Origin of the sequence: Halomonas colorata, from assembly GCF_014897985.1 — a bacterium.
Classification (GTDB): Bacteria; Pseudomonadota; Gammaproteobacteria; order Pseudomonadales; family Halomonadaceae; genus Vreelandella; species Vreelandella colorata.
This window is the reverse complement of record NZ_JABUZA010000002.1, coordinates 171,342-226,677: the sequence shown is the minus strand read 5'-3', so window position 1 is coordinate 226,677 and position 55,336 is coordinate 171,342. Positions and strand designations below refer to the sequence as shown.

The 55,336-nt window shown below is 54.1% G+C and carries 57 protein-coding genes (1 of these 57 running past the window's edge); 37 read left to right on the top strand and 20 right to left on the bottom strand.

Annotated features, from left to right (window positions below; translation table 11 throughout):
- Positions 1-147 precede the first annotated feature (147 nt).
- Together INT33_RS02255 and INT33_RS21070 are read right to left on the bottom strand one after the other, a co-directional pair.
- Complete coding sequence (locus tag INT33_RS02255) at positions 148-339, bottom strand: HigA family addiction module antitoxin (RefSeq protein WP_192539996.1); 192 nt, start codon at positions 337-339, stop codon at positions 148-150.
- Positions 340-343: 4 nt separating this feature from the next.
- Positions 344-451: a type II toxin-antitoxin system RelE/ParE family toxin gene (locus INT33_RS21070; protein WP_264298903.1), complete on the bottom strand. Its 108-nt coding sequence runs from the start codon at positions 449-451 to the stop codon at positions 344-346.
- Positions 452-682: 231 nt separating this feature from the next.
- On the opposite strand from INT33_RS21070, the gene INT33_RS02245 reads away from it, so the two are divergent.
- The 3 genes from INT33_RS02245 to INT33_RS02235 all read left to right on the top strand — a co-directional run bounded on the left by INT33_RS02245 (position 683) and on the right by INT33_RS02235 (position 4,761).
- Positions 683-2,323, top strand: a complete 1,641-nt coding sequence (locus INT33_RS02245; RefSeq protein WP_192537036.1) for a DUF4041 domain-containing protein — start codon at positions 683-685, stop codon at positions 2,321-2,323.
- Positions 2,324-2,873: 550 nt separating this feature from the next.
- Complete coding sequence (locus INT33_RS02240; protein ID WP_192537129.1) at positions 2,874-4,211, top strand: Na+/H+ antiporter family protein; 1,338 nt, start codon at positions 2,874-2,876, stop codon at positions 4,209-4,211.
- A 61-nt stretch (positions 4,212-4,272) separates the two neighbouring features.
- Complete coding sequence (locus tag INT33_RS02235) at positions 4,273-4,761, top strand: CreA family protein (RefSeq protein ID WP_192537037.1); 489 nt, start codon at positions 4,273-4,275, stop codon at positions 4,759-4,761.
- A 37-nt stretch (positions 4,762-4,798) separates the two neighbouring features.
- On the opposite strand, the gene INT33_RS02230 is transcribed toward INT33_RS02235, so the two are convergent.
- Both INT33_RS02230 and INT33_RS02225 read right to left on the bottom strand, forming a co-directional pair.
- Positions 4,799-5,293 (bottom strand): CAP domain-containing protein, encoded by a 495-nt coding sequence (locus INT33_RS02230; protein WP_225736051.1) that lies wholly within the window; start codon positions 5,291-5,293, stop codon positions 4,799-4,801.
- Positions 5,294-5,345: 52 nt separating this feature from the next.
- Complete coding sequence (locus tag INT33_RS02225; RefSeq protein ID WP_172116219.1) at positions 5,346-5,834, bottom strand: pyridoxamine 5'-phosphate oxidase family protein; 489 nt, start codon at positions 5,832-5,834, stop codon at positions 5,346-5,348.
- A gap of 180 nt (positions 5,835-6,014) precedes the next feature.
- Here INT33_RS02225 and INT33_RS02220 point away from each other — a divergent pair, with 180 nt between their 5' ends.
- From INT33_RS02220 to INT33_RS02210, 3 genes are all read left to right on the top strand, one after another.
- The gene (locus INT33_RS02220; protein ID WP_172116220.1) at positions 6,015-6,308 is read left to right on the top strand and encodes a DUF333 domain-containing protein; all 294 of its coding nucleotides are present in this window, start codon (positions 6,015-6,017) and stop codon (positions 6,306-6,308) included.
- A gap of 19 nt (positions 6,309-6,327) precedes the next feature.
- Positions 6,328-7,299 (top strand): GlxA family transcriptional regulator, encoded by a 972-nt coding sequence (locus INT33_RS02215; RefSeq protein ID WP_172116221.1) that lies wholly within the window; start codon positions 6,328-6,330, stop codon positions 7,297-7,299.
- Positions 7,300-7,411: 112 nt separating this feature from the next.
- A complete protein-coding gene (locus INT33_RS02210) occupies positions 7,412-8,359 on the top strand; it encodes an ABC transporter substrate-binding protein (RefSeq protein WP_172116222.1) in 948 nt (315 codons plus the stop codon).
- A 9-nt stretch (positions 8,360-8,368) separates the two neighbouring features.
- Here INT33_RS02210 and INT33_RS02205 read toward each other — a convergent pair whose 3' ends face one another.
- The 4 genes from INT33_RS02205 to INT33_RS02190 are packed head-to-tail and all read right to left on the bottom strand — an operon-like array spanning position 8,369 to position 11,523.
- Entirely contained in the window at positions 8,369-9,202 is an 834-nt protein-coding gene (locus tag INT33_RS02205; RefSeq protein WP_172116223.1) for an alpha/beta hydrolase fold domain-containing protein, read from the bottom strand.
- A complete protein-coding gene (locus INT33_RS02200; protein WP_172116224.1) occupies positions 9,192-9,659 on the bottom strand; it encodes a thioesterase family protein in 468 nt (155 codons plus the stop codon). The genes INT33_RS02205 and INT33_RS02200 overlap by 11 nt, the downstream gene beginning before the upstream one ends.
- Positions 9,659-10,615, bottom strand: a complete 957-nt coding sequence (locus INT33_RS02195; RefSeq protein WP_172116225.1) for an L-carnitine dehydrogenase — start codon at positions 10,613-10,615, stop codon at positions 9,659-9,661. Before INT33_RS02195 ends, INT33_RS02200 begins: the two co-directional genes overlap by 1 nt.
- Positions 10,612-11,523, bottom strand: coding sequence for a BKACE family enzyme (locus tag INT33_RS02190; RefSeq protein ID WP_172116226.1), 912 nt, complete (start codon positions 11,521-11,523; stop codon positions 10,612-10,614). The genes INT33_RS02195 and INT33_RS02190 overlap by 4 nt, the downstream gene beginning before the upstream one ends.
- A gap of 304 nt (positions 11,524-11,827) precedes the next feature.
- Here INT33_RS02190 and hmpA point away from each other — a divergent pair, with 304 nt between their 5' ends.
- Positions 11,828-12,997 carry an NO-inducible flavohemoprotein gene (gene hmpA, locus INT33_RS02185; RefSeq protein ID WP_172116227.1) on the top strand — a complete coding sequence of 390 codons (1,170 nt, stop codon included), beginning with the start codon at positions 11,828-11,830 and terminating at the stop codon, positions 12,995-12,997.
- Between the two features lie 51 nt (positions 12,998-13,048).
- Here hmpA and INT33_RS02180 read toward each other — a convergent pair whose 3' ends face one another.
- The 5 genes from INT33_RS02180 to INT33_RS02160 form a co-directional block, all read right to left on the bottom strand.
- Positions 13,049-14,074 carry a potassium channel family protein gene (locus INT33_RS02180; protein ID WP_172116228.1) on the bottom strand — a complete coding sequence of 342 codons (1,026 nt, stop codon included), beginning with the start codon at positions 14,072-14,074 and terminating at the stop codon, positions 13,049-13,051.
- A gap of 50 nt (positions 14,075-14,124) precedes the next feature.
- Positions 14,125-15,102, bottom strand: a complete 978-nt coding sequence (locus INT33_RS02175; RefSeq protein WP_018915604.1) for a cation diffusion facilitator family transporter — start codon at positions 15,100-15,102, stop codon at positions 14,125-14,127.
- The gene (locus tag INT33_RS02170; RefSeq protein WP_226940030.1) at positions 15,099-15,713 is read right to left on the bottom strand and encodes a transporter substrate-binding domain-containing protein; all 615 of its coding nucleotides are present in this window, start codon (positions 15,711-15,713) and stop codon (positions 15,099-15,101) included. The genes INT33_RS02175 and INT33_RS02170 overlap by 4 nt, the downstream gene beginning before the upstream one ends.
- Positions 15,714-16,001: 288 nt before the next feature.
- Positions 16,002-16,331 (bottom strand): four-helix bundle copper-binding protein, encoded by a 330-nt coding sequence (locus INT33_RS02165; protein ID WP_018915606.1) that lies wholly within the window; start codon positions 16,329-16,331, stop codon positions 16,002-16,004.
- Between the two features lie 303 nt (positions 16,332-16,634).
- Positions 16,635-17,813, bottom strand: coding sequence for an alpha-hydroxy acid oxidase (locus INT33_RS02160; RefSeq protein ID WP_193090972.1), 1,179 nt, complete (start codon positions 17,811-17,813; stop codon positions 16,635-16,637).
- A gap of 115 nt (positions 17,814-17,928) precedes the next feature.
- Here INT33_RS02160 and INT33_RS02155 point away from each other — a divergent pair, with 115 nt between their 5' ends.
- From INT33_RS02155 to INT33_RS02110, 10 genes are all read left to right on the top strand, one after another.
- Complete coding sequence (locus INT33_RS02155; protein ID WP_192537039.1) at positions 17,929-18,675, top strand: GntR family transcriptional regulator; 747 nt, start codon at positions 17,929-17,931, stop codon at positions 18,673-18,675.
- On the top strand, positions 18,672-19,883 hold the full coding sequence (gene manD / locus INT33_RS02150; protein ID WP_018915609.1) for a D-mannonate dehydratase ManD: 1,212 nt from the start codon (positions 18,672-18,674) through the stop codon (positions 19,881-19,883). The genes INT33_RS02155 and manD overlap by 4 nt, the downstream gene beginning before the upstream one ends.
- 30 nt (positions 19,884-19,913) lie before the next feature.
- The gene (locus INT33_RS02145) at positions 19,914-20,936 is read left to right on the top strand and encodes a Zn-dependent oxidoreductase (protein ID WP_192537040.1); all 1,023 of its coding nucleotides are present in this window, start codon (positions 19,914-19,916) and stop codon (positions 20,934-20,936) included.
- Positions 20,937-21,004: 68 nt separating this feature from the next.
- A complete protein-coding gene (locus tag INT33_RS02140; protein ID WP_192537041.1) occupies positions 21,005-21,973 on the top strand; it encodes a TRAP transporter substrate-binding protein in 969 nt (322 codons plus the stop codon).
- Positions 21,974-22,069: 96 nt separating this feature from the next.
- Entirely contained in the window at positions 22,070-22,651 is a 582-nt protein-coding gene (locus INT33_RS02135) for a TRAP transporter small permease (protein WP_172116235.1), read from the top strand.
- A gap of 2 nt (positions 22,652-22,653) precedes the next feature.
- Complete coding sequence (locus INT33_RS02130) at positions 22,654-23,937, top strand: TRAP transporter large permease (protein WP_193090971.1); 1,284 nt, start codon at positions 22,654-22,656, stop codon at positions 23,935-23,937.
- A 2-nt stretch (positions 23,938-23,939) separates the two neighbouring features.
- On the top strand, positions 23,940-25,412 hold the full coding sequence (locus tag INT33_RS02125; protein WP_192537042.1) for a mannitol dehydrogenase family protein: 1,473 nt from the start codon (positions 23,940-23,942) through the stop codon (positions 25,410-25,412).
- Between the two features lie 10 nt (positions 25,413-25,422).
- Positions 25,423-26,598: a mannonate dehydratase gene (gene uxuA, locus INT33_RS02120; protein WP_193090970.1), complete on the top strand. Its 1,176-nt coding sequence runs from the start codon at positions 25,423-25,425 to the stop codon at positions 26,596-26,598.
- Between the two features lie 77 nt (positions 26,599-26,675).
- Positions 26,676-28,028: a lactonase family protein gene (locus INT33_RS02115; RefSeq protein ID WP_319643903.1), complete on the top strand. Its 1,353-nt coding sequence runs from the start codon at positions 26,676-26,678 to the stop codon at positions 28,026-28,028.
- A gap of 312 nt (positions 28,029-28,340) precedes the next feature.
- The gene (locus tag INT33_RS02110) at positions 28,341-29,549 is read left to right on the top strand and encodes an amino acid deaminase (protein WP_193090968.1); all 1,209 of its coding nucleotides are present in this window, start codon (positions 28,341-28,343) and stop codon (positions 29,547-29,549) included.
- Here INT33_RS02110 and kduD read toward each other — a convergent pair.
- The 5 genes from kduD to INT33_RS02085 form a co-directional block, all read right to left on the bottom strand.
- On the bottom strand, positions 29,546-30,298 hold the full coding sequence (gene kduD, locus INT33_RS02105) for a 2-dehydro-3-deoxy-D-gluconate 5-dehydrogenase KduD (protein ID WP_192537046.1): 753 nt from the start codon (positions 30,296-30,298) through the stop codon (positions 29,546-29,548). The genes INT33_RS02110 and kduD overlap by 4 nt on opposite strands.
- Positions 30,299-30,364: 66 nt before the next feature.
- Positions 30,365-31,054: an HAD family hydrolase gene (locus INT33_RS02100; protein ID WP_193090967.1), complete on the bottom strand. Its 690-nt coding sequence runs from the start codon at positions 31,052-31,054 to the stop codon at positions 30,365-30,367.
- Entirely contained in the window at positions 31,047-32,024 is a 978-nt protein-coding gene (locus INT33_RS02095; RefSeq protein WP_193090966.1) for a 2-hydroxyacid dehydrogenase, read from the bottom strand. The genes INT33_RS02100 and INT33_RS02095 overlap by 8 nt, the downstream gene beginning before the upstream one ends.
- Positions 32,025-32,074: 50 nt before the next feature.
- Positions 32,075-33,043, bottom strand: a complete 969-nt coding sequence (locus tag INT33_RS02090; RefSeq protein WP_193090965.1) for a sugar kinase — start codon at positions 33,041-33,043, stop codon at positions 32,075-32,077.
- A gap of 16 nt (positions 33,044-33,059) precedes the next feature.
- Positions 33,060-34,091, bottom strand: coding sequence for a LacI family DNA-binding transcriptional regulator (locus INT33_RS02085; RefSeq protein ID WP_193090964.1), 1,032 nt, complete (start codon positions 34,089-34,091; stop codon positions 33,060-33,062).
- A 196-nt stretch (positions 34,092-34,287) separates the two neighbouring features.
- Between INT33_RS02085 and INT33_RS02080 the strand changes: the two genes are divergently transcribed.
- From INT33_RS02080 to INT33_RS02070, 3 genes are read left to right on the top strand one after another with little or no spacing between them, the layout of a single operon-like run.
- Positions 34,288-35,796, top strand: coding sequence for an amidase (locus tag INT33_RS02080; protein ID WP_193090963.1), 1,509 nt, complete (start codon positions 34,288-34,290; stop codon positions 35,794-35,796).
- A gap of 44 nt (positions 35,797-35,840) precedes the next feature.
- Positions 35,841-36,650 carry a methyltransferase domain-containing protein gene (locus INT33_RS02075; protein WP_193090962.1) on the top strand — a complete coding sequence of 270 codons (810 nt, stop codon included), beginning with the start codon at positions 35,841-35,843 and terminating at the stop codon, positions 36,648-36,650.
- Positions 36,647-37,651 carry a methyltransferase gene (locus tag INT33_RS02070; RefSeq protein ID WP_193090961.1) on the top strand — a complete coding sequence of 335 codons (1,005 nt, stop codon included), beginning with the start codon at positions 36,647-36,649 and terminating at the stop codon, positions 37,649-37,651. The genes INT33_RS02075 and INT33_RS02070 overlap by 4 nt, the downstream gene beginning before the upstream one ends.
- A 20-nt stretch (positions 37,652-37,671) precedes the next feature.
- On the opposite strand, the gene INT33_RS02065 is transcribed toward INT33_RS02070, so the two are convergent.
- Positions 37,672-38,427: a FadR/GntR family transcriptional regulator gene (locus tag INT33_RS02065; protein ID WP_018915630.1), complete on the bottom strand. Its 756-nt coding sequence runs from the start codon at positions 38,425-38,427 to the stop codon at positions 37,672-37,674.
- Positions 38,428-38,654: 227 nt separating this feature from the next.
- On the opposite strand from INT33_RS02065, the gene INT33_RS02060 reads away from it, so the two are divergent.
- The 9 genes from INT33_RS02060 (at position 38,655) to INT33_RS02020 (ending at position 48,065) form a co-directional block, all read left to right on the top strand.
- Positions 38,655-39,395: an SDR family oxidoreductase gene (locus INT33_RS02060; protein WP_193090960.1), complete on the top strand. Its 741-nt coding sequence runs from the start codon at positions 38,655-38,657 to the stop codon at positions 39,393-39,395.
- Between the two features lie 22 nt (positions 39,396-39,417).
- The gene (locus tag INT33_RS02055) at positions 39,418-40,260 is read left to right on the top strand and encodes a fumarylacetoacetate hydrolase family protein (RefSeq protein WP_192537054.1); all 843 of its coding nucleotides are present in this window, start codon (positions 39,418-39,420) and stop codon (positions 40,258-40,260) included.
- 237 nt (positions 40,261-40,497) lie between these two features.
- The gene (locus INT33_RS02050) at positions 40,498-41,535 is read left to right on the top strand and encodes a zinc-binding alcohol dehydrogenase family protein (RefSeq protein ID WP_193090959.1); all 1,038 of its coding nucleotides are present in this window, start codon (positions 40,498-40,500) and stop codon (positions 41,533-41,535) included.
- A complete protein-coding gene (locus tag INT33_RS02045; protein WP_192537056.1) occupies positions 41,532-43,169 on the top strand; it encodes a UxaA family hydrolase in 1,638 nt (545 codons plus the stop codon). Before INT33_RS02050 ends, INT33_RS02045 begins: the two co-directional genes overlap by 4 nt.
- Positions 43,166-44,317, top strand: coding sequence for a mannitol dehydrogenase family protein (locus INT33_RS02040; RefSeq protein WP_192537057.1), 1,152 nt, complete (start codon positions 43,166-43,168; stop codon positions 44,315-44,317). The genes INT33_RS02045 and INT33_RS02040 overlap by 4 nt, the downstream gene beginning before the upstream one ends.
- 48 nt (positions 44,318-44,365) lie before the next feature.
- Positions 44,366-45,352: a C4-dicarboxylate TRAP transporter substrate-binding protein gene (locus INT33_RS02035; RefSeq protein WP_192537058.1), complete on the top strand. Its 987-nt coding sequence runs from the start codon at positions 44,366-44,368 to the stop codon at positions 45,350-45,352.
- Between the two features lie 58 nt (positions 45,353-45,410).
- Positions 45,411-45,884, top strand: coding sequence for a TRAP transporter small permease (locus INT33_RS02030; RefSeq protein ID WP_192537059.1), 474 nt, complete (start codon positions 45,411-45,413; stop codon positions 45,882-45,884).
- A gap of 11 nt (positions 45,885-45,895) precedes the next feature.
- Positions 45,896-47,179 carry a TRAP transporter large permease gene (locus tag INT33_RS02025; RefSeq protein ID WP_192537060.1) on the top strand — a complete coding sequence of 428 codons (1,284 nt, stop codon included), beginning with the start codon at positions 45,896-45,898 and terminating at the stop codon, positions 47,177-47,179.
- Between the two features lie 148 nt (positions 47,180-47,327).
- On the top strand, positions 47,328-48,065 hold the full coding sequence (locus tag INT33_RS02020; protein ID WP_192537061.1) for an SIMPL domain-containing protein: 738 nt from the start codon (positions 47,328-47,330) through the stop codon (positions 48,063-48,065).
- Here the strand turns inward: INT33_RS02020 and greB are convergent.
- Positions 48,062-48,592 carry a transcription elongation factor GreB gene (gene greB / locus INT33_RS02015; protein ID WP_192537062.1) on the bottom strand — a complete coding sequence of 177 codons (531 nt, stop codon included), beginning with the start codon at positions 48,590-48,592 and terminating at the stop codon, positions 48,062-48,064. The two genes, INT33_RS02020 and greB, sit on opposite strands and share 4 nt — an antisense overlap.
- 189 nt (positions 48,593-48,781) lie before the next feature.
- Between greB and INT33_RS02010 the strand changes: the two genes are divergently transcribed.
- The 8 genes from INT33_RS02010 to INT33_RS01975 form a co-directional block, all read left to right on the top strand.
- Positions 48,782-49,426 carry a tetratricopeptide repeat protein gene (locus INT33_RS02010; RefSeq protein WP_192537063.1) on the top strand — a complete coding sequence of 215 codons (645 nt, stop codon included), beginning with the start codon at positions 48,782-48,784 and terminating at the stop codon, positions 49,424-49,426.
- 74 nt (positions 49,427-49,500) lie between these two features.
- Complete coding sequence (locus INT33_RS02005) at positions 49,501-50,175, top strand: NUDIX domain-containing protein (protein WP_192537064.1); 675 nt, start codon at positions 49,501-49,503, stop codon at positions 50,173-50,175.
- Between the two features lie 2 nt (positions 50,176-50,177).
- The gene (locus tag INT33_RS02000) at positions 50,178-50,624 is read left to right on the top strand and encodes a DUF1249 domain-containing protein (RefSeq protein WP_192537065.1); all 447 of its coding nucleotides are present in this window, start codon (positions 50,178-50,180) and stop codon (positions 50,622-50,624) included.
- Positions 50,624-51,361, top strand: a complete 738-nt coding sequence (locus INT33_RS01995; RefSeq protein ID WP_192537066.1) for a metallophosphoesterase — start codon at positions 50,624-50,626, stop codon at positions 51,359-51,361. Before INT33_RS02000 ends, INT33_RS01995 begins: the two co-directional genes overlap by 1 nt.
- A gap of 175 nt (positions 51,362-51,536) precedes the next feature.
- Positions 51,537-52,499: a sulfate adenylyltransferase subunit CysD gene (cysD, locus tag INT33_RS01990; RefSeq protein ID WP_192537067.1), complete on the top strand. Its 963-nt coding sequence runs from the start codon at positions 51,537-51,539 to the stop codon at positions 52,497-52,499.
- Positions 52,499-53,926 (top strand): sulfate adenylyltransferase subunit CysN, encoded by a 1,428-nt coding sequence (cysN, locus tag INT33_RS01985; RefSeq protein ID WP_192537068.1) that lies wholly within the window; start codon positions 52,499-52,501, stop codon positions 53,924-53,926. Before cysD ends, cysN begins: the two co-directional genes overlap by 1 nt.
- A gap of 167 nt (positions 53,927-54,093) precedes the next feature.
- Positions 54,094-54,657 carry a type 1 glutamine amidotransferase domain-containing protein gene (locus INT33_RS01980; RefSeq protein WP_192537069.1) on the top strand — a complete coding sequence of 188 codons (564 nt, stop codon included), beginning with the start codon at positions 54,094-54,096 and terminating at the stop codon, positions 54,655-54,657.
- 62 nt (positions 54,658-54,719) lie between these two features.
- Positions 54,720-55,336, top strand: the 5' portion of a protein-coding gene (locus tag INT33_RS01975) for an App1 family protein (protein WP_225736054.1). Its footprint extends 454 nt past the window's final position; only the first 617 of its 1,071 coding nucleotides appear in the window; its start codon is at positions 54,720-54,722; its stop codon lies beyond the right edge, outside the window.

Genomic DNA, 55,336 nt, shown 5'->3' with positions numbered 1-55,336 from the left:
GAATCTCGCGCACCGAGGCGTGATACAGATGCCCGAGCCAAAACGCCTGCATGGAGTTGAGTTCTTGGATCATGAGGATCTCCTGGATGAAGAAACCTCAGTGTGGTCAGCAAAACTCCGCTTGAGAAGATGTGGTTAGTGGCGCGTTTACAAGACCGTCGCTAGCATGATGGCGGTTTCAGCCGTCAATGCTCGCTTGTTATTGCAGAGTTCGTTGACCAGGCGGGGCGCCGTACCCATCTGACGAGCAAGCGCCGATTGGGTAAGCTCCAGCGGCTCAAGGAATTCAAGTGTTAGCATCTCACCAACAGTGGTGGGCTTCGGCTCTGTCATCATCATGGCGTCACCTATAGGTGTGCGGGTCTAGATAGATATCGCTAGCCTGACCATTAGACCACGCGAAGATCAGGCGATATTGCTTGTTTACTTGGATCGAACACAAATGGGACAGTTTCCCGCTCTAGTGCTCGAAACGGTTGCCGGGCGGCACTCTCAAGTCAGCCTCAGATGCTGATGCATCGATTATATAGTCCCCTCGCTAACCCGTTATACCGCATAGCGGTATAGGTTCAACTTTCTGTTAAATATACAGCAGTCGCAATAGCGCCATCCTCCCCTTTAAAGCTAAGATTGATTAGAGCGCCCGTAGATGCGCAACTGATAATGCTTTTAGGGGATTTGGATGGAATTTTCGAAAGTTGTTTTAGTGATTCTCGGCTGCTTGGTGCTCTCTGGGTGGATTGCCGCCCTGGTGATTGCGAGAAAGAAAAAAAGCGCAGATAAGCAAGTGGCTGTTATAACGTCAGCGCTTGAAGAACGAGGCCATAAGATAAGCCAGCTAGACGCCGCTCTTGAGCGCTTATCAAAGTATCAAGCGATTGAGGATGCAGAGTTAGAAGCAGAACGTATCGTTTTTGAGGCAAAGAAAAAAGCCGGACAGCTATGGCAAGACGCTGAACGTGAAAGCAAAAACCATTTAAAAGCCGCATTCAGCAGAAAAGAGAACGCTGAATTCGAAGCCGCCAGTATCAAGCAAAATGCTGATGAAAAGCGGTCTCAGATAATTGCAGAAGCGCGGCGAGAAGCATCTGAAATTCGTGACAAAGTCAGGCTTTCAGAATCTAAATCACAAAGCCTCATCCAAGAGGCTCACGCTAAAGCCGAAAAGATCATTTCTCATGCCCGCATTCAGGCCGAGGAAACCGCTGGAAATGCATTGAAAGCGGTGGAAAACGCCAAGCTCTATGAGCAAACAGCAAAGGCCATGAAGAATGTCATCGAGGGCTATCACGATGATTACATCATTCCGAACGCAAGCCTGCTGGACGACTTGGCCGAAGATTTTTCACATAAAGATGCCGGGCAAAAACTCAAGCAATCACGTAAGCATAGTGCAGACATGGCAAAAAATGGCCGGGCTGGCGGCTGTGATTATGTTGAGAAAACAAGAAGAGAATACGCCATCCACTTTGCAGTTGATGCTTTCAATGGCAAGGTCGATTCTATCCTGTCTAAAGTTAAGCATGATAATTACGGCAAACTGAAACAAGGCATTCTCGATGCGTTTGCGCTGGTAAACCATAATGGACAGCCCTTTAAAAACGCTCGAATCACCGATCTATACTTGCAAGCGCGCCTAGAAGAGTTGAAGTGGGCCGTAGCCACAATGGAGCTGAAGCGTATTGAGCAAGAGGAGCAGAGAGAAATCCGTGAGCAAATGCGCGAAGAAGAAAAGGCCCGCAGGGATATCGAGAAGGCTCTAAAGCAGGCTGAAAAAGAAGAGAAAATGCTCGCCAAAGCGATGGCGGAGGCTCGAAAGCAACTCGAGAGTGCCAGTGAGGCTGAACGCGAAGGTTATAAGGCTCGCTTGGCAGAGCTTGAGCTTCAACTGCAAGAATCAGAGGCGCGCGGCCAGCGTGCAATTTCAATGGCCCAGCAGACAAGGCGTGGTCACGTTTACGTAATTTCAAACATTGGCTCATTTGGCGAAAATGTTTTCAAAATAGGCATGACCCGGCGGCTTGAGCCCCTGGATCGCGTTAAAGAGCTTGGTGATGCCAGCGTGCCATTCTCATTTGATGTGCATGCGATGATTTATTCCGACGACGCTCCCTCTTTAGAACGCGAGCTTCACCGGAGATTCGCTAACCGCCAAGTAAACCGGCTTAATGCACGTAAGGAGTTTTTCCAAGTCCCTATCACTGAAGTTCGAGAAGTGGTGGATAGTCAGCAAGCCGAGGTTCATTGGACGATGGCCGCGGAGGCGTGGGAATACAGAGAGTCGCTTGCTCTAGCAGGAAAGCAGTTGCAAGCCGTATCGTAGTGTTGATGGCTTAACGCTAAGCGACGAAAGAACGAAGAGTGTGGATGAGGCTATTTACGGTAGCAGCCTTGGCGCTATATGTAACCACAGCAAGCATTCGGCCTAGGCTTCACTCGTCGGCTAAAAGAGCTTGAAGCGCAAATGGAGTATGTGCCCAACCTGGACGATCTCGACGCCACATAGGCAAAAGATGCTGGTATGTGACCTACGCCCCGTCCTTGTGCGGGGTGTTCGCATTACCGAGCAACATCCCCATCTCAGTACCCCCTTTATTGATGATGCGTCGTACAGATGCCGGTATGATGTCGCCCGGCAGTGATCGTGGGGCGGGTCTTGGCGTGCCGTTTCTGGAAAATGATCCAGAAAATAAGGGTTAAAAGCGCGCCCACTGTTCCAATAATACTTGTATAAAAGGAAGCCTTTTCAAATGGCGAACGCTATAACGCTAAACCAACAAACTGGGCAAGATAACTTCATGAGCCGAAGGGCGCTTCCCTGTTTAAGCGTATTTGCGGTTATTTATTTAGTATCAATAGCGTTTGGTTACCATATTAATGCGATCGTTTTGGCTATCTTGCTGATGGTAATGCTGTGTCTGTTGAAAATCCCGGTGGCGATAGCCCTGATTTCATCGGCACTGCTGGGGGCCTTGCATAGCGGGCTATCCATGAGCGAGGCCGTGGATACCTTCAATGACAACCTGTTAATGGGTGCTCAGGTTGGGGTTACCTACATCATGATTGGGGCTTTTGCGGTGGCCATTGCCCGCAGTGGTTTGGTGGATCTGCTTGCTTATAAGATCGCCTCACAGCTTGACCTTAACGTGGGCGCCACCAATAAAGGCGTAAAGTGGATGCTGCTTTTAGCGCTGGTCGCCGCTTCCATCATGTCCCAGAACCTGGTGCCTGTGCATATAGCGTTTATCCCTATCCTTATCCCGCCATTGCTCGGGGTGATGAACAAGCTGCGTATGGATCGCCGTGGTATTGCGTGCATTCTTGCCTGCTCGATGAGCGCTAGCTACTTGTTGCTGCCCACGGGTTTCGGGGCCATTTATTTAAATGAAATACTGCTAGCCAACGTTAATAGTGTTGGCCAGGCCTATGGGATGTCCGCAACACCGGGCATGGTGCTGAAAGCAATGGCGCTGCCGGTAATGGGCATTCTGTTAGGTATGCTCGTGGCCGTTTTTTATACGTATCGTAAGCCGCGTCGTTACCAGGAGGCGCCATCCACCACGCTGCAAACTGAAACACCCTTAAAGCCGCTTAACTTTAAACAGATTATCTTTACGGTAGCAGCCCTGGTAGTGGCGCTGATTTGCCAACTACAGTTTGACTCGCTGTTAATCGGGGCAATGATCGGCTTTATGATTTTGAGTGTGGCAGGCATCTTTCGTTGGAGTGACCAGGACGATGTTTTCACGGAAGGCTTACGCATGATGGCGCAAATTGCCGTGATTATTACGTTTGCCTCCGGCTTCTCCGGGATTTTAAACGCAACGAATGAAATTGCGCCCCTGGTGTCGGCGACGGCTGATTTCATTGGCGACAATATGGTGCTTGGCGCGGCATTAATGCTTGTTGTTGGCTTGTTTATCACCATAGGATTTGGTGACTCTTTCGCTAGCGTGCCTATCCTTGCGCCTATCTATGTGCCTTTAGCAATCACGCTAGGCTTCTCGCCGGTCGCGACGATTGCCCTGTTAGGGGCTGCCGCGGCACTGGGTGATGCGGGTTCCCCGGCGTCTACTATTACCTTAGGTGCTACCGCTGGCCTCAACGCCGATGGGCAACACGATCATATCAGCGATAGCGTAATTCCTACGTTTATTCATGCCAATTTTGGCATGCTGATATTTGCTTGGATTGCGGCACTGATGCTGTGATGCTTGAAGATTCACGCGCCACCTGCTCTTTCATCAGCCAACTTTGCAAAGGGAGCTAACCATGCTTTTCTCCAAACGTATTGCCATCAAGCTGCTTGCGCTTACGTTGGCACTATTGCCTTCGGTGCTGCTGGCCCAGGATGCCCATATTGGCAGTGTGCGCACTGAGTTCCGCATGCTGGGGCCAAATAACACCATTGAAGTTGAGCGCTTTGACGACCCCAAGGTGCAGGGTATCTCCTGCTATATTTCCTATTCTCAGATTGGCGGGATCTCCGGTGCAGTGGGGCTTGCCGAAGAGGCCAGTGAGGCGAGCGTTGCCTGTCGGCAAACGGGCGAGATCGTGTTTAACCCGGCGGAGGTAGAAGAGCAGGAAGTGGTGTTTACCCAGCGCCGTTCAGCGCTATTCAAGAATATGCGCGTAGTGCGCATGCACGACGCTGAAACCGAAACCTTCGTATACCTGACTTACAGCACCAAACTGGTGGATGGGTCGCCGAAGAATGCGATAACGGCGGTTCACTATGGGGATCTGGCGCCGACTCAGTAACCTGGTGCAGGCATGTGAACCGACGCATTCAGTTTGGTTAGCGGGGCTGGCCCAGTGCCTGGGTCCAGTAAGTGGTGTAGCGGGATTCCGGGTTGTCGGCGTTGGCCATGCCCATCTGGGTAAAGGCGCCGTTCATGATATTGCTGCAGTGGCCGGGGCTTTCCAGCCAGCCGTCGACGGCGGCAGTGGCTGACATATGGCCCGCAGCAATATTTTCCCCCACTGCGCGCCATACATAGTCTTGCTCTTCCACGCGCTGTTCGATGCTAACGCCCTCAGGGCTGGTATGGCTGAAATACTCGTTCTCGGCCATATCTTCCGAGTGCGCCTTGGCTGCCGCATGAAGCTTGCAGCTCCAGGTCAGTGGCACTACCGAATCAAACGACTGATTGCCGCACTGCCGAGTTTGGCTGCGCGCCTCGTTAACCAGTGAAAGCATTTCCTGCTGCTGCTCGGTAGGTTCGCAGTTGCTGGATGAGCCGCCTTGCGGCGCATCATCAGAGGCCCAGGCTGCTCCGGTACCCAGTAGCATCAAGGCTGCTAAACGGAAAAGCGCCCTGGGGGCAGGGCGTTTTATAGCGGAATTAACCACCGAATTTTTCATTTTCACCAAGATCCGGTTTGGCATCTTTCTTGAGGTTGGCCTTGGCAATCTCGTAGAGCTGGTAGGTTTTGCTCTCCTTGGATTTCCAGTGCTCGCCCATCTCTACCTTGATTTCCAGAAGCGTGACGTCCGGGTCGTCCTTGCCTTCCGGGAACCAGGCGGCCACGAAGGGGTTCCAGTACTTATGGATCAGCTCGCGGTCATCGTTTAGGTTGGCCTTGCCTGATAGCGAAACGTATACACCGTCTTCCTGATCGGAAAAGCTCAGGCATACGTCGTGATCACTTTTGGCTTCAAAGACTTTTTCGGCGCTACGGCGGGTATAGAACCACAACGTGCCGTCATACTCTTCCTGCACCAGGTGCATGGGGCGCGCGCGCGGGGTATCGTGGTCCAGCGTCACCAGCATGCCTACCTTGATATCCTTGATCATCTTCCAGATCTTCTGCTTATGTTCCGGGCTGGACATAGCGTCACTCTCCTTATGAATAAATACTTTGATTAGCCAGTCCTTCCGTAGGACTAACAATAGCCTAGCCAGCATTGGTGATATCGGCAAATATGCTGGTGAGCTCGCAGTAGCAAGCCGGCAGGGCTAAAGTGAAAATTCGCAAACGGCTACCAAAGTAGACTGCCAAAGGAGGCTGCCATGTTCGTAGATGCAAGGTTAAAAAGATCGAGACCAATCAGCCCTGGTGTGAAAGGGGCCGGTTATATCTCTATTCTGATTGGCATGTTTCTGCTGGGCGGTTGCGCCACGGGAGAGCGCGCTGATACGCAAACCAGCATGCGGGGCGCGGCCACTGAGTACTGTGAAAGCATTGGCGGGCAATCCGAGGTACAGGAAACACGCTTGGGCAGCGGTCGCTATTGCCGCTTACCGGGTGGGCAGCTCGAAAACGAGTGGATGCTTTATCGCTCAGAGCGCCTTGATAACGACTAATTAACTATAAGGGATAACCTTGCGCCTGCACTACTCAGGACCTTTGCCTGAACGCATCGGCTTTTTACTACTCCCACGCTTTTCCATGATGGCTTTCTTTTCCGCAGTGGAGCCACTGCGGATTGCCAATCGCATCAGTGGTAAAACGCTATTTGAGTGGACACTGTTTAGCCTTGATGGCGGACCCGTAACCGCGAGCAATGAGATGGCATTATTGGTGGATCAGCCGATAGGGAGCGCGTTGGATTTACCTTCACTAGCCTTATGCGGTGGTTTTGATCCTGAGGCACATCTAAGTCGACCGTTGATGGCTTGGCTGCATCGTTTGGATCAAGCCGGGTGCGCGCTCGGCGGGTTGGACACCGGCGGCTTTTTGCTTGCAGCCGCCAAGCTACTGAAAGGCGAACGTATTACTTTGCATTGGGAAAGCCTGCCAGCTTTTCGTGAACGCTATCCCATGATTGAAACCTCTGATGAATTATTTGAGCTGGGTGAGCGTCGCTTCTCTTGCGCGGGGGGAGCTGCAGCAATGGATATGGCGTTGGAAGTTATCGCTCGACGCCATGGGACCAAACTGGCAGTCGATGTCTCCGAGCAGCTTATACATGAGCGGTTACGTAGCCGTAGCGATCAGCAGCGAATGTCATTAGCGCGCAGGCTGGGTACTCATCATCGTCCCCTTATCGAAGCTGTATCGTTAATGGAGCGCCATCTTGAGGCGCCACTGCCGTTAGCTGATATCGCCAAGCGTAGCGGGGTATCCTCCCGACAATTGCAGCGGCTTTTTGAACAGCAGCTGAATACCTCCCCGCGGCAGTGGTACCAGCAATTGCGGCTAAAACGCGCCCAGCGACTGTTGAACGAAACGGAAATGGGGGTGCTTGATATTGGTATTGCCTGCGGCTTTACATCCAGTTCAAGCTTCGCCCGCGCATTTCGTGCCCACTTTGGCCTTTCGCCCGCTGAAGTGCGTCGCCATGCTGGCAACTAAGCGCTTATTTGTCTTGTTGTCGTGTAATGTCTTCTATATGTCGCTTTATGTCGTGTGTCGAGGGGCTTACTGGGCAGACTGGTAAGATACATCTCCCTATAAGGATAAATTGATGAAGACGGCATTACAGGCTAAACAACGTTTCTATGCGCTAAGCACTACAGGCTTAGTCGCTTTGTTCATGGCTGGCTCGGCCACGGCCGGTTTGGATGAGGTGCGTTTTGGCGTTCCGCCGTGGCCGGGGGTAACGGTTAAATCTGAAGTAGCTTCACAGTTGATGGAAGCCATGGGCTACCAAACCCGGCAGCGAGATTTAGCGGTCAGCGTGATTCTTGAAGGGCTGACCCGCAACGATGTCGATGTCTATCTGGGTGGCTGGTATCCCGTGCAGACCGGGATGGTGGAGCCGCTGGTGGCGAACGGCAAGGTGGAAAAGCTGGTTTCCAATATTCAGGGTGCCAATTCAGGCTTGGTTGTACCGCAATACGTATATGACGCAGGTGTCACGTCAGTCGCCGACCTGGACGCTCATCGTGAGCGTTTCGACGGTGAAATTCAGGGCATTGAAGCGGGCACGGGAATTAATACGGCTATTTTGGCAGCCATTGACAACGATGCTGCTGGTTTGGGCGATTGGAGCCTGCGTGAGAGCTCAACCGCTGCCATGCTGGCGCAGGCTGAGCAGAAGATAGCCAATGAAGAGTGGGTTACCTTTGTGGGTTGGGAGCCACATTGGATGAACGTGAGTTTTGATCTCGCGTATCTTGATGACGCTGACGATGCGGGCATCGCCCAGATTGAGAGTACCGTTTGGACTGTTGTGCCAGCAAGCATGGCAGAAGAAGATCCGCAGCTACATCGTTTCCTTTCTCAGTACGTGGTCGATATCGAAGATCAAAACGCCTGGGTATACAGCTATAGCTATGACGATCTCCCAGCAGATAAGGTGGCCCAGGAATGGATCACCGAGAACCTGGATACCGTTGCAGCTTGGCTAGAAGGCGTTGAGGCAAAAGATGGTACTTCTGCGATTGAAGCCGTGCGGGCCGCCTACCAATAACAGGTCTGTTTAACGGGGTAACCGTGATCGTAACGCCTGGCAGAAATCTTGCCAGGCGTTTTGCATTTCAGGCAGCATGGCATGGCCGTGAAGGGAGCCGTGTACCATTGCAGCGGCATGGTGATAACCCACCTGAACTCCCTCTGCGCGCCAACGCGCCACGGTTGTTTCAAGCGGCAGCGTGAGTGGATCGTGTTCCACCGCCAGGACTTCCACTTGGGAAGCCGGGGCAGGGGTCAAACAGGGTGAGTTAAGGGCTGGGCACAGCGGTAATAAACACAGTACTACATCCTGACGACTGAGCAGCGGACCATCGGGACCCAGCGTTTGTTCGGTTAGGCCGTTAACCGGTGGGTAGATCAGCCCCAGCAGCGGTTGGTTACTCATGGCTTTATTAAGTAAAGGTGCCATGTCCATGGCTAAACGCCCGCCCGCACTGTCGCCGACTAACGCGATGGGTTTAACCACCTGGGCTACGTTGATACAGTCGCTGAGCATAGCCGCGTAGCACGCCTCAGGGGCCAGCCGATAGTTGATGCTGACCACTTCGCGGTTTAATTGATCGGCCAAACTGGCCGCAACGCCATGATGACTGCGTACTGAGCCAATCGTAAAGCCGCCGCCGTGAATAAACACGATTTGTTCAGGCGGCGCAACAGCAGGGCAGAAGCGCCTTACGGGAACGCCCGCCACGTAGTCATCCGCCACTGTCATACCCTTCGGGTCGGCTGGCGCAAACGATTGACATAAATCATCGTAGTGACGGCGCGCGTCTTGGATCGACGCCTGTTCGAGTCTGGCTAAGCCCGCCTCAAAGCGAGCAATAAAATCGCTAATAAGCATTTTTGCGAGGAATACCAATCGTACGACCTGCAAGTCCAGGCCATTCCCCAGCTGCGGCGCTGGGTAGGTTGATAATTGCCTGGGAAATGGGCTCAGGAAACCCACTGGGACGCCCGGTTTCCTGGTTGATGCCCATCAGCATCTGCTCACTGGTCGCTAAGAGATTATTGTCTGCATCCACTAGCTCGAAGAAGATATGCAGGCGTTTGGCATCGTGATCCAGTCGCGTCACTTTTACCTGCATGGATTGGCCTTCATGGGCTTCTTTCTGATAGCAGAGGTGGGTTTCCAGCGTATACAGCGTATAGCGATGGTGGTCCCGCCCCGTTGCATCCAAGCCAATGTGTACCATCAAGGCGTCCACCGCCAGGGAGAATACCCTGGCGTACTCTGCATCGTTCATATGGCCGTTGTAATCAACCCACTCAGCGGCGACCTTGGTATCCAGTATGACCATTAAATGCGTCCCTCCAACCCCTCGGCTTCGGGCCAATATTTTTGAACGAGATCAAGTAGCTCTACCAGAAAATCATCACGCCGGCGGTCAAGTTCCACGACCGGCCTGCCTGCGGCCTGGTGTTCACAGCCCTCAACCACACGATCAATCAATTCATCGGTAAGCTCTGGCGCTTCAAGCTTCGTCCAGGGAAGTTTAAGCGCCGGACCAAACTGTTCAAGCATATGTCGCATACCCTGCTCACCGCCTGCCAAGTGAAAGGTAAGAAAGGTGCCCATCAGAGGCCAGCGCAGGCCGCAGCCGTAAACCACGGCGGCATCTATCTCTTCTGTGGTGGCAACGCCATCATTGACTAAATGAAGGGCTTCCCGCCAAAGGGCTTCCATCAAGCGATCGGCAAGGTGGCCTTCAATCTCTTTGCGCACCACCAGTGGACGCATGGCTAGCGCCTTGTAGTGCGCTTGGGCTGTATCAATCTGATCTGCTTGTGTGTCAGTGCCACCGACTAACTCCACCAGCGGCAACAGGTAAACCGGGTTGAAGGGGTGCGCAACGATGACTCGGCCCGGCGCCTTGGTACAGGCTTGCTGAAGGTCACTCGGTTTGAAGCCCGACGTTGACGAACCAATGATAACGTTCTCTGCTGCAGCAGCGTCGATATTGGCAAGAATATCGCGCTTCAGTGCCAAGCGTTCCGGCACATTTTCCTGAATCAAATCTGCATTGGCTACAGCGGCGTCAAGGCTGTCAGCAAAGCGCAGCCGGTCAAGGCTGGCGCTTTCTGCCAGACCGAGGCGTGTCAGGGAAGGCCAGGCATTTTCAACAAAGACGCGCGTGCGCGTTTCAGCACTGGGGTCAGGATCGAAAGCGACGACCTCCCAGCCCTGAGCAAGTGCGCGGGCAATCCAACCATTGCCGATAACACCCGTACCAATCACCGCGAGTTGGTGGCTCATGCATCACCTCCAGTGACGATGGTGCCTGTGTTCGGGTCGCGTAGCTTAAGCTGGGTGCGAGTTTCGGCGGGAGACATTATGCGGGCGCCAAGGTTATCAATGAGCGTGGCGGCCTTTTCAACCAGCTGCCCATTAGTCGCCATAACGCCTCTCTCTAAATAGAGGTTATCCTCTAGCCCGACGCGCGCATGGCCGCCCAAAAGCATGGCCTGAGCGAGCATCGGCATTTGATGACGGCCAATGCCAAATGCGGCCCAGTGCGCTCTACCGGGTAATTTGTTGCGCATGGCTAGCATTGTTTCGGGGTCTGCTTCCGCACCCCAGGGAATGCCCAGGCAGAGCTGATAAAGGGGATCACCATCTATAAGCCCTTCCTGCTGCAACTGGCGGGCAAACCATACATGGCCAAGATCAAAGCACTCCAATTCGGGCTTAACGCCTGCAGCCTGTACCAGGCGGGCATGCTCGCGAAGCCAGTCAGCGGTATTTACATACACCATATCGCCAAAGTTAAGGCTGCCGCAGTCCAGGGTGCACAGTTCTGGCAGCAGCTCACCTACCGGAGCATGGCGCTGCGCAGGTGTTTGGATGTCTGTACCTGGGCCGCCTCGAGTGGGGTCTTCAGTGTCGGGAATCCAATCACCACCGCCACCCGCTGTGATATTCATCACAATGTCGGCATCAGCCTCGCGCACACGCGTCATCACTTCACGAAAGTGCTCTAGTGAGTGGCTGATGCCACCGGTTTCCGGATCACGTACATGTATATGGGCAACGCTGGCGCCTGCTTTTGCCGCAGCGATACAGTCGTTCGCGATCTGTTTGGGCGTAATCGGAACGTTAGGATTTTTGCCGGTCGTATCGCCTGCGCCGGTGACTGCACACGTCAGAATTACGTTGCGATTCATACGCTGCTCCTTTTAAAACTGATATTCGTAAAGAACATCAGTATGGCGAGCGTAGATGGTTGATTATTGACTTAAGGCGACACTGTAAATACAGCAAGCGACAATAAAGCACTGCTATAAGCACTAGCGAAGCGCTTGTTTTAATGATTTCGTTTTGCCTGTAGTGCCGTGGTTAAAAGGGGTATAACCGCTTTTTACGCAAAAGCGTTTTATTGACGCAGCTCATACATTGGCTCGGCAAAACCTGATATTTTAAAGGTGTATTCAATATGAATCTTTAGTAGGACGTTGAAAAGAGGCCATTATGCTGACACAGGCACAAGAACAGATCATTGCCGCCACGGCTCCCGTGGTAGCGGAACATCTCAACACGATTACCGCGCGTTTTTACCCGCTGATGTTCGAACGCTACCCGCAGGTCAAGTCACTGTTCAACCAGACACACCAGAAAGACGGTGGGCAACCGCGCGCGCTGGCGGCCTCGATTCTTGCCTATGTGGGCGTGCGCCAGAATCCGCAAACGGCGCGCCAGATCATGGAAACCGTGGTGAACAAGCATGTGTCGCTGGATATCCAGCCCGAGCACTACCCGATCGTGGGCGAGTGCCTGCTGGTTGCCATCTGTGAGGTGCTTGGCGACGCCGTGACGGCAGAGGTGGCCGATGCCTGGGGCGCGCTTTATCAAGAGCTTGCCGATCTTCTCATCGACCTGGAAGCCAAGCGTTACCAGGAGTTTGAACAGCTGCCCGGCGGCTGGCGGGGCACGCGGCGTTTTCGTATTGCCGCTACGCATCAGGAGAGCCGTGTTATCCGCTCGTTCATTCTGGAGCCTGAAGATGGTGGCCCGGTGGCCGACTATTCGCCGGGGCAGTACATCGGGGTGAAGCTGAATATCGACGGCGTACAAGCGTCCCGCCATTACAGTCTTTCTGATGTGCCCAACGGCCGCTCCTACCGGTTATCCATCAAGCGTGAACCGCACGGTGTGGCCAGCCGCTTTTTCCATGACCAGCTGACGGTAGGTGATGTGATCGAACTATTACCCCCTGCCGGTGAGTTGACCCTCAAGAAAGGTGACGAGCCTCTGCTCTTGATCAGCGGCGGCATCGGCCAGACACCGCTGTTGCCGATTGCCAAACAGGCGCTTAGCCAGGGTCGCCAGGTTACCTACCTGCATGCGGCTATCGATATGGATAGCCGTGCGTTTGCCAAAACTATTGATGAGCTGGCCGCCGCCAACCCTGATCAGTTGACCGCAGTTACCGTGCTTGAACAGGGCAGCCAGGGGGACCATCAGGGCCGGATAAATGAAGCCGTGCTGGCCAAGTATCTAGCACCTAACAGCCGCTGCTACTTCGTTGGCCCCCATGGTTTCATGGCGGCGATCAACCAGAGTCTGGAGCTTTTGGGTGTCGCGGAGACCCATCGTCACTTTGAGCATTTCGGCCCGGCCAAAGCGCTAAACGCCGCTTAGCCAAACCGCCCCTTTCACATGTAGCTTAGTGTGAGGGGGGCGGCCTCGAATTTATGAGGCACTTTTCTCTTCGGCTAACTGCCAGATATCTTCCCACTCCCAGCCATCCTTCTGAATATAGGCGAGCAGTACTTTTTGAGAGTGATCGCTTAATCCCTCCTGCATCTGTTTTTGTGATGCATCGAATCCCGGTAAGGTCTTGTAGGCCTCAAGAGCTGGAAAAGGCGGCAAATGCGGTGCGGCGTGGATGAACGCACTATCCAACGTATCAAGAAATTGATCGATGACGCGCAGCGTTATAGTGAACTGAGTGTGGGTGGCAGCGCTAAGGTCAGGATTGGCGATGGTTGCCAGTATGAGCGCCTGATAAAGCCGCGCTAACGCTAACGGGAGTGATTTCTGGCTACTGCCCGCGTGGTAATAGTGAAGAATAGGGTAGGCGAGGTGCTGTTGGCCAAGTGTGCTGATAGTTTGCTGAATAGGCGATAGCTGCTGGCTTAAGCTGGTAAATTTCCCATTGTCATGGGTGGTGTTAAGAACTTCTAGCGGGCTTTCGCCTAGCGCACTGATAGACAGCGCTAAGTGACGTTTTTGGGTAACGTTAGAAACGATATTAAGCATGTAAGTAATCGACAGCGTAAACAGGAAAAAGCCATTGGCTGCTGCCAAGGTGGGGACCAGGCGCCAGCGATCATTACCCGGCACAAAATCGCCATAGCCCAGTGTGGTAAGGGTATAACCGGTAAAGTAGATACGTTCGACCAAACTGGCCGATGCCTGGGTGTTGGCATTCACAACAGCATCTGACCCGCCACAGAAAACCAATAGCCAGCCCAGCCATAACGTTATTACCCAGACTAAAAGAAGCCCGATCGTTATCCATGGGCCCGCGGCGGCGAGTAACCAATGACAGCGCCGGGTTCGATGAATCAATAGCAGTATCGACCAAACACCACTAATCAAGCGATTGGTGACGGGCCCTGAGTGAGAGGCGGAAAGCGTGGTACGAATGGCATCAAAATTGGCCAGCGCAACAAGAAGAACGCCTATCACGCCAGCCAGTGTGCTTTCTGTCATATAGAGCGTCCTTTCGATCATTTATAACGACGTTAGTCGGCCATATTGGTTTATGGCGGGGTGGCGTTGGCAGGAGAAGGTATGTGTTCCTCATTAGGCCAGGCAGTAACGACGACTTCATAAATACGCCAGTCGTAATTATTAAGGTGCTGTGAGGCCTCTTTAAGATGGCGCGCCAGGTCATCGTTACTATGCGGGGTTACAAAGGCTTCTCCGCTGAAGATTGGGCCTTCTTCGCGTAAGCGTACTGAGGCGGCGGCTACCCAGGGCATGGCCCGAAGCTCGGCTTCCAGCGCTTCTTCCATGTATTCCGGTTTTTCGCGAGAGGTAAAGTGAGGGCGGCGGTCAAGTAGGTCGCCTACGGCTTCTTTTAAATTGGTAATACCATCCTTGGTAACATCCAGGGCGATAATGGCCGCAGCCGCTGCGTCCGCCCACCAAAAGCCGGCTCCCACACCCAGTACACCAACGATGGCAGCCATCCCTGTCATCCAGTCGGCTTTGCTCATCTTCCCATCGGCAAACACGGTCTTCTCATGCACTTTTGCCGCGGCTTTGGTCTGTAAGCGCCCGATAATGACAGGTGGAATAACGCTGTAAATCAGCACGCCAACCATCACCCAACCCATCCATATCGTTTCACCAAACAAGGTAATGGCGCCGATACTCGGGTGTTCCTGATGGACAAGCTTAAGCAACGAATCACCCAGTAGAAACAGTCCCATCGCGCTTAGCGCAGTTGCCGTGCATAAAAAGGCAATAATAGTGGCGCGTTGATACCCATAGGGGTATGTCTCATTAGGCGGACGTTTGCGAAACCGCACGGCCAACAAGAAGGCAATAGGCGGAATGAGCGACAGCATGTCTTCCAGCCACGCGACTTTCATTGCCTGGCTGTTTCCCAGTACCAGCGCGAGCACCGATACAATGGAAATACGAAATGCTAAATTCCACCATTCAAGGCGAATGAGATAGTTGAGATCCTGCTGCTTATCCGGTGGCAGGTGATATAGCTTGCGTATTTTCATCGGCCTGCCTCCAGGCGTTGAAGGCGTTGTTCAATATCAGGGTAGCTATTTAAATGCCGTTGCACGGCAAGCATCCAGGCATTTTCGCCTTTGGGCAGCGCCATGACATGTTGATCGGTCGCGATTTCCCAGTCGCCTATTTGGTAGTTATGCGCATGAAGCCACCATGATGGGTTGGCGACCGCTTCATTTTGAGTGCCAAGGTCTGGGGTAGGGCGAGGGATTGCACCCTCTTTTTTAAGCGCGCGAGCGATATGGTTAACAACCGGAACGGTCACCTCAACACCTTCCAGGTTGCTGGGTATTGGGGTGCCCTCGGGCACGCCGACTAAATAGCGGCTCTTATAGTAAGCCTTAGTGGGCGCGGCGAGCGCGCTTACATTTGAATCCTGGGTAAGGCCACCGATCACCAAGTCCAGCTGGTAGTGAGATAGCGCTGCTAACAGATTGCCCTCGCTATCCCAGTGCCAGTTGATGGTGGCGTCCATATTTTCCGCAAGCGCCTGGATTATTTCGACTTCCAGCCCGGCCGGACCCTGGTCGGTATTAATGACCCAAGGTGGATTCTCAGAAAGACCAATGTTCAGCTCGCCGCCCTGCATATCTGCCATGGGGCGCTCAATATTGACCGGGTAACGGCAACCGGCCAAAGCTAACACCGCCAAAATGATCAGTCTGCTGGGCCGAAAAACGAATGTTATAAAGCTGTCCTTGCTTTGCATCGTTAAGCCGCTTCCGTTAAGAGGGAATCTATATAATAGCTAATAAATAAAACCTATAAAAAAAGTGAGCATGGGTTCGCTCAAGCCCTGCTCACCTCATAAGTTAGGCGTATTGAACTGTTTTTCAACTTAATTGCTAAAGCAGAACGGTATGTGGGTTCTGGCTGAGATTTCGGTTTAGGCCACCATTGATGCACATAGACTGGCGCAGCGGTGGCACGCTTGAGCGCATTCCTGGCAATGATCAGCTTCATGTTGCCCACATTCGTCGCCGCACTTTTGACAGATATCCGCACACAGCTGACAGATGTCCTGAGCATACTCGCTGCCTTGGGCCATAAAGGCGACGGCCAGGCGACAAATTTGTGCGCACTGTATATCCAGGCGAATGCATTCCGCCATGTTGCCAAGAGTGGGTTCCTGAAGGCAGGAAGTAGCGCAATTATCGCAATAGACCGCACATATATTGCAGGCTTCAATGCACTCTTTAAAATTCTGTATGCTCATAGTAAACCTCTCCTGTTAAATATACGTCCTTAAGCCGGGCGCCGTTTATAAAATAATAAGGGGCTAGTTTTTCATTCTATAAGTCAGTTAATAATAGGGGCTGGGTTAGATGTTTGCAGAAGATTAAATAATGTTTAACTTGTTTTAAATTCAATGATTTTGTTTGTTGTTATTTTCTGAAGCGCTTTTAAAAATAGGTCTAACGTCCAAGTAGGCGACTTAGTGGATATTTAAGTAACCTGATTTTAAAGGCAAGAGCGGTCGTCCAGCGGCGCTCTTGCAATCTTGAATAGATGAATAAACTCAAAGTTTACGTTTGCTCAAGCAAGCAGAGGTTAAATCCTGGATAGTAGTGAACCCTAACAGGCCCAAGGTCCTGTCTACTTCTCCTCGCAGTAGATTAAGCGCATGCTGCGTACCCGCCTGACCACCAGCCGCTAAACCATAAAGCGTGGCTCTTCCAAGCCACACGGCGTCTGCTCCTAGCGCCAACGCTTTTATAATATCGGTGCCGCGTCGAAAGCCGCTATCCACGAATAAATGACAGCGCTCGCCTGTAATAGCTTTAACCTCGGCCAGTGTATCCATGGGTGAGAGCGAGTGATTAAGCTGTCGTCCACCGTGGTTGGAAAGTACGATGCCATCGATACCCAACCGTACGGCCTGTTCAGCTTCTTCCGGCGATATAATTCCCTTTAGAATGATCTTGCCTGGCCATAAATCACGGAGCCAGGCGATGTCTTCCCAGTTGAGCGATGGGTCTAGCTGCGGGCCAATTATCTGTGAAGCACCTTGAGCGTTACGTTTATCGGGTGGCAGCAAATCATCCAGGTTTTTAAACGTAGGCAGGCCATCGGGTATCAGCACATCGCTCATCCAGCCTGGTTTGGTGAGTAGGTGAAGCAGGTTGGGCAGGGAGGGTTTCATGGGGCGGCTAAAATTGCGTACATCCCATTCGCGATTCCCGTAAATTGCGCTGTCTGTCGTTACAACGATGGCCTCAAAGCCTGCATCAACACAGCGCTGTATCATCGATTTAACAAAGTCGCGGTCACGATAAAAATAGATCTGCATCCAGGCGGTAAGCCCTTCGATGGCAGCGATGTCTTCAAGGCGTGTAGTTGAAACGCTGCTTAGCACGAAAGGAATGCCGGCATCACGGGCGGCATAGGCTAGTTTTAAATCCCCATCACGCGTCAGCATGCCGTTAAAGCCCGTTGGCCCAATCGCCAATGGCATTTGGTAAGAGCGGCCAAACAATGTCGTGCTTAAATCGCGTGCACCTACGTTAGTCATCGTTTTAGGTTCAAACAGATATTGATCGAACACGGCGCGATTATGACGCAGCGTATGTTCATCATCGCTGCCGCCATAAACATATTCGAATACAAAGTTCGGCAGTTTTTTCTTGGCGATACGTTCTAAATCATGAATGTTTAGGGCTTTTTTATAATTTGAGCCTGAGTAAAGCGGACGTTTCATGGTGATTCACCTGCAACCAAAGTATAGGTTTAAAGGGCTTTTGTTTGCGTTGCCATACTACCATACTAGTCATATCAGTTAGGGCGACAGGCCCCCTTAATTCAGGCTGCTGCAAATGAGCAATATCAATATTACGCTACAGGCGCTATGGCAGGAGACGTCGGAGACCGAGTCGGTTCGTCAGCGTCTTTACCAGGTATTGCGCCAGTCCATCATTCAGATGGTGCTGCCCCCGGGCAAAGCGCTTTCTGAAAAAGAAGTAGCGGATGCTTTTTCGGTCAGCCGCCAGCCGGTACGTGAAGCTTTTATCCGTCTTTCGGAGGCGGGACTTGTCGAAGTCAGGCCTCAGCGTGGCACCTATGTTGTCAAGATATCCCAAGGCGCGGTGCTGGAAGCACGTTTTGTACGTGAAGCGGTGGAGGTGGCCGTGGTGCGCCAGGCAACGGCCAAGGGGCTTGCGCCGGATGTGCTCACAGAGCTGCATGACTTACTTGAGCGCCAGCGCCGCTGCATTGAGCCTCACGACACCATTCGCTTTTACCGGCTGGATGAGCGTTTTCACAAGACGTTGTCGCTGGCAGTTGGGCAGCAGGCCGCCTGGAAAGTCATTGAAGAGGTAAGAGCTCAGATGGACCGCGTACGCTACTTAAGCGTTCCTGATACCACCCCCATCGCCCGTTTGATCGACCAGCACGCCCATATTGTGTCTGCCATTGAAGACCGCGATATAGCAATGGCCGAGCAGGCCATGCGGCGCCATCTGCGTGAGATTTTTGTTTCGCTACCCGATTTAGTAAAGCGGTTTCCCGAGATGTTCGATACTCAGGAAACGGTATCCCTCATTGAGGAGGCAACTCCATGAAAATCGAACATGCCTATACTATTGTCACCTCGCCGGGGCGCAATTTCGTCACCTTAAAGATTGTGACTGACGAAGGAACTTACGGTATCGGGGATGCCACGCTCAATGGCCGTGAAATGGCCGTAGTGGCCTACCTTGATGAGCACGTCATTCCTGCCTTGATTGGCCGTGACCCGCAGCGTATCGAAGATATTTGGCATTACTTGTATCGTGGCGCTTACTGGCGTCGTGGCCCGGTTACCATGAGCGCGATTGCCGCTGTCGACATGGCGCTTTGGGATATTAAAGCGAAACTCGCGGGTATGCCGCTCTATCAACTGCTGGGCGGTAAGAGCCGCGAGCGCGTGATGGTGTATGGCCACGCGACGGGACGCGATATCGAGTCGTGTCTTGAAGAAGTCGCCCGCCATGTGGATGAAGGCTACAAAGCCGTGCGTGTGCAGGCAGGCGTACCCGGCATTGCGAGCATTTATGGTGTGGCCAAGAAAGATGGCGAGCCCTACGAGCCTGCGGATGCCGATTTGCCCGCCGAGCATGTGTGGAGCACCAGCAAATATCTAAACCACGTGCCCAAACTGTTTGCCGCCGTACGCGAGCGCTTCGGTGATGACCTGCATATTCTGCACGATGTACACCATCGTCTGACGCCCATTGAAGCCGCCCGCCTGGGCAAGGAAGTTGAGCCTTATCATCTTTTCTGGCTTGAGGACTGTGTCCCTGCTGAAAACCAGGAAGCGTTTGGGCTTATACGCCAGCACACCACCACACCGCTGGCCGTGGGTGAAGTGTTCAATAGCATACATGACGCCAAAGCGCTGATTGAAAACCAGTGGATCGACTATATTCGCGCCACGCTCACTCACGCAGGCGGTATCACTCATGTGCGCCGCATTGCTGATTTAGCCGGCCTTTATCATGTGCGGACCGGTTTCCACGGGCCAACGGATCTCTCCCCGGTTTGCTTGGGGTCGGCTATCCATTTTGATACCTGGGTACCTAACTTTGGTATTCAGGAATACATGCCTCACACCAGCGCGACTAACGAAGTGTTTCCTCACGATTATCGTTTTGAGGATGGCCACTTTATCGTCGGTGAAACGCCGGGGCACGGCGTGGATATCGACGAAGAGCTTGCCAAACAGTACCCCTACAAGCGCGCCAGTCTGCCGGTCAATCGGTTGGAAGATGGCACCCTCTGGCATTGGTGACCTAAAGAACGGGTAAGGAGTTTCGCATCCATGCAAGCATTTCAGGTCAACGCGCCTCACGATTTTAAGGTTGCCGAGGTTGAAATTCCCTCCCCGGCGGCGGGCGAGGTACTGGTACGCGTAGCGTTTGCCGGAATCTGTGGTTCCGACATGCATATCATTCACGGCGATAACGCTTTCGTACGCTTTCCACGCATCACCGGTCACGAGTTTGCTGGCGTCATCGAGGCGCTGGGCGAGGGCGTAGCGGATGTAAGCGTCGGCGATCGCGTCTGTGTCGACCCGGTCATCAGTTGCGGCACCTGCTATCCGTGTCGCATTAATCGACCCAACGTATGTAGCGCTCTGGAAGTGATCGGCGTGCACCGTAACGGCGGTTTTGAGGAGTTCGTCTGTGTGCCGGCAGCCAACGTGCACCAGGTGCCCGAGCATATTGCGCTTGACGCCGCCGCACTGGTGGAGCCTTACACCATCGCCGCGAACGTGCTGGACCGCATGCAGCCGCACCGCGGTGATCGGCTTCTGATTCTAGGCGCCGGTATGATCGGCATGACTATCCTGCAGATGGCCCGCGCCATGGGCATCGACGAGATTATCGTTACCGACGTGATCGACGAGCGCCTGGCCGCGGCCAAGGAGCTGGGGGCGACCCACGTGCTCAATAGCCGCACTCAGGATGTCGAAAAAGAGATTCTGGCACTGACCGAAGGCGAGGGCGTGCCGCTGATTGCTGATGCCGCCTGCGTGCCGGCGCTATTGCCTCAGATGTTGCGCCTGGCATCGCCCGCCGGGCGCATCGGCCTGCTCGGTTTCAGCGTCCAGCCAAGCGATTTGATACAGCTTGAAGTGATCAAGAAAGAGCTGACCCTGGTTGGCTCGCGGCTCAACAATCGTAAGTTTCCGGAGGTGCTTGCGCTCATGGCAAGCGGCAAGCTGGACCCTCTGGCGCTGGTTAGCCATCGACTGCCGCTAAGCGAGATGCCCGGCGCCATCGATATGCTTGATCACCGTCCTGAAGAAGCCCGTAAGGTGTTGATCCAAATCAATCCCTGAAGGACACGCCAACTCATCTTAACCACACGCACTAACAACCAACAATGCAGAAGTGCAGGAGCGATAAAATGATTAAGAAACTGTTAACCAGTGCAGTACTTGCAACGATGGTATTCAGCGCGCAATCGGCGCTGGCCGCCGACTACACGCTGCGTTTTGGGCATCTTGCCAACGAGCAGAACATCTGGCACCAGGCCGCCGAGAAGTTCAAGGAGGAGGTGGAAGCCAACTCTGACGGACGCATTGAAGTTCGCCTTTACCCCAGCGAGCAGTTGGGTAATGAAATGGATGTGATCAACAGCATTCAGTTGGGCACAGCGGACATGACGATTACCGGCGAGAGCCTGCAAAACTGGGCGCCCAAGGCGGCCATGATGGCCGTGCCTTATGCCTTCCGGGATTCTGAGCATCTGCATGCCGTCGTTAACGGCGAGGTCGGTGCCGAGATTGAAGAGCAGATCATCGAGCGTACCAATCTGGTGCCGCTAGCCTGGTTTGAACGTGGCCCTCGCGAGCTGACATCCAATCGACCTATCCGCACGCCGGATGACCTGGACGGCTTACGCTTGCGCGTGCCTAACGTGCCGCTGTTTGTAGATACCTGGCAGGCGATGGGCGCACGTCCTACCCCAATGGCGTTCAGCGAAGTGTTTACCGCGCTTCAACAGAACACCCTGGAAGGTCAGGAAAACCCGCTGAGCCTGATCGAAAGCGCCAGCTTCAATGAGGTTCAGGACTACGTGAACATGACCGGTCACGTGCGCAGCTGGATCTACGTGGTGATTGGCCGTAATCAGCTTGAAAAAATGCCTGAAGAGCTTCAGCAGGTAGTGCGCGACGCGGCTGATACCATGCAGGCTTACGAGTCCGAGCTGTTTGTAGAAGACCAGGAGCGCCTGGAGCAAGCCCTTCAAGAGCGTGGCATGGAATTCATCGAAGTAGACGTGGATGCCTTCGCTGAAGCGGCCCGTCCGGCGGTGCTGGAAGCCCTGACACCTGAACAGCGTGAAATCTTCGACGCCATTCAAGACCTGTAAGACGGTTGGTAGTGAGAATGGGCTGGCCGCGTGCCAGCCCATTCTCAGTTTGCAAGTTCTGTCTGCAAGAGCAGTCTGTCCCATGAGGATACGTTTATGAGCTCGGATCAAAAAGCGCTTGAACAAGAAGCGTTGGAGAGTCTGGATTCGATGTCGGCGGTGCCCAAGCTGCAAGGCCCCATCGGGCGCCTGATAGGCTGGGTGGATGCCTGTTTTCTTACTCTTTCAGTACTGGCGCTGGTCGCGATTGCCGCTACGGTGCTGCTGCAGGTGAGTTCACGGTTATTCCTGCCGTTTTCCATCGCCTGGACCGAAGAGCTCTCGCGCTATCTGTTTATCTATATGGTGGCGCTGTCGGTTGGGGTAGTCATGCGCCAACACCGTAATATCAGCGTCGAGCTTTTCCATCATATGCTTGGCCCGCGCATGAAAGCGGCGTTTCAAGCGCTGATCTGTCTGATGATCGGCGTGTTTGCTTTTCTGGTGCTGCCTTATGCCTGGCAGTACGCCCAGAACGGCACTTGGCAGACATCCCCCACACTGCGGGTGCCCATGCTGTACATCTTTTTCTCAACAGTAGTCACCTTTGCGCTGCTCCTGGTTTATAGCGTACTGGGATGTCTTGAGGGAATCATCGCAATGTGTCGCTCCTCTGCCTCTCGTGAACAGGAGTCGTAAGCATGGAAGTCATTATTTTATTCAGCGTTTTCCTGATACTACTGTTGGTGGGCATGCCTATCGCCTTTGCGCTCGGTATCGCTTCAATGTCGTATCTACTGATGGAAGGCATTTCGCTGACCATCGTGCCCCAGCGCATGTACGCGGGCATCGACACCTTCGTTCTGCTGTGTATTCCGGGCTTCGTGCTGGCCGGTAACTTGATGAACGTGGGCAATATTACCGAGCACATCGTGCGCTTCTCCAATGCCTTGCTTGGACATATTCGCGGCGGCCTGGGCCTTGCCAACGTGGGCGGCTCAATGATTTTTGGCGGTATTTCCGGCACCGCCGTGGCGGACTCGGCGAGTATCGGCTCGGTGATGATTCCCGGCATGGCGCGCTCGGGTTACGACAAGCCGTTTGCCGCTGCCGTTACCGCCGCCTCATCTACCGTTGGGCCGATTATTCCTCCCAGCGTGCCGATGATTATTGCAGGCTCGTTAAGCGGTATTTCGGTTGGACGGATGTTTCTGGCAGGCGCGGTCCCCGGCCTTTTGATGGGCTTGGCCATGATGATCACGGTGTACATTCTCGCCGTGCGCCGGGGCTATCCAAAAGAGAAACGGGTGCCGGTCCTGCAGCTTCTGCGTGAAGCGAAAACAGCCTTCTGGGCACTGTTGATGACCGTGATCATTCTTTACGGCATCATCGGCGGCTTCTTTACGCCTACCGAAGCTTCGGTTGTGGCCAGTCTTTACGCCTTGGTGGTAGGCATGTATGTCTACAAGGGGCTTACCTGGCGCAAGCTTCCGGGCATTCTGGTGGACACCGTTCTGACCTCGTCAGCGCTTTTGCTGATGGTGGGCCTGGCCAACCTGTTCGGCTGGATCCTGACCAGCGAGCAGATACCCCAGATGATCGCCACGCTGATTCTCTCCATCAGCGAAAACCCGCTGATCGTGCTGCTGATTCTCAACCTGATCCTGCTGTTCGTTGGCGCCTTTATGGAAACCATCGCCGCGCTGATCATTCTCTTCCCCGCGCTGGTGGGGGTGGCCACAGGTGTCGGCGTGGATCCGGTGCACTTTGCCGTAATCGCGGTGCTCAACCTGATGATCGGTCTGACTACACCGCCTGTGGGCGTATGTCTGTTTGTGGTGGCCGGTATTGGCAAGCTGCCTATGCTGACGGTTGCCCGCGCAATCGTGCCTTTCCTGCTGTGCAACCTGGCAGTACTTATGCTGGTGACCTACGTACCAGCTATTTCGCTGTGGCTGCCTAATCTGCTGATGGGGAGTAACTAGGTATGAGTGTGCAACGTATTGAGGCCGTGTCGCAAAGCGGTCAGATCGGTATCGTCCACCTTGGCTTGGGCGCATTTCACCGTGCTCACCAAGCGGTTTATCTTGAGCGCTATCGCCAGCGCACAGGCGATGGCGAGTGGGGCGTATGTAGCGCCAATTTACGCTCAAGTGTTGATTTGGTAGATAACCTGCGCAAGGCGGGTTACCGCTATCAGGTGGCGGAATATGCCGATAGTCAGACGCTGACGCTGCGCGAGATCGGCGTGATTGAAGAAACGTTGTTCTCAGGCCGCGATGCTTCGGGCAACTGGGGGCGGGATAGAGATGCGCTGCTTGACCGTCTGGCGGCGCCGAGTACGCGTATCGTCACCCTGACCGTGACGGAAAAAGGCTACTTTCTCAATCCGGCCAGTGGCGAGCTAAGGGTAGATGACCCGATGGTTTCGGGTGACATTGCCTCCCCTCAGCAGCCGCGTACGGCGCCTGGGTTATTGGTAGAAGCACTGGCAAGACGTCATGCGGCGGGTATCGAGCCGTTTGCGGTACTTTCTTGTGACAATATGCCCCATAACGGACAGCGCACCCGAATGGCGGTTGTGCGCCTTGCTGAACAGCGCAGTGCCGCGCTGGCTGAATGGATCGCAGAGCAGGTGGCGTTTCCGAGCTCGATGGTCGACCGCATCGTGCCTGCGATGACCGACGCTGACTTCGAGCGCCTTGCTAAGCTTGGCGTCAACGACCCCAATGCCGTGGTGGGCGAGGCGTTTTCACAGTGGGTGGTTGAAGACCACTTTCCGCTGGGAAGACCTGGCTGGGAAGCTGAAGGCGTCGAGATGGTAAGCGATGTAGCGCCGTTTGAAACCATGAAGCTGCGTATGCTCAACGGCAGCCACTCACTGCTTGCTTATCTTGGTGCACTAGAAGGCATTGAAACGGTCTTCGACGGTGTGGGCCATACGCCGCTGCGTGCGCTATTGCGCCGCTATATGCTTGAAGAGGCCGCGCCCACGCTTGAAATGCCCGAAGGTACTGACTTGACGGCCTACGCGGATTCACTGCTGGCGCGATTTGCCAATGACAGCTTGCGCCACCGGCTTCAGCAAATTGCCATGGACGGTAGCCAGAAGCTACCCCAGCGCTGGTTAAGCGGAGCGCTTGAGCGGGCTAGCACCGGGCTGGCGTCTCCCTGCGTGGCGCTGGGCATGGCCGCATGGATTCGTTATACCGATGGTCAAGCGCTAAACGGCCAGCCCTATACCGTTGATGACCCTATGGCCAAACAGTTTGCGGAGCTGCACCAGACTCACGGTGGTCACCCGGTCGCGCTGGTAAACGCCTTTTTAGCCATTGATGAAATTGTGCCATCTGCGTTGGCGGCGAATCAGTCATTTGTTGACGATGTGCTAGCAGCTTATCGCGCCTTGACGCAAAGCGGGTTAAACGCCGCGCTCGCAGCGCTAGGCATCGAAGAATAGGGAGTTATCTATGGAACATACCTGGCGCTGGTTTGGCCCTAACGATGTCATACGTCTTGAAGAAATCCGGCAGGCCGGCGCGACTGGTATTGTGACGGCGCTGCATGAAATACCCAACGATAAGGTATGGCCGGTCGAGGCGATTCAAGCGCGCAAGGCCATGATTGAGGCCGCTGGGTTAAGCTGGTCGGTAGTTGAGAGTGTTCCGGTCCATGAAGCGATAAAGCAGGGGCTTGCGGCGCGCGATGCGTTGATTGAAACGTACTGTCAAACGCTGCGCAATTTGGCGGCCTGTGGCATCGACACGGTATGCTACAACTTTATGCCGGTGCTCGACTGGACGCGCACGGATCTCGTCCATGTACTGCCGGACGGCGCGCTGGCGCTGCGCTTTGATCACACCGCGTTTGCTGCTTTTGATCTCTTTATTCTTAAGCGGCCAGGGGCCGAGGCTGAGTATAGCGAAGCGGATAAGCATATGGCGCAACGCTACCTGGAGACGCTTGATCAGTCCGCCCGTGACAAGCTGGTGACCACACTGATCGCCGGACTGCCAGGGGCTGAAGAGCACTATACGCTGGAACAGTTTCGGGATGTGCTGGCGGAGTATGCCGAGATTGATGCGGAAAAGCTGCGCGAAAATCTTGGCTACTTTTTACAGGCGATTATTCCAGTGGCTGAAGAAGTCGGCATTCGTATGGCGATCCACCCGGATGATCCACCCCGGCCGCTTCTGGGCTTGCCGCGAGTGGTGTCAACTCATGAGGATGCACAGTGGGTGGTGGAGCATGTGCCCAGCCCGGCCAATGGCCTAACGTTTTGCACCGGCTCTTATGGTGTTCGTGAAGACAACGACCTGGTTGCCATGGCTCGCCACTTTGCTCCGCATATTCACTTTATCCACCTGCGTGCTACAAAGCGCGAGGCGGACCCACGTTCGTTCCACGAAGCGCCGCACCTGGAAGGTAACGTTGATATGGTCGGCGTTATCCAGGCACTGGTCGAAGAAGAGCGTCGCCGTGAAAAACAGGGCGGGGCGCGTTTGCCGTTACGCCCCGACCACGGCCACCATATTCTCGACGATCAGCAGCGTAAAACCGCGCCGGGCTATCCACTTTATGGCCGTATGCGTGGGCTTGCCGAACTGCGTGGCGTGGAGTTCGCGATTCGTCGCTTATCTCCGTAGAGTTGGCTATGGCTTGGCGAAACTGATTTCTCTAATAAAACGTACGGCTAGCCAAGGTAGTGTCTGATTACTGTTCAATGGAGTCATCAAAAATGAAAATAAAAAAAGATCTGCAACAACAAAAACAAAGCTCGGGTATTCCAGAGCACAACTCCAAACTCTCTAGGCGCTCGTTCTTGCAAGCCATTGGTGTCAGCGCAGCCTGGGTAGCAACGGCACATGGCGCCTTCGCACAGAACTCGGACTCGATGGGTTCGCCCGCCAATGAGCAGTATTTATACGTCGGCACTTATTCGTCACCAAATACGGCGCCCGGTGGCGTTATTCCAAGTCAGGCCGAAGGCATTTATGTCTACAAGATGAATCTTGAAACCGGCAATCTGAGTCCCGTCCAGACGGTAAAGGCCGACAATCCGTCTTACTTGGCAATGGCGCCGTCAAAACGATACATCTACTGTGTCAATGAGCTTGGCGAGGACGACAAAGGAGCGCCGTTAGGACGTATCAGTGCTTATGAAATTGATGAGCGGAGTGGGCGACTAACGCTGATCAATACACGCTCGACTCAAGGCACTTGGCCTTGCTACTGTGCCGTTCACCCCTCCGGACGTTATCTATTTGCGGCCAATTACGGCACGGGTACTTTTTCTGTATTCCCGCTCGGTGATGAGGGTGAAATTGAACCCATGAGCGACCAGTTTCAGGCGTCAGGCAATGGAAGTGGGCCCGACCCTGTTCGACAGGAAGGCCCACACGCCCATATGATGCTGTCCAACCCCGGTGCTCAGCATGTTTTCGGCATAGATTTGGGCGGAGATTCGATTCTTGCTTGGGAACTCGAACTAGCTACTGGCAAACTAATGCCGGGACCTGTGCCCCAGGCCCACGTGCCATCCGGCAGTGGCTGCCGCCACTTGGTATTTCATCCTGACGATAATCGAGCCTACGTAATCAACGAGCTTTCTTCCACCATTGATGTATTCGATTTCGAGCCACGCCGGGGAGCATTTATATGGCTCCAATCGATATCGACTTTACCGCAAGATACCACTTTCACCCGCCCTTCATTCAATCCTAATAATCCAGGTGAAGTACCGACGGGAACGAATACGACGGCGGGAATTAAGATTCACCCGAGCGGGCGTTGGGTCTACGCTACCAATCGCGGGATGGATAGCATCGCCATGTTCAAGGTTGATCCCGAATCAGGGCAGTTGACCTCAGCAGGGTGGGTTCAGAGCCAAGGGCAGATCCCGCGAGGTATGAACATCGAGCCTTCGGGCACTTTCCTTTACGTAGGCAATCAGAACTCGGACACCATCGTGGTGTTTCGTATCAAGTCGGATGACGGCCAACTCGAAGGCCCCATCCATATTATCGATAGTCCAGTTCCAGTCGACTTCGCGTTCGGCTCCTTTGCGCGAAGTTGAGATTGCTCAATACGGAACGTCCGGGAGGGAAGTGATTTAATTACCCGTTTTATGGGTGTATGCGAGGCCTGACCGAATTACTCGGTGTAGAGCAGGCGGTGGGGCAGTTAACTGCTAGATAACCCATTACTCTTCCATGTATTTCTCTTCACAATAGAATAGCCCCGCTGATGAGTTAAATCAGCGGGGCTATTTGCGCACTAATGGCTAGCAATTAGCGAAGTGTAGAGGGTGCTCCAGTGTTCGCAAGAGTTGGCTCGGGCACCTGTTCTGATATGATTAAATGCGCTTAAAACTCCAGGAGATGGGTACATGCAATCAATGGCGTCAGCAGTAGATAAAGGCAGTGTGGAGTTAGGCCCTAACCTGTTGGGGGGCGTCAGTCTGCCTGCCGCCGTGGTGCATGAAGGCCCGCTTCTGCATAACGTGGCGTGGATGCAGCGTTTTGCCGAAGCCCACGGCGCCCGCTTGGCGCCTCATGGTAAAACCACTATGACGCCAGCGCTTTTTCATCGTCAGATTCAGGCGGGGGCATGGGGGATTACCTTGGCGACGGCACCACAGTGCCGCGCAGCTTTTGCTCATGGGATTACCCGGCTATTGATGGCTAACCAGTTGGTGGGGCAGGCGAATATGGCCATTGTCGCTAGCCTGATAGAACAAGGTGCAACGTTTTACTGTGTCGTAGACAGCCAGGAAAACGTACGCCAGCTTGGGCGCTTTTTTGCCCAGCGAGGCCTGATCTTACCGGTTTTGATTGAGGTAGGTGTTCCAGGTGGAAGGTGCGGCTGCCGTACCCAGCAACAGATACTCTCTCTGGCCGAGACTATTGCTGAAGAACTCGCGCTGTCATTGGCGGGGTTGGAAGGCTATGAAGGCGTCGTGCACGGCGCTGATCCAGAAGCCGGTATTCGTGCTTACGCTAAATATCTAGTGGATGTGGCGGTAGAGCTTGAGGCAGCAAAGCGCTTTTCAGAACCTGAGCCCATCGTCACGGCATCGGGTTCTGCCTGGTATGACGTGATTGCAGAAGCTTTTGAAGGAGCGCCGCTTCAAGATCAATTTACAGCCGTATTACGCCCAGGGTGTTACGTAGTTCACGACCATGGGCTGTATCGTGAGGCGCAATCCGCCGTGCTTGCCCGTCGGCCTGATTTGCCGGAAGGCCTTGAGCCTGCCCTGGAAGTTTTTGCACAGGTACAGTCGCTTCCTGAGCCGGGGCTTGCCATCATCGCATTAGGCAAGCGCGATATCGGCCATGATCAGTTACCCATTGCCCTGCGTCGCTACAGGGAAGCCGGTACCCCTGAGCAACTGTTGTCGGTGGCTGGTTGGGAAGTGACGAATATCATGGATCAGCACACGTTCGTGAGGCTTCCCAAAGAGGCTCAGGATGTAGAAGTGGGTGATATCGTTGCGTTTGGCGCCTCTCACCCCTGTTTAACGTTCGATAAATGGCGCCAGGTGCTGTTAGTCGATAATGACTTAAACGTTAAAGAGCATTTGACTACCTGCTTCTAGCGCGCAAGCCAACCGCCATCCACGGCTAGCGTGTGGCCATGAACGTAGCGGGCTGCGTCAGAGCACAAAAAGATGACTGCGCCCGCCAAGTCGTCAGGCGTTCCCCAGCGGCCAGCCGGAATACGGCCGAGTATTTCGTCATGCCGTTGGGGGTCGTCGCGCAGCGCTTGGGTGTTATCGGTTGCCATGTACCCAGGGGCGATCGCATTTACGTTGATATCGTGGGCGGCCCACTCGTTGGCTAGTAGGCGAGTGAGGCCTTGAAGCCCGCTTTTGCTGGCGGTGTAAGAGGGGACGCGAATGCCGCCTTGGAAAGAGAGCAGTGAGGCGATATTGACAATTTTGCCGGGCGCTTTGCGCTCAATAAGATGCTTGGCAACGTGTTGAGCCAGAAAGAACGCGGCCTTTAAGTTAACGTCTAGCACTGCGTCCCAGTCTTCTTCAGAAAACTCAATGGCTGGCGCCCGGCGGATAATGCCAGCATTGTTGACCAGGATATCCAGCTTGCCTGCTTGTGTGATGGCCTGGCTTACAATCTCGCTTGGCGCATGCTGGCCAAGCTCCGCCTCAACCGCGTAAAAGCGCTGCCCCAGCGCTTCGACCTGGTGCTTTGTATCATCGGCAGGGCGTCGGCTAACACCGACAATATCCGCTCCTGCTTGAGCCAGCGCCAGGGCAATACCTTGCCCCAGGCCTTTATTGCAGCCGGTCACCATGGCGACCTGGCCGTGCAGCGAAAATAGTTTCATCGTCTCACTCCCTTCAACTGCTGTGTATACCAACAAGGAGGCTGTATCAGCGCCTTACGTGTTGTGCTAACTAGTGACTGCGCTACCAAGGCGGGCAATCACGTCAGGTAGTTCGTGAGCATGCTGTATACCAATCGCGCCTTCAGGCGTGGTTTCCTCTTCGGGGAAGTGGTTGATATGGATAACGTGCATGCCCGCCGCCAAGCCTGCTTCTATGCCCACCGCCGCATCGTCGATCACGATACATTGCTCGGGGGCGTAGCCCATTGCTGAGGCTGCCTGAAGGTAAAGTGCAGGGTCGGGCTTCCACACGTTCAGCGTGTAAGCGCTAAAGATCTGCTCCCCAAAGTGCGGCGTTAAGCGCGTGCTTTCCAGCGCGCAGCGAATCTTGCGCTCTGGCCCGTTGGATACTACTGCCTTGGGGTAGGCGCTTAAGGCTGCCAGTGCCTCAGGAATGCCCGCTATCGGCTCAAGCTCTGCGCGCATGCGCGCCTCCATGCGGGCGCGCATTTGTGCTTCCATTGCCGGAAATTGATCTTCTACCAATACGCCAAAACGCTCTTCAAGCATCTGTACGATGGTGTAAAAGCGAATGCCGCGAAATTCTTCCATGTATTGCCGGGCTGAAAACGGCAAGCCGAACTCAGGCAAGACTTCCCCAAGCACCTCGGCGAGTAAAATTTCGCTGTCAACGAGCGTGCCATCGCAATCAAACAGTAGGCAAAGCGGTGCAGGTGCTGCGAGCGGATTATGCATTAAGCACCGTTTCGTTAACGACGTTGATTGGGCGCTCACCTTGAAGCGCTAAACGAATATTATCCACGGCGCGTTGGGCCATTGCCTCGCGGGTTTCATGGGTGGCTGAGGCAATATGCGGTAGCGCGACCACGTTATGCATATGGGGAAGCGGTGATGAGGTGGGAAGGGGTTCCTGCTCGAATACGTCAAGACCGGCCGCTCGAATCGTGTCGTTTTCCAAGGCCTCGATCAGAGCGGCTTCATCAACCACTTTACCGCGTGCGATATTGACGAAAACCGCTGAAGGCTTCATCAACGAGAACTCACGCTTGCCAATCAGCTTTTCCGTTTCCTGAGTGAGGGGCACGGTAATACATACATAATCGGATTCTGCTAAAAGCGTGTCTAGTTCACAGCGTTTTGCGCCCAGCTCTTTTTCAAGCTCAGCCTTCGGTGAGGCGTTTGAGTAGAGAATCGGCATGCCAAAGCCCAGCGCGCCGCGTCGAGCAATCGCCGCACCGATACGGCCAAATCCGACCATGCCGAGCGTTTTGCCGTGTACATCGTTGGCGAATAAATCAGGACCGATACTGGACTTCCATTTGCCTTGTTTGACCACTTCCGCAAGCTCGATCACGCGTCGGCCAGCCGCCATGATAAGCGCAAAGCCAATATCAGCCGTTGTTTCGGTAAGTACATCGGGGGTGTTGCACAGCATGATGCCGCGCTTGGTTAGCTCATCCACGGGGATGCTGTCGTAACCCACAGAGACGGTCGAAATAACTTCAAGCGCGGGCGCGGCGTCCAGCAGCTCGGGGGTGACGGGTAGCCCGGAGCCGATAATGCCATGCGCTTTGGCAAGTACCTCAGCCACACCCGGCTGGGTCAGATCCAGTGAGCCTGAATGCTCAAGTAACGTAAAGTTCTGTGCTAGCTCTTCCTGCTGAGAGTCACTGAGTCGACCCATTACCATGATATTCTTTTTCATTTTGTCTCCTGTTGTGTTGATATTTTTATTAAATAAAACATTAACAGATTCTACTGTTCAAGCTCACGAAGCTTATCCCGGGTCGGCAAACCTTCCATATCGCCAACGACCTGGATGGCCTGAGCACCTACCAGATTACCGCGATCAAGCGCCTGTTGCGGCGTACGGCCATCCAGCAAAGCGCTAATCACGCCCACCGCAAAGCCATCGCCTGCACCGACCGTATCAACAACTTTAGCGACCGGCTGGCCGGGTGCCAGAAGGCTTTCCAACGTGCCGTTCAGGGTGCCGCGATAATAGCTGCCTTCTGGCCCCAGCTTGATGATAACGGCCTTGGCACCTCGAGCGAGATAAAAATCGGCAATCGCTTCGGGTGTATCGCAGCCGGTCAAAAGCCGCCCTTCAGAAAGCCCCGGCAGTACCCAGTCAGCAAGACTTGCCAGCTCATTCAAGGTATCACGCATGACGGCTTCGCTGGGCCAAAGTGACGGGCGCAAGTTGGGGTCGAAGGAAATACTGGCGCCGCTTTCGCGCGCCTTCTGCATCACGTGGCGGGTTAGTTCCAGGGCACTTTCAGAAAGCGCGGGGGTAATGCCGGTAGCATGCAGATGAGTGAGCGACTGAAAGTCGATGGCAGCGGCGTCTTCCACGCTCAAGTGGCTGGCGGCACTGCCGCGCCTGAAATACTCAACCCGTGGGTCGGCACCGCCCTCGGCGCGCTCCTTGAACATCAGACCGGTGGGGTGTTGCGCATCAAGGTGAATATATCGGTCATCGATACCTTCGGCTTTTAAGGCCTGCTGAATAAAGCGGCCCTGGCTGTCGCTGCCTACCCGGCTCAACCAGCCAACGTGAAAACCCAGGCGTGAGAGGCCAATGGCGACGTTATTGTCAGCGCCTGCCAAACGGCGATGAAAGCGATCTACGTCAACCAGGTCGCCTGGTAAATCGGCCACTAACATGGCCATGGCTTCGCCAAAGGTGAGTATCTGGGGGGAGGAGGTTGGTGCATGTGGCATAGCGTTATTCTCTTGTTTAAACGTATTTTGGGTCGTGCTTAGGAGTTGTGCTGCCGCGGACCTGCAAGCGCGGTGTGTGGCGGTAGCGTGTGGGCGATGTCTGCGCTAGGCCATTAAGCTGGTTGAGCAAACAGCTGACCGCCGCCTGGCCGATATCATCAGTAGGCTGGGCCAGTGTAGTGATGCCGGGGGTTATCAGCTCACACCACGCCAGCTCATCAATGCCCATTAAACCGGTCGGGCCTATGGCGATACCCAGCTTTTGAAAACTGCGCGTCATGGCGAGCGTAACGCTGCCGTTAGCACACAGCACGGCTCCCGGGGCTGAAGCAGAACGCCTGGCAAATGCGTTTAACGTTTGTGTGTGATCCACGGCATTGTTCAGTATCAACGTCTGGCCGTTTATACCTAAAGTTGCTGCCTGTTGAGTAAAGCGCTGCAGCCGCTCTTGGCGGGCGCTGGCGTAATCAGGTGACTCACTGGCGTAGAGAATCGATCGATACCCCTGCTCCACCAAATGCTCCAGCGCCATATCAATGGCCAAGGCGTTATCAAGCCCAATCACCGCGGCGTCTAGCTGGTGAATATCGCGGTCAAGCAGTACCAGTGGCACCCCGCTGCGCATTATTGCCTGTAGCTGTGCTTCAGGCTGCCCGGAAGCATTAATAATCAAGCCCTCTACCTGATAGGCCGACAGCAGGCGTAAATGCTGTTGCTCTTGTTTTGGGTCGTTATCAGTATTGCAGACGATCAACGAATAGCCGCTTGCGCGAGCAGCCTGTTCCACGCCGTGAACAACGGCTACTGAAAAAGGGTTACGGATGTCGGCTACCAGCATCCCCAATAAGCGTGAACCACCGCCTTTAAGACCCCGTGCCATTAAGTTGGGCTGATAGCCTAAGGTATTAGCGGCTTCGGCAATGCGTGTTTGAAGCTTGGGCGTTAGCCGTTCGCGCTCTGGGCCAAAAAAACGCGATACGCTGGTTTTAGAAGTGCCCGCCAATTTGGCGACTTCAATAAGCGTGGTGCGAGATGAGGTAACGGGCATGGGGAAATCCGCAGAGTAATCCGTTTAACAATCAAAATGGGAACGTTCCCAATCTGTTTTCCAACATAGTGAGTTTTGAATTTAAAGGCAATACGCCTTAAGGCTCAGTGAGAAAGGGCAGAGAAAATGAGAGCGTTAAGAAAAATTAATTAAAGCCCTCTGCTAGGCTGGGGGAAAAGCATAATAGGCGCCTGCAATGCAGCTACATGAGTACCAGCAGTACGATGCCACTGGCTTGGCCGAGCTGATCCGCCGTCGTGAGGTGAGTCGGGAAAACGTTTTAGAGGCTGCCTTTGCCGCCATTGAAACGCTGAATCCTATTCTGCATGCGGTTGTCAGAACGCGTTTTGAGAAAGCCCGGAAAGAAAGCAGGGACGTCTCCGATAACGCGCTCTTTAGCGGCGTGCCCACCTTGAGTAAAGACCTGTTGATGGGGCTGGCCGGAGAGCCATTGGCTTTCGGCAGTGCCGCGCTATCGCAGTGGTGTCCCAAAGAGGACGCTTTGCTTATCCAGCGCTCAAGAGCCGCTGGCCTGGTCATCGTTGGGCAAACGGCGACACCTGAATTGGGGTTGATGGGAATAACCGAACCTAAGGCCTTTCCGCACCCGGTTAACCCCTGGCGAGCAGGGTATTCGCCAGGCGGTTCAAGCGGTGGTGCCGCTGTCGCCGTGGCTAGCGGAATAGTACCTCTGGCGTTAGCCGGAGACGGCGGTGGTTCGATCCGTATCCCTGCTAGCTATTGCGGGCTATTTGGGTTTAAGCCTACTCGTGGCCGGGTGCCGCTTGCTCCTGGCCATAGTGAAGTATGGCAAGGCGCGGTTATTGAGCATGCAGTGACCCGCAGCGTGCGCGATAGCGCGGCGCTATTGGAGCAGGTGAACGGCTTGGCGCCTTCTGGTCCTTACCCGGTGCCCCGTGAAACGGGTTATGTGGCGGCGCTGGCTGCTCCGCCTAAACGGTTACGTATTGCCGTGTCGCTTGGTGATCCCTTAAGCCGTGGTTTGGGCACGCAGTTGAATCCGGAGATCAACGCAGCGGTTGATAAAGCGGCCGCCGCGTTAACGGACATGGGCCATGAGGTGGAGTGGTGCGACCCGCCTGTAGATGGAGAAGCTTTGGCGGATAGCTACCTGACGCTTTACCTTGGCCATTTAGCGGCGGACCTTCGCTGGATTAGCCAACAGACTGGCGTGCCGGTTCGACGCTTGGCGATCGAGCCTGCCACACGTGCTATCGGCCGGTTGGGCGGCAAACTTTTGGCGCAGGATTACGAGCTGGCCAAACGCTATTGGCACGTGGCCGCTGAACAGATGAGCCATTTTCATCAACGCTTTGACGCGCTGGTGATGCCGGTAACCGCCGATGCCGCGCCTAAAATTGGCGAACTTTATCCATCAGCGGCACGTGAACGCTTAATGTCTGTGTTGGCGGTTCCAGGGGCATCGTCGCTGGCGTTAAAGGCAGGCTTATTAAAGCGATTGGCAGTGGATGCACTTGGCCGCACACCGTTCACGCAATTAGCCAATTTGACGGGCCAGCCCGCCATGTCCGTGCCTTTGCATACTGCCGCCAACGGGCTGCCGGTGGGCGTGCAAATAGTCGGGCGGTTTGGTGAAGATAAACAGCTCTTACAGCTAGCCGCTGCCTTAGAGCTGCAAGATGTCTGGCAGCACCAATTACCGCGGCAAGCGTTCCGCTCTTAGTCAGGTTAAACTACGCGGCCTTGATTCGCCGCCTGGCCTTATGCATGCATCCAACCTATGAATTAACCGACGCAGGGGACCGCTACTTCGACGGTCTGGTCGACAAATTTTCACGCTCGCTTTACCAGGCGCCCCGCGGCGAGCTGCGCTTGGCGATGCTGGATTATCTGTTGCCGCAAATGCTTGAGCTAACCCAGCAGCCGGTGCTGGATATCGGCGGCGGGTTAGGCCAGCAGGCTGCCTGGTTTGCCGAACGCCAGCACCCGGTCACCATGGCGGAGCCTTCTCTGGATATGCTCACCTATGCCAGGCACTGGCACAGTGAAGCTAAGCGGTTGCCTTGCGAGGCGATGGCCTACGTGCACGCCCCGCTACAGGATTTAGGCCAGCAAGCGCCGGGGCCCTGGCCTTTGATTACCTGCCACGCGGTGCTTGAATGGCTGGGCGACCCGCGCTCAGCGATAGCTCACTTGGCCAGCCTGCTTGCGCCCGGTGGCCAGTTAAGCCTGATGGTATTCAATCGCGATGCGCTGCGCTTCTCCAATGCAGTGAAGGGCAATCTGGAAAAGGCGTTAAGTGATCGCCTGGAAGGCAAGGGCAAGCGACAGCGCTTAACGCCTATTTCGCCGGTAACCCACGCTGAGGTAGTTGAGTGGGGAGCGGAAAACAGTCTTGAAGTGGCAAGCGTTGCGGGTATCCGTGTGTTTCAGGATTACCTGCGCCAGCCACCCGCAAGCGACAAAGAGCGTGAAACGCTGCTGGCGCTTGAAAAAAAGCACTGCCAACAAGACCCGCACTGGCGGCTAGGTCGTTATTTACTTTATACATTGATCAAACCGGAGGCTTCCCAATGAGTGCTCAAACGCCTGCCTGCCAACTGCTGGAACGCCAGCAGGATGACTACACGGCACTGATGGTCGTAGCGCCACCGGCTGATGCGTGGTTAATCGCGCAATCCTCAGGCGTTATCAGCGGTGATCTTGGTGTGCTAAGCGAGTGGCAAGCGGTAGGCAAACAGGCCTATAGCCCTTTCGCGCTACCTGAAAATGCCGTTACCCACGGCGAGATAGTCTTGTTCTGGCCCAAGGCGCATCAACTAGGCATTTGGTGGCTTGAGTGGCTATGCAGCGTTTTGCCGGCGGGTACGGCTATTGAGATTGTCGGCGAGCACAGTGGCGGCGTGAAACGCGTGCCGAAAGTACTCGCAGAGCGGGGGATGATCTGTGACAAGCGCGATAATGCGCGGCGCTGTTCGCTGTTTGCCACACGCGCCGTCGCGCTTGAGGATACCCTGCAAGACGCCTGGCAGCGCTTTGAGGCATTGGGCTTAACGCTTGTCAGCCACCCTGGCGTCTTTGGGCATGGCAAGGTAGATGAAGGCACGCTGCTGCTATTGGAAAGCCTGGAAAAAGAACTGCCCAAAACGCCTCAGCGTGTTCTTGATATGGGCTGTGGCGATGGCATTATCAGCGCCTGGCTTGCCAAGCGGGGCCACGCGGTAACCGCGGTGGATGTCAGCGCCTTTGCCGTTGAGGCGACGCGCCGCACGCTGGAGGCCAATCAGGTCGATGGGCACGTTTTGCAAAGCGATGTGTATAGCGCGCTGGAAAGCCAGACCTTTGATTTTATTATCAGCAACCCGCCGTTTCACCAGGAGCGAGATGTTAGCTACGGGCCTAGTCAACGCCTGATTCGCCAGGCACCGGAGCATCTTGCCAACCGTGGGCGGTTGGTCATTGTGGCGAATGTGTTCTTGCCTTATCCAGATGTTCTGACGGACGCCTTTGGAAGCTTTGGAGCACTTGCCGATAACCGGCGTTTCCGGGTTTATGGGGCAAGTAAATCAGGCCGTTAATGCTTATTTTTAATCGAGCATTACTCGGCAAAGAAAACATTTAGAACATGGTCTAAATGGGCTTCCATTGCATGGCGAGCAGCGGCCGGATCACGATTCTCAATCGCGTTAACGATTTGCTCGTGATCGCCTTGGGAGCGCTTTGGCATATCCGTTTCCATGTATAGATCCTGAAGACGACGGAACATAGCGCCATACTGGTGACCAAGCAGATGCTTGATGATAAGCGCGTAAGCGGCATTGTTTGATGCTTCTGCTATACGGATATGCAGTAACCGGTCTCCCGCACAGTTACGTCTACCGTTGGCGTTATCAAAGAAATTGCGCTCAAGGGCTAGTCGGATCGACTTTATGTCGTCATCGGTCGCATTCATAGCCGCTAACGCCGCAATTTCCGGCTCTAGATAGCGGCGTGTCTGAAGAAGGGAAAACGGAGGGATTTCTTCGTCTAGGTTAAGCTCGATTTCACTCTCGAATTCTGGATCCAGTGCCCACGGCTCTGTACGTGCCGCTGCACGCATCACCGGCTCCAAAGGCACTGATCGGGACTCAAGTACAACGACACCGTGCCCGACGCGTACGGCAACCTGACCAACCACTTCCAAAGCAATCAAGGCTTCTCTTACTGACGCCCGGCTGACGCCAAGGGATTGTGCAAGCTCGCGCTCGGGTGGAAGGAGGGTTCCAGGGGGGAACTCTCCATTATTGATCAACTGCTGCAACTGGTCAGCGATCTGGCGATAAAGTCGTTGTGAGCGGATGGCTTGAATGGGCATTCTTGGTCGTTCCTATCCGTATCTTTAATATTCTCGATCAATATTCATTGCGACTAAAGTTCATCCCAAAAAGTCCATGATTGGCCTTTTTGAGGATTGCCAGGATCAATATCTCTCGCGCATACTCGGCTCATTGGTCAGGCCATTGTATATCTGGACGACCTGACCCTAAGTATGTTCCCACGATTTCCAGAGGCGTGCCATCGCTATTAGGGAAGTGACATCGCATGAGACTTAAAAATAAAACTGCATTAATCACCGCCGCCGCGAACGGCATTGGGCGTGCAAGCGTCGAGCGATTTGTTGCCGAAGGCGCACGTGTATTCGCCACCGATATTGATATTTCTACCTTACAAGATATACCAGGCGTTGAAGCCTATCGCCTGGATGTAACGGATAGCCAGGCAATTAACGAGCTGGCCGCTTCGCTGCCGGCCTTGGACATACTGTTTAACTGTGCGGGGATGGTGCCGGGTGGCACGGTACTTGAGTGTGACGAGGCGACCTGGCAGCGATCGATGGATCTGAACGTCACTTCAATGTTTTACACCCTTCAGGCTTTTTTACCCGGCATGTTATCAAACGGCGGGGGCAGCATTATCAATATGGCGTCTCTGGCATCAAGCGTTAAAGGCGTTGCCAACCGCTGTGCTTACGGGGCCTCCAAAGCGGCGGTTATCGGTCTTACCAAGTCGGTAGCCGCCGACTTTATGACCCAGGGTGTTCGCTGCAATGCCATTTGCCCAGGTACCGTCGAGTCTCCCTCATTGAAACAGCGTATTGCAGAGCAGGCTGGTCGAGAAGGGCGCAGCGAAGCTGACGTGCTGGCATCTTTTATTGCGCGTCAACCGATGGGCAGGCTAGGGCGGGTAGAGGAAGTGGCGGCATTGGCCGCCTTTCTGGCCAGCGATGAATCACAGTTCATTACGGGTACCGCACAGTTGATTGATGGCGGCTGGGCTAACTGATTACTTTAGGAGGTATAACAATATGAAACTATTACGTTTTGGACAGCCGGGTCAGGAAAAGCCAGGCATTGTGGATAGCCAGGGAAAGGTACGCGATCTCTCCTCTATCGTTGATGATATCGCGGGCGACGTATTGAGCGACAGCCAGTTGCAGCAGCTACGTGATATGGATTTAACAACGTTGCCGGAAGTAGCTGATGATGTTCGCTTGGGTCCCTGTGTGGCTCGCGTAGGCAAGTTTATCTGCATTGGCCTCAACTACTCGGATCACGCCGCTGAAACCGGTGCTGAAGTGCCGCCTGAGCCGGTCATTTTCAATAAATGGACCAGCGCTATCTGCGGGCCTAACGATGATGTGGAAATTCCCCGCGGCTCGGAAAAGACCGACTGGGAAGTAGAACTTGGTGTCATCATCGGCAAGGGCGGTCGTTACATCGACGAGGCCGACGCCATGTCTCATGTGGCGGGCTACTGTGTTGTGAATGATGTCTCTGAGCGCGCGTTCCAGCTTGAGCGCAGCGGCACTTGGGATAAAGGCAAAGGCTGCGATACGTTTGGCCCGTTAGGCCCTTGGCTGGTAACCCGTGACGAAGTGGCGGACCCGCACCAATTGGGCATGTGGCTTGAAGTGGATGGTAAGCGTTATCAGGATGGCAGCACCCAGACCATGGTGTACCAAGTGCCTTTTTTAATCAGTTACCTAAGCCGCTTTATGAGCCTGCAGCCGGGCGACGTCATTTCAACCGGCACACCTCCCGGTGTCGGCATGGGCCAGCAGCCCCAAGTATATCTACGGGACGGCCAGCGCATGCGTTTAGGCATTGATGGCTTGGGCGAGCAGACCCAGCGCGTAGTTCAGGCATAGAAAATTTAGATAGAAGAAATATAGATAATAGAAATATAGATAGTAGAAATATAGATAGTAGAAATATAAACCGTAAGAAAATAGGTATTGGCGGCTCTATTCGCCGCTAATACCTCATTTACCGAGAGCGGCAGGCCTTGGAGGGATTTTTATACCTCCAAAGGACTGACCAATAGACCAAAGCACCTGTCAGGCTGGTTCGATAGTGGCCTGTGCTTGGCGGAAAGGAGCACATTAATGCAAGCGCTTGTTTGTTCAAAGCCGCATCACCTTGAACTGCGTCACTACGCTAAGCCTGAGTGCCCGGCAGGGCATGCCCTGGTACGCATTCGGCGCATTGGCATCTGCGGCACGGATATCCATGCCTATGGAGGCAATCAGCCCTATTTTGAATATCCACGCGTGCTTGGTCATGAACTCGCAGGAGAGGTCGTTGAGGTGGCGGATAGCCCAGCTCAGCATCTGCTGGGCAAGCAGGTCTACGTTATTCCTTATTTACATTGCGGCGAGTGCCGCGCCTGCCAGCAGGGCAAGACAAACTGCTGCCAGAGTATGCAGGTCATTGGGGTGCATAAAGATGGTGGAATGGCGGAGTACTTGGCTGTTCCCACTACGCACCTGGTGGTTTCCGAAACCCTCTCTATCGATCAGCTTGCGTTGGTAGAGTGCATGGCGATTGGCGCCCATGCGGTAAGACGTAGCGCGCTGCAAGCGGGTGAGCTTGCGGTGATTGTCGGGGCAGGCCCGATTGGCATGGGTGTTCTTCAGGTAGCGAAAAGCCGAGGCGCACGCACATTGATGGTGGACACCAATGCCTCGCGATTAGCGTTTTGCCGTGATGTGCTGAGGGCCGATGCTGTCGCGAACCCACAAGATGTTGAGGTGGCGGCCCTGATCAGCACACTAAATGATGGAGCGTTAGCGGATGTGGTGTTCGATGCCACCGGTAATCCCCGCGCCATGCAGGCGGGGTTTGATCTTGCAGGCCATGGTGGGCGCTATGTGTTGGTTAGCGTAGTGAAAGCTGATATTACCTTTAACGATCCTGACTTCCATAAAAAAGAACTGACGCTGATGGGTAGCCGCAATGCCACGCGTGAAGACTTTGATTGCGTGGTGTCACTAATGGAGAGTGGTGCTATCAACGCCGATGCGATGATTACTCACCGGGCGGCGCTTGCCGATGTTCCTTTAAAAATGCCTCAGTGGTGTGACCCCGCCAATCAGGTCATCAAGGCGATGATTTCCATCGATACTGAGGAAGCGCATCCGTGAGTGATCTGATTACAACTCAAACGCCCCATCTCACGCTGCGTGTTCACGCACTGGATAATGTTCGAGTTGCTTTGACCGACTTGCCAGCAGGCGCAGTGATCGAGGATCAAGGCGTTAACATCACGCTGCCTGGCTTCGTTCGCCACAAGCATAAGTTTGCGCTAAGCGATATGGCGGCTGGCGATGTTGTCACCATGTACGGCGTAAGGGTGGGCAAAGCAACACAGCCCATTGCGGCGGGTGGCGCTATTACGACCGAAAACGTGGTGCATGCAACGGACGAACTATCCACGGAGACTAGGCAAAAAGCTTGGCAGCCACCTGAGGTAACTGCGTTCGAGAAGACGACATTTGCTGGCTACCATCGCCCGGATGGCAAGGTAGGAACGGCCAACGTTTGGCTAGTGGTGCCTTTGGTTTTTTGTGAAAACCGCAATATCGAAGTATTGCGCCAGTGTGTCGCCGATGCCTTGGGCGATGACCCCTTTTATGATTATAAGCGCATGGCCAGACAGCTGTTACATGGGCAAGACATTGCCGAGTCAGCGGCTCCTGCGGGGGAGCGTCTGTTTCCTAATGTTGATGGCGTGCGCTTTCTGGTTCATCAGCAAGGCTGCGGTGGCACAGACGGCGATGCTGACGCGCTATGTGAACTGCTCGCAGGCTATATCTGTCATCCCAATGTTGCTGGCGCAACGGTGCTTAGCCTGGGCTGCCAGAAAGCACAGATCACCATGTTGCAAGAGGCCATTGCAAAACGTGACCCAAGCGGCTACAAGCCAGTCAGCTACTTCGAACAGCAGCGGTCTGAAAGCGAAGAGGTGCTGATTCGTGACGCATTGACAGCGATTTTTGATGGTCTCAAGCAGGCCAATCAAGTGACTCGGCAGCCAGCGCCGCTTTCTGAACTTACCCTGGGCGTTGAATGTGGCGGCTCAGACGGCTTTTCCGGGCTTTCCGCAAACCCCGTGGTAGGTGCCGCTGTGGATCGCCTGGTGGCACTGGGCGGTAGCGGTATTCTAAGTGAGTTCCCCGAGCTGTGTGGTGTGGAGCACGAGCTGTTGGCGCGCTGTCGTAACCCGCAGGTGGCTGAACGCTTTACCGCATTAATGGCTGCTTATCAGCGTCATGCCCACGCGGTGGGCGCTGACTTCTCCATGAACCCCTCACCTGGCAATGTGCGTGATGGCCTGATTACCGATGCCATGAAGTCAGCGGGCGCTGCCAAAAAAGGAGGAGACAGTCCCGTGGTTGATGTGCTCGATTACACCGAGCCGATGACGCGTAAGGGGCTTAACCTGCTATGTACGCCGGGTAACGACGTAGAGTCGACTACCGGCCTGGTGGGGTCAGGCGCTAACCTGGTGCTATTTACCACAGGTCTAGGGACGCCAACCGGCAACCCTGTGGCGCCTGTGATTAAGATTTCAAGCAATAGCGAACTCGCAAGCCGCATGAGCGATGTGATCGACTTCGATGCTGGGCCGGTCATCCGCGGCGAAGCGAGCATTGCCCAATTGGCCGATGAATTGCTAACGCTCTGTATTGAAACCGCGTCTGGACGTTATATATCGAAGGCTGCACGTCTTGCTCAGTTGGACTTTATTCCCTGGAAGAGGGGGGTGTCATTGTGAGGCAGCCTCTCTCCCAGGCGAGCATTGTTCAGTTCGGTACTAGTCGGTTTTTACTCGGCCACGTCGCTGCCTTTGCAAGCTCCGCTATCGCGGAGGAAGGAAGCCGTGAAGCGGTGCTTGTGGTGCAGACGTCCGCGCGCCCTGAAGGCAAAGCCAAGGCAAATGCGCTAGCTCATCAGGATAGCTATCCGCTGCATATTAAGGGTTTGCGTAATGGTGTACCCGTTGAGGAGCACCTTTCCGTTAGCAGTGTCGCTGGCTGCCTTGTGGCACAAGACGACTGGGAGGCATTAGAACGTCACTTTATTCAGACGGCTCGCTGGGTGATTTCCAATACGGGTGATAGCGGTTACGACGTGGCCGGGGATACTAGTCTTTCCGCTGTTCCCGCAAGCTTTCCAGGCAAGTTGACTAAGCTGCTTTATGCACGTTTCAAGGCTCAGCGGCCAGGTCTTACGCTGCTGCCCTGCGAATTGATCGGCAGCAACGGTCAAGTGCTCAAAGAGATTGTTTCCAGTCTGGCGCGAAAGGACTACCAAGATGCTCATTTCAGTACTTGGCTGGATGTCGAATGCTGCTGGGTCAATACGCTGGTAGATCGGATCGTCTCGGCACCGCTTGAGCCGGTTGGCGCCGTTGCTGAGCCTTATGCGCTCTGGGCTGTTCAGCAAGCCCCATGCCTGATTATGCCTTTTGAGCATCCTGCCATTGAGGTCGTGAGTTCATTACAGCCTTATGAGTTACGCAAGCTTCACATCCTTAATCTGGCGCATACGTATCTGGTTGATCAGTGGCTCACGCTTGATTTGACCGATTCCATTACCTACGTAAGAGAGGCCATGCAAGAGCCAAAACTGCGTAACGCGCTCAGTGAGGTGATGGAGACAGAGGTATTGCCTGTCTTGGCTCTTGAATTACCGAATATGGATTTAAACGTCTACTGGCAGAGCACGCTGGAACGTTTTGATAACCCTTTTTTAGATCATCGTCTAAAAGATATTGCCCAGTATCACAATGACAAGCTGAGCCGCCGCATACAGCCAGTGGTAGTTATGGCGAAAAATTACGCGATACCGACACCAAAGCTGAGCGATGCGCTTAAGCGAAAAAACATATCGAACATTAACGATAAAACAACACTGCTTTAAAGCAGACACCACACCTACGGTTAAACACAAGAAGAAGAGGAGTGCTTAATGCGCCTGAATAAACTGTCTATCGCTATTACGCTTGCAACTGTTACAACGCTTGGCGTTGCTACGACTGCTCACGCCAGCACTGAGATCCGCGTTGCGTACGGCAACCAGCCCGGCGAGCCGGTGGATGTAGCCGTCAAGCAGTGGGCCGAATGGGTGAATGAGGCAAGCAATGGTGAGCTGGAACTGAAAGCGTTTCCTGCCAGCCAGCTGGGTTCGGAAACGGAGGTCATGGAACAGGCACGCTTTGGTGCGCCGATTATCTCGATTACTGCTTACAGTAATTTTCTCGATTCCGTTCCCGACCTTGCGGTACTGGATGCACCTTATCTGAGTGAAGATTTTGAGTCGAAGCTCAAGATTTTTGACTCGGAGTGGTTTGCTGAGCAAATGGCAAAGGTGGATGAGTCTGGCTACCACATCGTCATCCCAAATGCGGTATATGGTGCACGCCACCTGCTATCACGCGAGCCAGTTAGTAGTCCTGCTGATCTTGATGGTATACGTATCCGCGTTCAAAACTCGCAAATGTATGTGGAAGCCATACGTGCCATGGGGGCAACACCCACGCCGATGTCGCTGGGTGACGTTTATCCTGCGCTGGCGCAGGGGATAGTCGACGGCGTTGAAAATCCTGCAGCGGTACTTTACGGGGGCAAGTTCCACGAGGTGGTGAAACATCTTAGCTTGACGTCTCATATGCATACCGTGGCGCCTTTCGTTACCGGAAAGTCTTTTTGGGATCAGCTCAGTGAAGAGCAGCAGCAAATTATGACGGATACCGGTCAGCAGATGGCAGAGTATCTCTCTGAGCTGGTAGCGGATAACAGCGAACAGGCACTAGAGAGTTTACGTAGTGAAGGCGTTGAGATTCATGAAGTTGATATCGCGCCTTTCCGCGAGCGGGCTGCACAGCAGATTCCATCCGCGTTTCCTCAATGGAGCGAGGGTCTGTACGACAAGGTTTACGAAATCATTAACGGCTGATCATCCTGTGATCGCATGGTTCCCCGGTTAGCCGGGGAGCCAAGTTGAGGTGTCTGATATGCAGCGTATCTTCACGTGGCTAGACCGATTCATGCGTCTTGATGAAGTCATCGCGACCGCCGCCATTTTTGCGCTTTTCCTGGTGGCGATTAGCAATATATTCATGCGCTATTTATTTAACAGCCCCCTGGCCTGGACGGAAGAGATTCTTCAAATGCTTTTAGTGTGGGCCGCATTTCTGGGCGCTAGCGCCCTGGTGCGCCGCAGGGAGCATGTGTTCATTAGTTTTGTGACCGATAAGCTCCCACCACGATTGGCGCATTGGAACGAGCAAATATTCAGTGTGGGCATCATCTTGGTGAGTGCCGCGGTAATGCTTTATTGGGGGACCCAGCTACTCAGCTTTTCAGCGTATCGCAGTACACCAATGCTGCAAATTCCCTATTACTGGATTCATGTGGCGATCCCCGTTAGTGCAGTGATAATGATTTATCACTGTGTCGTGCGGCTGGTTCAGCAACATTCATCTTAGGAGCTAACCACATGGCTGTCAGTATTGCGCTTGGCGCACTGTTTTTACTGTTTCTGTTAGGTACCCCCGTCGCATTTGCACTGTTTTTTTCGACGTTTCTCTATTTCATCGTAGGGGCTGACCAACCCATGATGCTGCTTATTCAGCGTCTGGCCGGTGGTCTGGAGTCGGTTTCTTTACTCGCCATTCCATTTTTCATTATGGCGGGTGTTTTCATGAACTATTCAGGCATAACCGACCGGTTGCTGAAGCTTGCTGAATTGCTGACTCGTCGTATGCATGGTGGATTAGCACAAGCCAATGTGTTGTTAAGTACTTTTATGGGGGGGCTGTCAGGCTCTAATATTGCCGACGCAGCCATGAATGCCAAACTTTTGGTGCCCAGCATGACGGCTAAAGGTTATCCCGTACCTTTTTCTAGCGCGGTAACCGCAGCTTCGTCACTTATTACCTCGACTATTCCTCCCGGCATCGCCTTGATCGTGTATGGCTACGTCAATAATGTTTCCATTGGACGGCTTTTTCTTGCTGGTGTGGTGCCTGGCGTTTTGATGGCAATCAGCCTAATGGTGCTGGTGTCCTTCTTGTGTCGGCGTTACGGCTACCAGCCACCCCAGCGAGCGAAAGTAGCGCGTAAGGAGTGGATTAGCGTGACGCGTGCCGGCCTTATCGCTTTGATGCTGCCTCTGGTCGTTATTGGCGGTATCCGAGTTGGCGTTTTTACGCCAACAGAGGCAGGGGCCATTGCAGTGCTTTATGCTCTCATCGTGGGTGTTTTCATTTATAAGCAGATGACGCCCAAGACGATAGCGCTGGCGACCAATGAGTCGCTCTTGGCATCAGTTAATGTGCTGTTCATCATTGCCGTCGCATCGGGTTTTGCACGCTTTCTTACCTGGGAACAAATTCCTCAGGAGATCGCTATGATGTTGTCTACCCAGGTTGGCAGTGCTATCGCCTTCCTATTGCTAGCTAACGTACTGTTATTGGTCTTAGGCATGTTTCTGGAAGGCAACGCCATTTTGATCGTACTTTCGCCGCTGCTGGCGCCGGTAGCTGCTCAATTTGGTGTGGATCCCGTTCACTTTGGCATTATTTTCATTATCAATGCCACCATTGGCACGATTACGCCGCCGTTAGGCACGGTGATGTTTACTACCTGCAGTATCACGGGAATTAACGTTTCATCCTTTATTCGCGCCGTCATGCCTTTCTGGCTGGTAATGGTAGGCATTTTGCTACTGGTGACATTCATTCCAGCGCTTTCATTGATGTTGCCTACACTGGTTTTCTAATCGCGGTGGTTTCTATGCACAGTAGGGGCAAGGGTGAAAAGGCTAGCTCAATATTTCCTCACACTTGCCACATTCGGCTGCCGACAGCATAACATTTCACCGCTATGATGCTGATAAGCATTGGGCAATTTAATGAACGTTGTGCGGGGTGGCCGTGATGGTTAGAAACAGCAGAAATATCGTGATGTTAGGCAGTGCTGTCGTGCTGGGTGGGTTGCTGGCGGTGGGGTTGGTTGGGGGCGGTAGCTACATCAAGCAGGCGGCCGAGGTATGGCAGCAGTCTTCGCGCAATGTCACGGTTCGTGGGTTGGCCGAGCGCGAAGTAGCGGCAGACCTGGTGTTGTGGCCGTTTAATTACAGCGTTAGCGCGAACAGTTTAAGTGACTTGGAAGAGCAGCTTTCCAATAATAACCAGGCAATTCGCCGCTTTCTGGAAGCCCAGGGGTTTGCTCCTGAACATATCAGCACCACGCCACCCAGGATTACCGATCAGTTCAGTAATCTATATGGCGGGCAGCGCCCTGATGAGCGCTACCGCGCAGAAGCCACGCTACTGCTGCGTTCGCCGGATGTAGAAGGGGTGATGCAGGCGATCCCCAGCACCTCGTCGCTGGTGCGCCAGGGTGTTTTACTCTCGCCCAGCTACGAGTATCAAACCGAATTCCTGTTTACCGGGCTGGAGGCGATCAAGCCCGAAATGATTGCCGAGGCCACTGCCGATGCGCGCAATGCCGCCCAGCAGTTTGCTGAAGACTCGGGAAGTCAGGTGGGCCAGATACGCCAGGCGACGCAGGGCTATTTCTCTATCGAGGATCTAGACAGCTATACGCCCAATATCAAGCGAGTTCGTGTGGTGACCACTATCGACTATGCATTAAAGGATTAACCGGTATAACGGATGCCGGTCACGGTGTAGAGCACTTCGCCATTGGGGGTAAGTACCTTTACATCGTCATCGACCTGCTTGCCGAGAAGCGCTTTAGCCATGGGCGCGTCGATGCTGATCCAGCGTTTTTGGGTGTCGATCTCGTCGTGACCCACAATGCGAAGTTGCAGCGCTTCTCCCTCTTCATCTTCCAGATCGACAAAGGCGCCGAAGAAGATTTTATCCAGATTCGCCGGTAGCCGGTCGACCACCTGCAGTTCATCCAAGCGTATTGTCAGGTAGCGAATCCGGGCAATCACGCGGTTCAGCTCTTTCTTGTTATACGTGTAATCAGCGTTTTCGGAACGATCGCCCAGTGCGGCGGCTTCGCCTACTTTTGTTGAGAGTTCGGGGCGTTTGACTCTGGACAAGTGATCCAAAATGCCGCGTAAACGCGCGGCGCCCTCAGCGGTAATCAAATTGCTTTTGGGTGCCTGGCGTGGATCTTTTGCCGGATCGCGCCAGCGGGTCATATTACGGCCTTTCATTCGCGTGCTCTCATTTCGGTAGGGGCGGCACTTTTAAGACACTTACTCTACGTGAAAAAAAGCCTCTTAGGTAAAAGCATGTTGAATGACCGGAGTCACTAGCGAATCATTCAAACGTTCGTTACATTGTCGGGGTGGGCGATTTAACCCTTAAACGCTACGCTGATAAAAATAATCCAGGAGACTGTCATGCGCGCCATACCCGTTTCACGTTTACTGATTGCCACCGCCCTCAGCGGTACGCTGGCGCTTGCCTCGGCAACGGCCTTTGGCTACGAGAGCGAGCTTTTCTCGCTGAAGAATCGCTGGGAACATACGATGAGCGATCTGCCTGCCAACCAGCGCGAAAGCACCCTTAAAACCTTGGCGGATGAAGCAGCTACCCTGGTAAATGCGAACCCTGATCAGGCTGATCTGCTGGTCTGGCAAGGAATTATTCTGGCCTCTTATGCGCGTGAACGTGGTGGGTTTGGCGCATTGGGTGTAGCTGGTGATGCACGCGATGTGCTTGAGCGGGCCATTTCCCTCGACCCCCAGGGTGGCAACGGTTCTGCGTACGTCACGCTGGGCGCGCTTTACGACAACGTGCCGGGGCGCCCGATCAGTTTTGGCAGCAGCGATAAAGCCCGGCAAATGTTCCAGCGCGCCGTCGAGGTTCGCCCTGACGGCATCGATGTCAACTACTACTACGCCGAGTTCTTGCTTGATGAAGGCGATACCAATGCGGCCCGCGAGCACGCCGAGCGCGCAGTGAACGGCACCCCGCGTGCGCAGCGCGAGCTTTCTGACGAAGCGCTGCGCCGCGATGCCCAGGCCATGTTGAACCGTCTATAATCCCTCCTGGCCAGATTGGCATTCCCGGTAGCAAGCACTGATAATAGAACGATTGTTATCACCGGGAGTGCCTCATGGCGTCCAGCGTTGAAAAAGTATCATTAAACACACCGCTTCTGAGCCTTGACGATGTTGAGCTGCTCAAGCGCGAGACGCTCTATGAGGGTTTTTTCCGCTTAGAAAAGATGGAGCTTCGCCATCGCCTTTTTGAAGGTGGCTGGAGCAAACCCATGCACCGCGAAGTGCATAGCCGACACGATGCGGTGGGAGTATTGCTTTATGACCCCGCACGCGATGCGCTGGTGCTGGTTGAGCAGTTTCGCGCGGGTGCAGTAAACGACCCCGTTTCCCCCTGGAAACTTGAATTCGTAGCGGGCCTGATTGATAAAGATGAGTCGCTTGAAGATGTTGCCAGACGTGAGTCGCTGGAAGAAGCAGGCTGCAAAGTAGGGCCGTTAACCCTGATACATACCTATTACCCAAGCCCTGGGGCCTGCAATGAGCGTGTAACGCTGTTTTGTGGGCTGGTTGATACGCAGGGCGTAAGCGGTATTCATGGTCTTGATGAAGAACATGAAGATATTCGCGTTCACGTGGTGTCTTTTCCCACCGCTTGGGAACTCTTGGCGCAGGGGAGACTCGACAACGCCATGTGTTTGATAGGACTGCACTGGCTCAATGGCCAACGCGCCTCCTTGCGCGCGTTGTCCCAGCGAGCCCTCACCTCAAGCGAAAACCACGAGGAGTGAGCATGGCAAGAACAGCCTATGTCACCGATTTAAAGTCGCTCCAAGGGGAGTGCAGCGCCAACTATCTGCGTTTATTGCGCCTAGTTGGTGATATGGAGAGCGGGCAACGCCGCGAGATCGCTCTAAGTAGTGATGAACAGCACTTTGGCGATTTGCAGCTTAAAGTACTGGAGCATGCACCTTACACCACTATGGTAGAGGTCACTCAGAGTGGCCCGCTGGATGCGGTTATGGAAGGTCCGCGCATGCGCGTTCACCTATATCATGATGTGCGTATGGCGGAAGTCACGGATTTTCAGCGCCAGCGCCACTTCAGTGGCCGCTATCGCTATCCTAATGCGCACATGCATCAGCCTGACGAAAAACTACAGCTCAATCGCTTTTTGGGCGAATGGTTAGCCCACGGGCTGGCCCATGGTCACACCTACGATTTACCGGAGATGCGCTAATGCGCCTGGTGCAGATAACCGATGCCCACTTGTATGCTGATATCAATGCACGCTCGCGCGCCGGTGTGCCGTGGCTGCATTTTCAACGCGTTCTCGCGGCAGCGGTTGCCGAACGCCCGGATATCATCGTATTGACGGGGGATGTCAGCCAGGACGAAACCGCCGCGTCTTATACGCTTGCCAGCGACGCACTGGCGAGTTTGCCCTGCCCGTGGTTTTGGCTGCCGGGCAATCACGACCAGATCGATCTGATGCGCGCGGAGCATCCGCTACTAGAAGCGGTTGATATGCAGCAATGGCGCCTGCTGCTGCTTAATACACAGGTGGCAGGCCAACCCCATGGAGAGTTGGGCAGCGAGCGGCTGAAGGCGTTGTCTGCACTACTTAAAGAGGACGACCGTCCCGTGCTGATCGCCATGCATCATCCGCCGGTAGACGTTGGCGCTAGCTGGATGGATGCTATCGGTTTGCAGGACCGGGAGGCGTTTTGGCAGGTGCTGAGCGCTTACCCGCAGGTCAAGATCGTACTGTTCGGCCACGCGCATCAGGCGTATGCCCAGCACATCGGGTTAGCGGATGGCGGACGTGTAGACGTCTATGGTTGCCCGGCGATGTCGGATCAGTTTATGCCGGGTGCCGAAACGTTCACCATCGATGAAGCCTCAAGGCCTGGTTATCGAGTAGTGGATCTTAACGGTGAAGAGTGGCAAACCTGGGTTGAACGCGTTGATGTCTAGACGATATCACGCTTTCTATGTTGCTTATTTCATAAAAGAATAAAAAGATAGTTATTAATTCTTTTGGGTTATTATTAACTCGGCGTTACTCTACTCACAATCGAGCGTATAACGTTTTAATTCAGCGTGTACTGCAAGCTTATAAGAATCGGCTTGTTTTGTGAGGTAGTAGACCATGACTCAGTTCTCCACACTCTCTTCGACGCCGCGGCGTGAGGTGCCTGGCGCACTTGATGCCGCGCGTCAAACGCACCTAAAACAGCTAGAAGCCGAGTCCATTCACATCATTCGTGAAGTGGCGGCTGAATTCAGTAACCCGGTCATGCTGTATTCGATCGGTAAAGACTCCTCGGTGATGCTGCATCTGGCGCGTAAGGCATTTTATCCCGGTACGCCGCCGTTTCCCCTGATGCACGTGGATACCACCTGGAAGTTTCGCGAAATGATCGAGTTTCGTAACCGCATGGCCTCCGAAGCGGGCATGGAGCTGATCGTGCACACCAACGAAGAGGGGCGGGCAGCCAATATCAACCCGTTCGACCATGGCAGCGCGAAATATACCGATATTATGAAAACCCAGGCGCTTAAGCAGGCGCTGGACAAGTACGGTTTTGATGCCGCTTTCGGCGGTGCCCGGCGCGATGAGGAAGCCTCGCGCGCCAAGGAGCGCGTCTACTCCTTCCGCGACAAGTACCACCGCTGGGACCCCAAAAATCAGCGCCCGGAGCTTTGGAACGTCTACAACGCCAAGGTCAACAAGGGGGAATCAATTCGCGTGTTCCCGCTTTCCAACTGGACCGAGCTTGATATCTGGCAGTACATCTATCTGGAATCGATCCCGATTGTACCACTGTACTTCTCCGCCAAGCGCCCGATAGTCGAGCGTGACGGCATGCAGGTGATGGTGGATGACGACCGCCTGCCGCTGGCGCCAGGTGAAGTGCCCGAAGAAAAATCGGTGCGCTTTAGAACGCTGGGCTGCTATCCGCTGACCGGTGCGGTGGAATCAGAAGCCGCAACGCTACCGGAAATCATTCAGGAAATGCTCCTGACCCGGACCAGCGAGCGCAGTGGCCGCGCCATCGATCGCGATCAGGTAGGTTCCATGGAGAAGAAAAAGCGCGAGGGGTACTTCTGATGTCTCACCAGTCCAATTTGATCGCCGACAATATCGAGCAGTACCTGCACGAGCATGAAAACAAGGACCTTCTGCGGTTCATTACCTGCGGCAGCGTGGACGACGGCAAATCGACGCTGATCGGCCGGTTGCTGCACGACTCCAAGATGATCTTCGAAGATCAGCTCGCCGCGATTACCCTGGCCTCCAAGACCAGCGGTACCACTGGTGATACGGTGGATCTGGCGCTGTTGGTCGATGGTTTGCAGTCCGAGCGCGAGCAGGGCATTACCATTGATGTGGCCTACCGGTTCTTCTCCACAGATAAGCGCAAATTTATCATTGCCGATACGCCAGGGCATGAGCAGTACACACGCAATATGGCCACCGGCGCCTCTACGGCAAGCCTGGCGATTATCCTGATTGACGCGCGTTACGGTGTGCAGACCCAAACGCGCCGGCACAGCTTTATTGCTGACCTGCTGGGTATTCAGCACTTGGTAATTGCCGTCAATAAGATGGATTTAGTCGGCTTTTCCGAGCAGCGCTTTGCAGAAATCAAAGCGGAATACCACGCGTTTGCCACCAATTTGCAGGCGCGTGACATTCAGTTTGTACCCATGTCGGCGCTAAACGGCGATAACGTGGTTAACCGCAGTGAACATACCCCGTGGTATAGCGGTGAAACGCTGATTGAATTACTCGAAAATACCCAAATCAGCCAGGATGATAATCTGACGGATCTGCGTTTGCCCGTGCAGTACGTCAACCGGCCGAACCTGGATTTTCGTGGCTACTGCGGCACGCTGGCTGCTGGCGTTCTGCGCCCAGGTCAGGCGGTAAAAGCCCTGCCTTCAGGCAAGGTGTCAAAAGTGGCGCGGATAGTTACTTTTGATGGTGATTTGAGTGAAGCCTACCCGGGGCAGGCCATCACCGTGACGCTTGAAGACGAAATCGATATTTCCCGTGGTGACTGGCTGGTGAGCGCAGAGGCCGACGTACCGCTTTCCAATGCGTTTACCGCCGACGTGGTCTGGATGCACGAAGAAGCGCTGAAGCCGGGTAAGCTCTACGACTTTAAACTCGCGACCCGCGATCTTTCCGGGCAGGTCAGTGCGATCGAGTATCAGGTCGATGTCAACACGCTTGAAAAACACGCCACTGACGTATTAGAGCTTAATGCGATTGCGCGCTGCGAAATTGAGCTTACCGCTACGGTGCCGATCGATAATTATCGCAACAGCCCTAAAACGGGTAGCTTTATCATCGTCGATCGACTAACCAACGTCACGGTAGGCGCGGGGATGATACGTGCGGTAGCCGCGCATAGCGCTACCGATGCATCCACTACCGATTGGACTGCCTTTGAGCGTGACCTGAACGCGCTGGTGCGCAAGCATTTCCCGCATTGGGAAGCTAAAGACATTAACGCCTTATTCAAGCGCTAAATTACGTTTGATCAATACCTTAGCCCGCTTCGTTAGAAGCGGGCTTTTTCGTATCTGTTAAATTAAGAAAGGCTAAACAATAGGGCCATTCGCTTGACGCTCACTCAGGATGCGCCACACTAATAGGGCGTTTTTAACGCACACCTCATCACGAAAAGGAGAGCATGATGAACCAAGCACTGAATGGTAAACGTGTCGCAATTGTTGCTGCCGATGGTTTTGAAGAGGCTGAATTAAGCTCACCGCGCGATGCGCTCAAAAATGCCGGTGTCGAAGTACATATTGTGACGCCTGACGGTAAAGGTATTCGTGCCTGGGCTGAAACAGATTGGGGCGATACCTACGAGGCTGATAAAGCGCTTGCCGATGTTAACGAATCCGATTACCACGCTTTGGTACTGCCGGGTGGCTTGTTTAACCCAGACGAGCTGCGAGTTAATGAAGACGCGTTAAGCTTCGTAAAAGCATTTTTCCAGGCCGGTAAGCCCGTAGCTGCTATTTGCCACGCCCCGTGGATTTTAATCAATGCCGGTGTGGTTGATGGACGTCGGCTGACGTCGGTGCCTAGCATCGCGCAGGATTTACGTAATGCTGGCGCTGAGTGGGTCGATGAAAAAGTCGTGGTGGATAGTGGTTTTGTCACCAGCCGAACGCCTAAAGACCTAGACGCCTTCAATGCCAAACTCTTGGAAGAGCTTCAAGAAGGTCGTCATTCTGGTCAGCACGCTTAATGTCGTGGTTTAGCCCGTGGGCAAGCTTTGTAAAAAGGCTTGTCCATACTGCTGCAAAACCCATGAAGCGAGACCGTGGCCGCGGGGGGATGGTTGTTCATCCTTACCGCGGCTACGGCTCGTCTGAAGAAGTGTTCGTAATGGGGCGGGTATTTCGCCAAGCCGCCCTTGGCCGCGCTATTCCGCGACGCGGCATGTTGCGTGATACGGCCGACGTTACCCGACGAATTTTTCGCCGCGGCCTCGCTAATGCACAGGTGGACATTAGCATCGGTCAAAACCAGCTAACGTTGATGACTGATCGGGACGGATATTTCGATGCACACCTTCCGATTACCCATTCGCTGCCTATCGATGTTTCCTGGCATCGAGCGGATATCATGGTGCATGCAGAAAACCAGTCGCCTGTACGTACTAACGTTGAGGTATACGTACCGCCACCGGAAACAGATCTGCTGATCATTAGCGATATTGATGACACCGTCATGTTTACCGGCGTTGCCGAAAAGCTGAAGATGCTTTATCGCCTCTTTGTACGCAAACCGCATCGGCGCACGGCATTTCCAGGTGTCGCCTCGCTATATCAGGCCCTGCACCGCGGCGAAAGTGAGAAGGCCGAACGACCCATTTTGTATGTATCCCGCGGGCCCTGGGCTATTTACGAAATGCTCGAAACGTT

What these genes read in the sequence shown, in the direction of transcription:
- INT33_RS02255 (WP_192539996.1), bottom strand. Translation starts at nt 339, where the DNA reads ATGATGATGACAGAGCCGAAGCCCACCACTGTTGGTGAGATGCTAACA.
- INT33_RS02245 (WP_192537036.1), top strand. Translation starts at nt 683, where the DNA reads ATGGAATTTTCGAAAGTTGTTTTAGTGATTCTCGGCTGCTTGGTGCTC.
- INT33_RS02235 (WP_192537037.1), top strand. Translation starts at nt 4,273, where the DNA reads ATGCTTTTCTCCAAACGTATTGCCATCAAGCTGCTTGCGCTTACGTTG.
- INT33_RS02230 (WP_225736051.1), bottom strand. Translation starts at nt 5,293, where the DNA reads ATGCTACTGGGTACCGGAGCAGCCTGGGCCTCTGATGATGCGCCGCAA.
- INT33_RS02225 (WP_172116219.1), bottom strand. Translation starts at nt 5,834, where the DNA reads ATGTCCAGCCCGGAACATAAGCAGAAGATCTGGAAGATGATCAAGGAT.
- INT33_RS02220 (WP_172116220.1), top strand. Translation starts at nt 6,015, where the DNA reads ATGTTCGTAGATGCAAGGTTAAAAAGATCGAGACCAATCAGCCCTGGT.
- INT33_RS02210 (WP_172116222.1), top strand. Translation starts at nt 7,412, where the DNA reads ATGAAGACGGCATTACAGGCTAAACAACGTTTCTATGCGCTAAGCACT.
- INT33_RS02205 (WP_172116223.1), bottom strand. Translation starts at nt 9,202, where the DNA reads ATGCTTATTAGCGATTTTATTGCTCGCTTTGAGGCGGGCTTAGCCAGA.
- INT33_RS02200 (WP_172116224.1), bottom strand. Translation starts at nt 9,659, where the DNA reads ATGGTCATACTGGATACCAAGGTCGCCGCTGAGTGGGTTGATTACAAC.
- INT33_RS02195 (WP_172116225.1), bottom strand. Translation starts at nt 10,615, where the DNA reads ATGAGCCACCAACTCGCGGTGATTGGTACGGGTGTTATCGGCAATGGT.
- INT33_RS02190 (WP_172116226.1), bottom strand. Translation starts at nt 11,523, where the DNA reads ATGAATCGCAACGTAATTCTGACGTGTGCAGTCACCGGCGCAGGCGAT.
- hmpA (WP_172116227.1), top strand. Translation starts at nt 11,828, where the DNA reads ATGCTGACACAGGCACAAGAACAGATCATTGCCGCCACGGCTCCCGTG.
- INT33_RS02180 (WP_172116228.1), bottom strand. Translation starts at nt 14,074, where the DNA reads ATGACAGAAAGCACACTGGCTGGCGTGATAGGCGTTCTTCTTGTTGCG.
- INT33_RS02175 (WP_018915604.1), bottom strand. Translation starts at nt 15,102, where the DNA reads ATGAAAATACGCAAGCTATATCACCTGCCACCGGATAAGCAGCAGGAT.
- INT33_RS02170 (WP_226940030.1), bottom strand. Translation starts at nt 15,713, where the DNA reads ATGGCAGATATGCAGGGCGGCGAGCTGAACATTGGTCTTTCTGAGAAT.
- INT33_RS02165 (WP_018915606.1), bottom strand. Translation starts at nt 16,331, where the DNA reads ATGAGCATACAGAATTTTAAAGAGTGCATTGAAGCCTGCAATATATGT.
- INT33_RS02160 (WP_193090972.1), bottom strand. Translation starts at nt 17,813, where the DNA reads ATGAAACGTCCGCTTTACTCAGGCTCAAATTATAAAAAAGCCCTAAAC.
- INT33_RS02155 (WP_192537039.1), top strand. Translation starts at nt 17,929, where the DNA reads ATGAGCAATATCAATATTACGCTACAGGCGCTATGGCAGGAGACGTCG.
- manD (WP_018915609.1), top strand. Translation starts at nt 18,672, where the DNA reads ATGAAAATCGAACATGCCTATACTATTGTCACCTCGCCGGGGCGCAAT.
- INT33_RS02145 (WP_192537040.1), top strand. Translation starts at nt 19,914, where the DNA reads ATGCAAGCATTTCAGGTCAACGCGCCTCACGATTTTAAGGTTGCCGAG.
- INT33_RS02140 (WP_192537041.1), top strand. Translation starts at nt 21,005, where the DNA reads ATGATTAAGAAACTGTTAACCAGTGCAGTACTTGCAACGATGGTATTC.
- INT33_RS02135 (WP_172116235.1), top strand. Translation starts at nt 22,070, where the DNA reads ATGAGCTCGGATCAAAAAGCGCTTGAACAAGAAGCGTTGGAGAGTCTG.
- INT33_RS02130 (WP_193090971.1), top strand. Translation starts at nt 22,654, where the DNA reads ATGGAAGTCATTATTTTATTCAGCGTTTTCCTGATACTACTGTTGGTG.
- INT33_RS02125 (WP_192537042.1), top strand. Translation starts at nt 23,940, where the DNA reads ATGAGTGTGCAACGTATTGAGGCCGTGTCGCAAAGCGGTCAGATCGGT.
- uxuA (WP_193090970.1), top strand. Translation starts at nt 25,423, where the DNA reads ATGGAACATACCTGGCGCTGGTTTGGCCCTAACGATGTCATACGTCTT.
- INT33_RS02115 (WP_319643903.1), top strand. Translation starts at nt 26,676, where the DNA reads ATGGAGTCATCAAAAATGAAAATAAAAAAAGATCTGCAACAACAAAAA.
- INT33_RS02110 (WP_193090968.1), top strand. Translation starts at nt 28,341, where the DNA reads ATGCAATCAATGGCGTCAGCAGTAGATAAAGGCAGTGTGGAGTTAGGC.
- kduD (WP_192537046.1), bottom strand. Translation starts at nt 30,298, where the DNA reads ATGAAACTATTTTCGCTGCACGGCCAGGTCGCCATGGTGACCGGCTGC.
- INT33_RS02100 (WP_193090967.1), bottom strand. Translation starts at nt 31,054, where the DNA reads ATGCATAATCCGCTCGCAGCACCTGCACCGCTTTGCCTACTGTTTGAT.
- INT33_RS02095 (WP_193090966.1), bottom strand. Translation starts at nt 32,024, where the DNA reads ATGAAAAAGAATATCATGGTAATGGGTCGACTCAGTGACTCTCAGCAG.
- INT33_RS02090 (WP_193090965.1), bottom strand. Translation starts at nt 33,043, where the DNA reads ATGCCACATGCACCAACCTCCTCCCCCCAGATACTCACCTTTGGCGAA.
- INT33_RS02085 (WP_193090964.1), bottom strand. Translation starts at nt 34,091, where the DNA reads ATGCCCGTTACCTCATCTCGCACCACGCTTATTGAAGTCGCCAAATTG.
- INT33_RS02080 (WP_193090963.1), top strand. Translation starts at nt 34,288, where the DNA reads ATGCAGCTACATGAGTACCAGCAGTACGATGCCACTGGCTTGGCCGAG.
- INT33_RS02075 (WP_193090962.1), top strand. Translation starts at nt 35,841, where the DNA reads ATGCATCCAACCTATGAATTAACCGACGCAGGGGACCGCTACTTCGAC.
- INT33_RS02070 (WP_193090961.1), top strand. Translation starts at nt 36,647, where the DNA reads ATGAGTGCTCAAACGCCTGCCTGCCAACTGCTGGAACGCCAGCAGGAT.
- INT33_RS02065 (WP_018915630.1), bottom strand. Translation starts at nt 38,427, where the DNA reads ATGCCCATTCAAGCCATCCGCTCACAACGACTTTATCGCCAGATCGCT.
- INT33_RS02060 (WP_193090960.1), top strand. Translation starts at nt 38,655, where the DNA reads ATGAGACTTAAAAATAAAACTGCATTAATCACCGCCGCCGCGAACGGC.
- INT33_RS02055 (WP_192537054.1), top strand. Translation starts at nt 39,418, where the DNA reads ATGAAACTATTACGTTTTGGACAGCCGGGTCAGGAAAAGCCAGGCATT.
- INT33_RS02050 (WP_193090959.1), top strand. Translation starts at nt 40,498, where the DNA reads ATGCAAGCGCTTGTTTGTTCAAAGCCGCATCACCTTGAACTGCGTCAC.
- INT33_RS02035 (WP_192537058.1), top strand. Translation starts at nt 44,366, where the DNA reads ATGCGCCTGAATAAACTGTCTATCGCTATTACGCTTGCAACTGTTACA.
- INT33_RS02030 (WP_192537059.1), top strand. Translation starts at nt 45,411, where the DNA reads ATGCAGCGTATCTTCACGTGGCTAGACCGATTCATGCGTCTTGATGAA.
- INT33_RS02025 (WP_192537060.1), top strand. Translation starts at nt 45,896, where the DNA reads ATGGCTGTCAGTATTGCGCTTGGCGCACTGTTTTTACTGTTTCTGTTA.
- greB (WP_192537062.1), bottom strand. Translation starts at nt 48,592, where the DNA reads ATGAAAGGCCGTAATATGACCCGCTGGCGCGATCCGGCAAAAGATCCA.
- INT33_RS02010 (WP_192537063.1), top strand. Translation starts at nt 48,782, where the DNA reads ATGCGCGCCATACCCGTTTCACGTTTACTGATTGCCACCGCCCTCAGC.
- INT33_RS02005 (WP_192537064.1), top strand. Translation starts at nt 49,501, where the DNA reads ATGGCGTCCAGCGTTGAAAAAGTATCATTAAACACACCGCTTCTGAGC.
- INT33_RS02000 (WP_192537065.1), top strand. Translation starts at nt 50,178, where the DNA reads ATGGCAAGAACAGCCTATGTCACCGATTTAAAGTCGCTCCAAGGGGAG.
- INT33_RS01995 (WP_192537066.1), top strand. Translation starts at nt 50,624, where the DNA reads ATGCGCCTGGTGCAGATAACCGATGCCCACTTGTATGCTGATATCAAT.
- cysD (WP_192537067.1), top strand. Translation starts at nt 51,537, where the DNA reads ATGACTCAGTTCTCCACACTCTCTTCGACGCCGCGGCGTGAGGTGCCT.
- cysN (WP_192537068.1), top strand. Translation starts at nt 52,499, where the DNA reads ATGTCTCACCAGTCCAATTTGATCGCCGACAATATCGAGCAGTACCTG.
- INT33_RS01980 (WP_192537069.1), top strand. Translation starts at nt 54,094, where the DNA reads ATGAACCAAGCACTGAATGGTAAACGTGTCGCAATTGTTGCTGCCGAT.